45 protein-coding genes, 1 pseudogene and 1 riboswitch (1 of these 47 running past the window's edge) are annotated in these 57,671 nt (G+C 65.6%); of the genes and pseudogenes, 21 read left to right on the top strand and 25 right to left on the bottom strand.

All coding sequences use genetic code 11. The features are described from left to right. Window positions 1–258 precede the first annotated feature (258 nt). The 4 genes from OUZ49_RS19850 to OUZ49_RS19865 form a co-directional block, all read right to left on the bottom strand. Window positions 259–3,414, bottom strand: coding sequence for an efflux RND transporter permease subunit (locus OUZ49_RS19850; RefSeq protein ID WP_266152352.1), 3,156 nt, complete (start codon window positions 3,412–3,414; stop codon window positions 259–261). Window positions 3,415–3,751: 337 nt separating this feature from the next. Beyond that, window positions 3,752–6,913, bottom strand: coding sequence for an efflux RND transporter permease subunit (locus tag OUZ49_RS19855; protein WP_266152353.1), 3,162 nt, complete (start codon window positions 6,911–6,913; stop codon window positions 3,752–3,754). Window positions 6,914–7,117: 204 nt separating this feature from the next. After that, entirely contained in the window at window positions 7,118–9,016 is a 1,899-nt protein-coding gene (gene btuB, locus OUZ49_RS19860; protein ID WP_266152354.1) for a TonB-dependent vitamin B12 receptor, read from the bottom strand. Between the two features lie 128 nt (window positions 9,017–9,144). Next, window positions 9,145–9,376, bottom strand: a riboswitch (cobalamin riboswitch). Window positions 9,377–9,411: 35 nt separating this feature from the next. Further along, window positions 9,412–10,164 carry a GntR family transcriptional regulator gene (locus OUZ49_RS19865; protein ID WP_266152355.1) on the bottom strand — a complete coding sequence of 251 codons (753 nt, stop codon included), beginning with the start codon at window positions 10,162–10,164 and terminating at the stop codon, window positions 9,412–9,414. A 218-nt stretch (window positions 10,165–10,382) separates the two neighbouring features. On the opposite strand from OUZ49_RS19865, the gene zwf reads away from it, so the two are divergent. The 8 genes from zwf to fabI all read left to right on the top strand — a co-directional run bounded on the left by zwf (window position 10,383) and on the right by fabI (window position 21,100). Then, window positions 10,383–11,849: a glucose-6-phosphate dehydrogenase gene (gene zwf, locus OUZ49_RS19870; RefSeq protein ID WP_266152356.1), complete on the top strand. Its 1,467-nt coding sequence runs from the start codon at window positions 10,383–10,385 to the stop codon at window positions 11,847–11,849. Between the two features lie 144 nt (window positions 11,850–11,993). Then, the gene (gene pgl, locus OUZ49_RS19875; protein ID WP_380003426.1) at window positions 11,994–12,698 is read left to right on the top strand and encodes a 6-phosphogluconolactonase; all 705 of its coding nucleotides are present in this window, start codon (window positions 11,994–11,996) and stop codon (window positions 12,696–12,698) included. A gap of 70 nt (window positions 12,699–12,768) precedes the next feature. Next, on the top strand, window positions 12,769–14,586 hold the full coding sequence (gene edd, locus OUZ49_RS19880; RefSeq protein ID WP_266152358.1) for a phosphogluconate dehydratase: 1,818 nt from the start codon (window positions 12,769–12,771) through the stop codon (window positions 14,584–14,586). 43 nt (window positions 14,587–14,629) lie between these two features. Further along, entirely contained in the window at window positions 14,630–15,277 is a 648-nt protein-coding gene (locus OUZ49_RS19885; RefSeq protein ID WP_266152359.1) for a bifunctional 4-hydroxy-2-oxoglutarate aldolase/2-dehydro-3-deoxy-phosphogluconate aldolase, read from the top strand. A gap of 496 nt (window positions 15,278–15,773) precedes the next feature. After that, complete coding sequence (locus OUZ49_RS19890; RefSeq protein WP_266152360.1) at window positions 15,774–18,104, top strand: DUF3141 domain-containing protein; 2,331 nt, start codon at window positions 15,774–15,776, stop codon at window positions 18,102–18,104. A 42-nt stretch (window positions 18,105–18,146) separates the two neighbouring features. Further along, window positions 18,147–19,085, top strand: a complete 939-nt coding sequence (locus OUZ49_RS19895; RefSeq protein WP_266152361.1) for a phosphate acetyltransferase — start codon at window positions 18,147–18,149, stop codon at window positions 19,083–19,085. Between the two features lie 4 nt (window positions 19,086–19,089). Further along, window positions 19,090–20,277, top strand: a complete 1,188-nt coding sequence (locus OUZ49_RS19900) for an acetate/propionate family kinase (protein WP_266152362.1) — start codon at window positions 19,090–19,092, stop codon at window positions 20,275–20,277. Window positions 20,278–20,317: 40 nt separating this feature from the next. Beyond that, the gene (fabI, locus tag OUZ49_RS19905) at window positions 20,318–21,100 is read left to right on the top strand and encodes an enoyl-ACP reductase FabI (protein ID WP_266152363.1); all 783 of its coding nucleotides are present in this window, start codon (window positions 20,318–20,320) and stop codon (window positions 21,098–21,100) included. Window positions 21,101–21,178: 78 nt separating this feature from the next. Here the strand turns inward: fabI and OUZ49_RS19910 are convergent, their stop codons facing one another. The 3 genes from OUZ49_RS19910 to OUZ49_RS19920 form a co-directional block, all read right to left on the bottom strand. Then, window positions 21,179–21,484, bottom strand: a complete 306-nt coding sequence (locus OUZ49_RS19910; protein ID WP_266152364.1) for a DUF1272 domain-containing protein — start codon at window positions 21,482–21,484, stop codon at window positions 21,179–21,181. Window positions 21,485–21,546: 62 nt separating this feature from the next. Then, on the bottom strand, window positions 21,547–22,014 hold the full coding sequence (locus OUZ49_RS19915; RefSeq protein WP_266152365.1) for a GNAT family N-acetyltransferase: 468 nt from the start codon (window positions 22,012–22,014) through the stop codon (window positions 21,547–21,549). 1 nt (window position 22,015) lies between these two features. Further along, window positions 22,016–22,414 carry a rhodanese-like domain-containing protein gene (locus OUZ49_RS19920; protein WP_266152366.1) on the bottom strand — a complete coding sequence of 133 codons (399 nt, stop codon included), beginning with the start codon at window positions 22,412–22,414 and terminating at the stop codon, window positions 22,016–22,018. Between the two features lie 78 nt (window positions 22,415–22,492). Between OUZ49_RS19920 and ftrA the strand changes: the two genes are divergently transcribed. From ftrA to OUZ49_RS19940, 4 genes are all read left to right on the top strand, one after another. Continuing rightward, window positions 22,493–23,479 (top strand): transcriptional regulator FtrA, encoded by a 987-nt coding sequence (gene ftrA / locus OUZ49_RS19925; RefSeq protein WP_266152367.1) that lies wholly within the window; start codon window positions 22,493–22,495, stop codon window positions 23,477–23,479. 40 nt (window positions 23,480–23,519) lie between these two features. Further along, window positions 23,520–24,371 carry an EamA family transporter gene (locus OUZ49_RS19930; RefSeq protein WP_266152368.1) on the top strand — a complete coding sequence of 284 codons (852 nt, stop codon included), beginning with the start codon at window positions 23,520–23,522 and terminating at the stop codon, window positions 24,369–24,371. Between the two features lie 288 nt (window positions 24,372–24,659). Continuing rightward, window positions 24,660–26,264 carry a S10 family peptidase gene (locus OUZ49_RS19935; protein WP_266152369.1) on the top strand — a complete coding sequence of 535 codons (1,605 nt, stop codon included), beginning with the start codon at window positions 24,660–24,662 and terminating at the stop codon, window positions 26,262–26,264. Window positions 26,265–26,362: 98 nt separating this feature from the next. Continuing rightward, window positions 26,363–26,734, top strand: coding sequence for a nuclear transport factor 2 family protein (locus tag OUZ49_RS19940; RefSeq protein WP_266152370.1), 372 nt, complete (start codon window positions 26,363–26,365; stop codon window positions 26,732–26,734). 182 nt (window positions 26,735–26,916) lie between these two features. On the opposite strand, the gene rpoD is transcribed toward OUZ49_RS19940, so the two are convergent. Together rpoD and dtd are read right to left on the bottom strand one after the other, a co-directional pair. Beyond that, entirely contained in the window at window positions 26,917–28,770 is a 1,854-nt protein-coding gene (gene rpoD / locus OUZ49_RS19945; RefSeq protein WP_266152371.1) for an RNA polymerase sigma factor RpoD, read from the bottom strand. Between the two features lie 163 nt (window positions 28,771–28,933). Beyond that, the gene (gene dtd, locus OUZ49_RS19950) at window positions 28,934–29,389 is read right to left on the bottom strand and encodes a D-aminoacyl-tRNA deacylase (RefSeq protein ID WP_266152372.1); all 456 of its coding nucleotides are present in this window, start codon (window positions 29,387–29,389) and stop codon (window positions 28,934–28,936) included. A 106-nt stretch (window positions 29,390–29,495) separates the two neighbouring features. Between dtd and OUZ49_RS19955 the strand changes: the two genes are divergently transcribed. Further along, window positions 29,496–30,377, top strand: a complete 882-nt coding sequence (locus OUZ49_RS19955) for an LpxL/LpxP family acyltransferase (protein WP_266152373.1) — start codon at window positions 29,496–29,498, stop codon at window positions 30,375–30,377. Between the two features lie 120 nt (window positions 30,378–30,497). Here OUZ49_RS19955 and OUZ49_RS19960 read toward each other — a convergent pair whose 3' ends face one another. The 6 genes from OUZ49_RS19960 to OUZ49_RS19985 all read right to left on the bottom strand — a co-directional run bounded on the left by OUZ49_RS19960 (window position 30,498) and on the right by OUZ49_RS19985 (window position 37,101). Beyond that, window positions 30,498–30,812 (bottom strand): tetratricopeptide repeat protein, encoded by a 315-nt coding sequence (locus OUZ49_RS19960; protein ID WP_266152374.1) that lies wholly within the window; start codon window positions 30,810–30,812, stop codon window positions 30,498–30,500. Window positions 30,813–30,821: 9 nt separating this feature from the next. Beyond that, a complete protein-coding gene (locus OUZ49_RS19965) occupies window positions 30,822–32,534 on the bottom strand; it encodes an ArnT family glycosyltransferase (RefSeq protein WP_425492404.1) in 1,713 nt (570 codons plus the stop codon). 346 nt (window positions 32,535–32,880) lie between these two features. After that, window positions 32,881–33,909, bottom strand: a complete 1,029-nt coding sequence (locus OUZ49_RS19970) for a CDP-glycerol glycerophosphotransferase family protein (protein ID WP_266152376.1) — start codon at window positions 33,907–33,909, stop codon at window positions 32,881–32,883. A 3-nt stretch (window positions 33,910–33,912) separates the two neighbouring features. After that, complete coding sequence (locus OUZ49_RS19975) at window positions 33,913–34,728, bottom strand: glycosyltransferase family 2 protein (protein WP_266152377.1); 816 nt, start codon at window positions 34,726–34,728, stop codon at window positions 33,913–33,915. A gap of 72 nt (window positions 34,729–34,800) precedes the next feature. Next, window positions 34,801–35,793 (bottom strand): glycosyltransferase family protein, encoded by a 993-nt coding sequence (locus OUZ49_RS19980; protein WP_266152378.1) that lies wholly within the window; start codon window positions 35,791–35,793, stop codon window positions 34,801–34,803. Window positions 35,794–35,826: 33 nt separating this feature from the next. After that, on the bottom strand, window positions 35,827–37,101 hold the full coding sequence (locus tag OUZ49_RS19985; protein ID WP_266152379.1) for an O-antigen ligase family protein: 1,275 nt from the start codon (window positions 37,099–37,101) through the stop codon (window positions 35,827–35,829). Window positions 37,102–37,337: 236 nt separating this feature from the next. On the opposite strand from OUZ49_RS19985, the gene OUZ49_RS19990 reads away from it, so the two are divergent. Then, entirely contained in the window at window positions 37,338–38,459 is a 1,122-nt protein-coding gene (locus OUZ49_RS19990) for a glycosyltransferase family 4 protein (protein WP_266152380.1), read from the top strand. Between the two features lie 1,081 nt (window positions 38,460–39,540). On the opposite strand, the pseudogene OUZ49_RS20990 reads toward OUZ49_RS19990, so the two are convergent. The 4 genes and pseudogenes from OUZ49_RS20990 to def form a co-directional block, all read right to left on the bottom strand. Beyond that, window positions 39,541–40,206, bottom strand: a pseudogene (locus OUZ49_RS20990) (ArnT family glycosyltransferase); the annotation flags it as partial. 69 nt (window positions 40,207–40,275) lie between these two features. Beyond that, window positions 40,276–41,574, bottom strand: coding sequence for a 16S rRNA (cytosine(967)-C(5))-methyltransferase RsmB (gene rsmB / locus OUZ49_RS20000; protein ID WP_266152382.1), 1,299 nt, complete (start codon window positions 41,572–41,574; stop codon window positions 40,276–40,278). Further along, a complete protein-coding gene (fmt, locus tag OUZ49_RS20005) occupies window positions 41,571–42,515 on the bottom strand; it encodes a methionyl-tRNA formyltransferase (protein WP_266152383.1) in 945 nt (314 codons plus the stop codon). Before fmt ends, rsmB begins: the two co-directional genes overlap by 4 nt. Then, a complete protein-coding gene (gene def / locus OUZ49_RS20010) occupies window positions 42,512–43,021 on the bottom strand; it encodes a peptide deformylase (protein WP_266152384.1) in 510 nt (169 codons plus the stop codon). Before def ends, fmt begins: the two co-directional genes overlap by 4 nt. A 189-nt stretch (window positions 43,022–43,210) precedes the next feature. On the opposite strand from def, the gene OUZ49_RS20015 reads away from it, so the two are divergent. The 6 genes from OUZ49_RS20015 to purD all read left to right on the top strand — a co-directional run bounded on the left by OUZ49_RS20015 (window position 43,211) and on the right by purD (window position 51,815). After that, on the top strand, window positions 43,211–44,338 hold the full coding sequence (locus OUZ49_RS20015; protein ID WP_266152385.1) for a LysM peptidoglycan-binding domain-containing protein: 1,128 nt from the start codon (window positions 43,211–43,213) through the stop codon (window positions 44,336–44,338). Window positions 44,339–44,430: 92 nt separating this feature from the next. After that, the gene (gene dprA / locus OUZ49_RS20020) at window positions 44,431–45,564 is read left to right on the top strand and encodes a DNA-processing protein DprA (protein ID WP_266152386.1); all 1,134 of its coding nucleotides are present in this window, start codon (window positions 44,431–44,433) and stop codon (window positions 45,562–45,564) included. Window positions 45,565–45,691: 127 nt separating this feature from the next. Further along, complete coding sequence (locus OUZ49_RS20025; protein WP_266152387.1) at window positions 45,692–48,238, top strand: DNA topoisomerase I; 2,547 nt, start codon at window positions 45,692–45,694, stop codon at window positions 48,236–48,238. Next, window positions 48,239–48,811 (top strand): L-threonylcarbamoyladenylate synthase type 1 TsaC, encoded by a 573-nt coding sequence (tsaC, locus tag OUZ49_RS20030; protein ID WP_266152388.1) that lies wholly within the window; start codon window positions 48,239–48,241, stop codon window positions 48,809–48,811. Between the two features lie 191 nt (window positions 48,812–49,002). After that, window positions 49,003–50,382, top strand: coding sequence for an AMP-binding protein (locus tag OUZ49_RS20035; protein WP_323134952.1), 1,380 nt, complete (start codon window positions 49,003–49,005; stop codon window positions 50,380–50,382). A 149-nt stretch (window positions 50,383–50,531) separates the two neighbouring features. Beyond that, entirely contained in the window at window positions 50,532–51,815 is a 1,284-nt protein-coding gene (gene purD / locus OUZ49_RS20040; RefSeq protein ID WP_266152389.1) for a phosphoribosylamine--glycine ligase, read from the top strand. A 120-nt stretch (window positions 51,816–51,935) separates the two neighbouring features. On the opposite strand, the gene OUZ49_RS20045 is transcribed toward purD, so the two are convergent. Continuing rightward, a complete protein-coding gene (locus OUZ49_RS20045; RefSeq protein ID WP_266152391.1) occupies window positions 51,936–52,262 on the bottom strand; it encodes a VOC family protein in 327 nt (108 codons plus the stop codon). 86 nt (window positions 52,263–52,348) lie between these two features. Between OUZ49_RS20045 and OUZ49_RS20050 the strand changes: the two genes are divergently transcribed. Next, window positions 52,349–54,223 carry an MFS transporter gene (locus OUZ49_RS20050; RefSeq protein WP_266152392.1) on the top strand — a complete coding sequence of 625 codons (1,875 nt, stop codon included), beginning with the start codon at window positions 52,349–52,351 and terminating at the stop codon, window positions 54,221–54,223. A gap of 278 nt (window positions 54,224–54,501) precedes the next feature. On the opposite strand, the gene OUZ49_RS20055 is transcribed toward OUZ49_RS20050, so the two are convergent. The 5 genes from OUZ49_RS20055 to OUZ49_RS20075 form a co-directional block, all read right to left on the bottom strand. Continuing rightward, window positions 54,502–55,371, bottom strand: coding sequence for a cobalamin biosynthesis protein (locus tag OUZ49_RS20055; RefSeq protein ID WP_266152393.1), 870 nt, complete (start codon window positions 55,369–55,371; stop codon window positions 54,502–54,504). Window positions 55,372–55,507: 136 nt separating this feature from the next. Beyond that, entirely contained in the window at window positions 55,508–56,479 is a 972-nt protein-coding gene (nudC, locus tag OUZ49_RS20060) for an NAD(+) diphosphatase (RefSeq protein ID WP_266152394.1), read from the bottom strand. Window positions 56,480–56,492: 13 nt separating this feature from the next. Continuing rightward, window positions 56,493–56,870: an iron-sulfur cluster insertion protein ErpA gene (gene erpA, locus OUZ49_RS20065; protein ID WP_266152395.1), complete on the bottom strand. Its 378-nt coding sequence runs from the start codon at window positions 56,868–56,870 to the stop codon at window positions 56,493–56,495. A 46-nt stretch (window positions 56,871–56,916) separates the two neighbouring features. Next, window positions 56,917–57,339: a bactofilin family protein gene (locus OUZ49_RS20070; RefSeq protein WP_266152396.1), complete on the bottom strand. Its 423-nt coding sequence runs from the start codon at window positions 57,337–57,339 to the stop codon at window positions 56,917–56,919. Next, window positions 57,326–57,671, bottom strand: the final stretch of a protein-coding gene (locus OUZ49_RS20075; RefSeq protein ID WP_266152397.1) for a DUF6776 family protein. Its footprint extends 407 nt past the window's final position; only the last 346 of its 753 coding nucleotides appear in the window; its start codon lies off the right edge, out of view — the gene reads right to left on this strand; its stop codon occupies window positions 57,326–57,328. Before OUZ49_RS20075 ends, OUZ49_RS20070 begins: the two co-directional genes overlap by 14 nt.

Raw genomic sequence — 57,671 nt, forward strand, 5'->3', positions numbered from 1 at the left:
CAACGGAGTGCTACCAGCTCTAGAGGCCATTTCTTTGGGTTACTTTTCTTTGGGCCAGCAAAGAAAAGTGACTCGGCTGCCGGCAGGCAGTCGAAACGCCCGCTGCGTAAGCGGCAAGCTGGCGATATCGCTTGGTTTTAGCGTGATCGCAAGCACCCGCCCCTCATCCCAACCTTCTCCCCGGAGGGGAGAAGGAGCAGAGCGGGTGGCGCGGGACTCACACAGGCGTGCCTGCGAGCGAACAGAAGAAGCGAGAGCTTACCCCGCCGCCGTCTGCGCCTTCAGCGCCCGCTTCGCTGCGCGCTTCTCCCTGCGCGCCGCCTTGCGAAGCTTGCGGTCGTAGTTCCACAGATAGATGGCCGGCGTGCTGAGCAGGGTCAGCAGCTGCGACACCAGCAGGCCGCCGACGATGGCCACGCCCAGCGGCTGGCGCATTTCGGAACCCACGCCGAAGCCAATCGCCAGCGGCAACGCGGCACCCATCGCGACCAGGGTGGTCATGGTGATCGGGCGGAAGCGCACCAGCGCCGCCTCGCGAATCGCTTCCGGTGGTGACAACCCGCGTTCGCGCTGGGCGACCAGGGCGAAGTCGACCATCAGGATCGCATTCTTTTTGACGATGCCGATCAGCATCAGGATCGCGATGATCGCCATCAGGGTGAGCTGGGTTTGCGTCACCAGCATCGCCAGGAACGCGCCCGCGCCCGCGGCCGGCAAGGTGGAGAGGATGGTGAGCGGATGGCCCAGGCTCTCGTAGAGGATGCCCAGCACGATGTACATGGCCACGATGGAGGCGAACAGCAAGACCATGCCGTTGGACTTGGCCTTCTGCAGGCGCTCGTTCTGGCCGGTGAATTCCACATGCACGCCAGCCGGCAGGCCCACGCCGATGGCGGTGTTCTCCACCAGCTTCACGCCGGCCTGCTGGTCGATCTTCGGCGCCAGGTTGTAATTGATGGTGGAGGCCTGGAACTGGTTGTGGTGGCGCACGCGCATCGGGCTGATATTGGGCTCGATATGCGCGACGGCCGACAGCGGAATCATGAGGCCTTGCGCATTGCGCACGCGCAGGTTGAGCAGCGCTTCCGGGCTCAGCGAGGCGGCCTGGTTGGAGGTAAGCACCACCCAGTACTGATTGATGTCCGAATAGATCAGCGATGCCTGGCGCTGGCCGAACGAATTGAGCAGGGCGGTATCGATATCACCCATGCTCACCTGCAGATGACTGGCTGCCTCGCGGTCCACCTTCATCAGCTGCTGCTTGCCGACCAGGTCGAAGTTGCTGCCGACGTCGCGAAACTCCTTGGTGTTGCGCATTTTCTGCACCATCTTCAGCGTCCATGGCTGCAGGTCCTCGCCATTGGTCGCGATCAGCTGGAATTCGTACTGGCCACCCTTGTCGCCGCTGCCGCCGCCGCCAAGGAACTGCACCAGGCTCAGGGACACCTTGATGCCTGACAGGGAGTCGTACTTTTTCGAAAGACGATCCATCACGACTTTCGCGCTGTCATGCCGATCGTTCGGACCACTACCACGCGCCTTCAGGTCCACGAACATGCTGCCAGCGTTGCCGACCGCGCCGGTGCCATCGTTGCTGCCCAAGGTCGTGAGCACGTCGAGTACGCCCGGGTCGGCCTTCATGATGTCGGCCGCGAGCTGTGCGCGTTCGCCCATCAACGTGGGCGAAATGTTCGCATCGGCGCGGATGTCGCCCTGGATCATGCCGATGTCTTCTTCCGGCATGAAGTTGCCGCCGGCGGTCTTGGCCACCGCGATGCCCAGGCCGACGGTGAGCAGCAACAGGATGAGCGGCTGCCAGCGCATCAGCCGGCGGTGGTGCATGGCCCAGTCCAGCGTACGCTCGTAGATGCGATGCAGATTGCGATCGAAGCGTTCCAGCGCCTGTTCGATGCGGCCTGGCGTGCGTTCGCCCGGTTGGTCCTGCTTGAGGAAATAGGCGCACAGCGCCGGCGTCAGGGTCAGCGAGACGAGGGCCGAGATGATCACCGCCACCGCCAGTGTCACCGAGAACTCGCGCAGCAGCATGATGATCAGGTTGTTGCCGAACAGCAGCGGCGCAAACACCGCGACCAGCGACAGCGTGATCGAGATGACGGTGAAGCCGATTTCGCGCACGCCGACGAGTGCCGCCGGCAGCGGCGCCTCGCCGTGCTCCATGTGGCGCACGATGTTCTCGATCACCACGATGGCATCGTCGACGACGAAGCCGATGCACAGCACCAGGGCCACCAGCGACAGCGTATTGAGCGTGTAGCCCAGCGCCAGCATCGCCACGAAGGCGCCGGCCAGCGACAGCGGAATGCTCAGTGTGGCGATAAGGGTCGGGCGCAGTCGGCGCAGGAACACCAGCATCACCAGCACCACCATCACCACGCTGATCATCAGCGCAACCTGAACTTCATGCAGGGCCGACTTGGTGGTCTGGGTGAGATCGAAGATCGGCGTGATCTGTACGTCCGCGGGCATCCACTGGCGGAACTCGGGCAGGCGCGCGCGAATCTCTTCCACTGTGGCCACGGCATTCGCTTCCGGGCGCTTGCTGATCTGCATGGCGACGGTGGTCTGGCCGTTGAACCACGCGCCCTGGTAGATATCCTGCTGGCCGCTGGTCACCTTGGCTATGTCGGACAGGCGCACCGGCGCGCCGTTGCGCTCGGCAATCAGCAGCTTGGCGAATTCCTCCGGTTCACGCAGTCCATCGTTCGCGGTCACCGTCATCTGGGTGCGGCCGTCGCTCAGGATGCCCTGGGGCGAGGTGACATTCGCCGCGACCAGTGCATTCCGGACGTCGTTCGCGGTCAGTCCCTTGGCCGCCAGCGCATTGGTATCCAGCTCCACCCGCACCGCATGCGGCGTGCCACCGAAGACCTGCACCTGAGCCACCCCGGGAATCTGCGAGACGGCCGGCTTCAGCAAGGTGTCGGTAAGGTCGTAGAGCTTGTCCGGCGGCAGGCTGGTGGAGGTCAGCGACACCAGCAGCACGGGAATCTGCGAGGTATCGAACTTGAAGTACTGCGGCGGGTTGGGCAGCACCGGCAGGTCGGCCTGGGCGGCATTGATCGCCGCCTGCACGTCACGGGCGGCCTTGTCGGCGCTGCGGTCGAAGTTGAAGCGAATCTGGATGGTGGCGGCGCCCTCGGTGGCATTGCCGTACATGTCCTCGACGCCGGGGATCTGGCCCAGGTGGCGCTCCAGCGGCGCGAGTACGGTAGAGGCCATGGTCTGCGCGCTGGCACCCGGTAGCGACGCCGTGATGAAGACGCCGGGAATCTCCAGCGACGGCAACGCCGCCACGCCAAGCAGGCCATAGGCGATCAGGCCCGCCAGCAGCAGGCCAAGCCCGAGCAGTGACGTGCCTACGGGGCGGCGAATCAGGGGCGCGAAGATGTTCACTCAGGTTTCCATACCGGTTAGAGGCTGCGCACAGCCTCATGGCTGCTGGGGAGGCGGCCATGGGGCGTTGAAGGCGTGCGTTCACGCACGTCGTAGGCGGAATACGCAGTCATGCTGCACTTTATGCCTGCGTTGACACGACACGCGAATGTGCCTGAAGTCGGTCCCTGCCGGAAGACAGGGGGGCGGGAAAATAAGGGAATGGGGGTGAGTAGCGAGGGCGTATGACCGAACGGAGAGGGGGCCCACAGGCCCTAGGCGAGGATCGTCAGCTAACCGCAAGTCTTGCGCAGCGGCCGGTGTCTGCGCCCTCACCACGCGCCCCGGACCCCTGCTCTTAACCGGCAGGCTCCAGTTTTCCCGCCAACGCCCGTTTCGCCGCACGCTTCGCCTTGCGCGCGGCCTTGCGCTCCTTGCGGTCGTAATTCCACAGGTAGATGGCGGGGGTGCTGAGCAGGGTCAGCAGCTGCGATACCAGCAGGCCGCCGACGATGGCCACGCCCAGCGGCTGGCGCATTTCCGAACCAATGCCAAAACCGATCGCCAGCGGCAGCGCCGCGCCCATCGCCACCAGGGTGGTCATGGTGATCGGGCGGAAGCGCACCAGGGCCGCCTCACGAATCGCTTCCGGCGGCGACAAGCCGTGTTCGCGCTGGGCGACGAGGGCGAAGTCGACCATCAGGATCGCGTTCTTCTTGACGATGCCGATCAGCATCAGGATCGCAATGATCGCCATCAGCGACAGCGAGAGGCCGGTCGCCAACATCGCCAGGAAGGCGCCGGCTCCCGCGGCCGGCAGGGTGGAAAGGATGGTAAGCGGATGACCAAGGCTCTCGTAGAGGATGCCCAGCACGATGTACATGGCCAGGATCGATCCGATCAGCAGCACGTTCGCGTTGCTGCGGGTTTCCTGCAGCTGCTGGTTGCCGCCGGTATAGCCGATCTGGATGCCGGCGGGCATGCGCGCATCCGCCACGATCTGCTCGATCAGCGCCATGGCCTTGTCCGTCGGCATGTTCTGCTCGGTGTTGTAGTAGATCTGGGTCGCTTCCAGCTGGTTGGTGTGGATGACCAGGGACGGCGAGACATTGGGCTCGATATGCGCCAGCGCTGACAGCGGCACCATATTGCCCTGCTCGCCGCGCACATAGGTGTTGAGCAGCGTAGCCAGACTGATCGAGTGCTCTGCCGACGAGGTCAGCACCACCCAGTACTGGTTGATGTCCGAATAGATGATCGAGACCTGGTTCTGGCCGAATGCGTTGTAGAGGGCCGAATCGATCAGGCCCATGTTCACCTGCAAGCGGCTTGCCGCGGCGCGGTCGACCTTCAGCATCTGCTGTTTGTCGATACTGTCGTAATCGGTGGTGACGTCGTGGAATTCCTTCCGTTTGCGCATCAATTGCGCGACCTTCAACGCCCACGGTTGCAGGTCGGTGTTGTTGCTGCTGACCAGCTCGAAGCTCTGGCTGCCACGGTTGCTGTCGTTGTTGTCGTTGAAGAAGCCGATGGAGTTCAGCGAGACGCGCAGTTCGGGCAATTTCTCGTAGGTCTTGGACAGGCGCGCGATGATGTCCTTGATCGGCTCTGAGCGTTGCCCCGGCCCGCTGCCCCGCGGTTTGAGATCCACGAACATGGTGGCCTGGTTGCCGACCGCGCCGCCGGCGTTGTCGCTGCCGAGGAAGGTGGTGACGTCGAGCACGGCGGGGTCAGCCTTCATGATCGCCGAGGCACGCTGGGCACGCTCGGCCATCAAGGTGGGCGAGATATTCGCATCGGCGCGAACATCGCCCTGGATCATGCCGATGTCTTCCGGCGGCATGAAATTGAAACCGAACAGCTTCACCACGCCGGTCGCCATCACCACGGTCAGCACCAGCAGGATGATCGGTTGCCAGCGCATCAGGCGACGATGCCGCATGGCCCAATCCAGCGCGCGTGCGTAGATGCGCTGCATGCCGAGGTCGAAGCGCTCGATGGTTCGCTCCAGGCGACCCGGCACGCGCGTGCCGCTCTCCTCCGCTGGCAGGAAGCGTCCGCACAGCGCAGGGGTTATCGACAAAGAGACGATCGCCGAGATCACCACGGCAGCCGTCAGCGTCACCGAGAACTCGCGCAGCAGCAGGGTGAACTGGTTGTTGCCGAACAACAGCGGGGCGAACACGGCAATCAGCGACAAGGTGATCGAGACCACCGTAAAGCCGATCTCCTTCACGCCGACCAGCGCTGCCTCCAAGGGCGGCGCGCCTTTTTCCATATGACGGACGATGTTCTCGATCACCACGATCGCATCGTCGACCACGAAGCCGATGCACAGCACCAGCGCAATCAGCGACAGCGTGTTGAGCGTATAGCCCAGGGTCCACATCACCGCGAAGGCGCCCGCCAGCGATAGCGGCACGCTCAGCATGGCAATCAGCATCGGGCCGATGCGGCGCAGGAACACCAGCATCACCAGGGCCACCATCAGCACGCTCAGCATCAAGGCCACCTGCACTTCGTGGAGGGCGGACTTGGTGGTCTGGGTAAGGTCGAAGATCGGCGTGATCTGCAGGTCAGCGGGCAGCCAGGCGCGCATCTGCGGCAGCTTGGCGCGCACCGCATCGGCGGTCGCCACGGCGTTTGCTTCGGGGCGCTTGGCGATGCGGATCGCCACCGAGCGATGGTTGTTGAACCAGGCCGCCTGGTACTCATCCTGCTGGCCGCTGACCACGTGCGCGACATCGGACAACCGCACCGGTGCGCCATTCTTGCTGATCGCGATCAGCAGGTTGCCGAATTCTTCCGGGTTGTGCAGCGCATCGTTGGCCGTCACGGTCATCTGCGTGCGACCGTCGCTCAGCGTGCCTTGCGGGGAAGTCACGTTGGCGGCGCGCAACGCATTGGCCACGTCGTTCGCCGTCAGCCCCTTGGCGGCGAGCGCGACGGTATTGAGCTCCACCCGCACGGCCCGCGGTCGTCCACCGATGACGCGCACCTGCGCCACACCGGGAATTTGCGCGAGCGCCGGATTGATCAGGGTGTCGGCGAGGTCGTAGAGCTTGTCCGGCGGCACTGTCTCAGAGGTAAGCGAGAGCAGCAGGACCGGAATATTGGCGGTGTTGAATTTGTAGTAACGGGGCGGCACCGTCATGCTCGACGGCAGGTCGACCCGGGCCGCATTGATCGCCGCCTGCACGTCGCGCGCCAGCTTGTCGGTGTTGTTGCCGAAGTTGAACAGGATGCGGATCGAGGTCGAGCCGTCGTTGCTCTCCGAATGCATCTCCTTGATGCCGGGTATGCGGCCAAGGTGGCGTTCCAGCGGTGCGGCCACGGTCGACGCCATGGTTTGCGCATTGGCGCCCGGCACCTCGGTGTAGACCACCATGCCGGGGAATTCGATCGCCGGCAGCGCCGCCACGCCAAGCAACAGGTAGGCCCACAAGCCTGCCAGGGCGAGGCCGAGCGCGAGCAGCGAAGTGCCGATCGGGCGACGTATCAATGGCGCGAAAAGGTTCACGGGCATCCTGACCGTTGTCGTCGACGCGCCCCTGTCGCACCGACTTGCGGGACGCGTACGCGTGCCCTCGGTCGCCTTTATGCACGCAATCGTGTGACGGCGAATGTGCCGTAAGGAATGGATGATCTGGCATCGACATCCCGGCGTAAGCCGGGATGTCGATGGTTCTGCTTGCCGGCACCCGTGAGGTGCCGGCAGGGCCGATCAACGCGTCGACGGGTTATAGCGCAGCGTCAGGAACCAGGTGCGCCCCGGCTGGTTGAAGTAGTAGACCGTCTCGTAGTTGCGATCGAACACGTTGGCCAGTTTGGCCTCGATGCGCCAGTTGGGCAGGAACGCGTAGCTCGCGCGCAGGTCGGTGGTGGTGTAACCGCCGAGGCGATGCTGGTTGGCCAGGTCGTCATACGCCTTGCCGGAGGCAAAGAAGGTGGCGCCAATGGCGAAGGCATCAAAACGGCGATCCAGGTCGACGCGCGCCGTCTGCTCCGGACGTCGCGGCAGCAGGTTGCCGTCATAGGGGCTCGCCGTGCTCTTGGGCTGCTGCAGGGTGAGGTAGCTCTGCACCTGCCAACCGTCGAGATTCGCGCCCAGCTGGCCTTCAACGCCGCGGATGCGCGCCTGGCTGATGTTCTGCGGCACGAAGTTGCTATCCAGCGCGATCAGGTCGTCGATCTTGGTCTGGTAGACATTCACCGCCCAGTTCCACAGCTCCTGCTTCTGGCTCAGGCCCAGTTCGCCGGAGCGCGACTTCTCCGGTTTGAGGTTGGGATTGCCCAGGCCGTAGGGGTAGTAGATGTCATTGAAAGTCGGCGCGTGGAAGGCCGTGCCGTAGCTGGCCGACAGGCGCAAGTCGTGATCGAAGCTGTAGCCCCATGCCAGTGCACCGGTGTTGTGGTTGCCGAACTGATCATTGTGATCATGGCGCGCCGATGCCTGCACTTCGTTGCGACCGAAGGTGCCCATGTACTGCGCATAGACGCCGGTGTCCTCGCGCCTGCTGTTGAGGTAGCCGGTGTCGCTGTTGATGTATTCCTGCTGATAGTCGACGCCAGCCGTCAGCAGCTGGTTGGTGTCCAGGGTGATGTCGTTCTGCCACGAGGCCTGGTTGCGGCGCGAGTCGGCATAGCCGCTGGGCGTGCGCGGGTAATACGTCTGCGTGCCCGCGAAGATGTCGTTGTAGACTCCCTGGAAGTAGGTCGACGAATCGTCCCTGCTCTGGCCGGCATTGAGCGTCACCTTCCAGGCGTCGAGCGGGGTGAAGCTCAGGCGTGCGCCGGAGACGATCTGCTGGTTGACCGCCTGGTTGCCGCTGTAGGGGCTGCCGGCGTATTCGACGAAGCTCTTGCTGCGCAGCCACGTTGCCGACAGTTCGGTGCCGTTGTCCCAGCGATAGCCGCCGTTGGCCATGCCGTTCCAGTTGCGGAAGGCATTGTCGCCCGGCTGGTCGACGAAGCAGCCGGCGCCCGCCTCCGCCGCGCCGGCACGGCAGGCCGGGATACCGCTGGTGTACTGGCCGCCGAGACCCACGTTGAACCAGGAATGCGAGTCACCGCCGGACAGGCCGGCATGGCCGTCCATGTAGCTATGACTGCCGGCCGACACGCTGAGCGACGGCGAGAGCTTGCCGTCCTGCTGGCCATGGCGGGTGAAGATCTGGATCACGCCGCCGATCGCATCGGCGCCGTACAGGCTGGAACGCGGACCGCGCACGATCTCGATGCGCTCGATCTGGTCGACCGGAATCTGTTCGAATGCCGGCAGGCCTGCACCCACTGCGCCGATGCGCACGCCATCGATCAGCACCAGCACATGGGTGGAATTGGTGCCGCGCAGGAACAGCGAACTCTGCTGGCCCAGGCCACCGGTCTGGGTAAAGGTCACGCCCGGCAAGCCGACCAGCAGGTCGTGCACCGAGGCCGGCTGCAGCCGCTCGATATCCGCACGGGTGATCACGGTGACCGAGGAAAGCGCCTCGTCCGTGGTGATCGAGGTGCGCGTGGCGGTGACGATCACGGTGGACAGTGACTGCGGCGCGTTCGTATCGGCGGCCTGCGCGGCCATCGTGCACGACAGCAACGCGGCTGCCAGCAGAGTCTTGTTCATGCGGTTCCTTGTGGCCGCGCACCCGCGCGCGACACCTGACTTCCAGAGGTCGGACGGTCACAGGGGGAGCAGAACGGCGGGCAGGCAGGAGGCGCCATGACACGACGTCCGGCCTCGCCCACCGCGAGCCATCCGTTACGTGTCGGGCCGGTCTCCGGGCTTGCGAGCGGCATGCATCCGCTGCATGCACCGTCGGGCGCCTTCCCGTGCCGAGGCACAGTGGCATGTCGCCGTCAGGTTCGAATCACGCGCTTACCGTTGCGGGGGCAGCGCCGGAATGGCTGCGTTGGCAGCGTGCACCGGCTTCCCGTTTCATCCTGTGGAGGTACGCCGCAGGACACCCGAACAAACACAATTTTAAGGTTATCCCCGGCCAGCAGCAACCAAGCCCCGCTTCAGTCGGTCTGCAGCTCAGCCACGAAGTCGTAGATATCGCCGCGATACCACGAGGTGGTGAACTCCACCACGCGGCCGTCATCGAGAAAGCTGCGCCGCTCGATATTCAGGCCGGCGCTGCCCACCGGCACGTGTAGCAGGCGGGCCTGCTGGGCGCCAAGCGAGACGGCGCGCAGCCGTTGCAGGGCGCGGCGCGGGCGGCAACCCAGGGTTTCCAGCACCTGGTAGAGCGAGTCGTGCACCACCATCGGATCCGGCAGGATGCTGGCGGGCACCACGCTGCGCTCGATCGCCAGCGGTTCTTCCTTCGCATAGCGCACGCGATGCAGGCGCGCCACCAACACGCCAGGCGACAGGTTCAGCGCCATCGATTCTTCCGGCGTCACCTCGCCCACGCCTCTTTCGAAGAACTCCGAACGCGGGTTGAGGCCGCGTGCGCGCAAGTCTTCGGTAAAGCTGGTGAGCCGCGACATCGGCTTGATGATGCGTTCGGCCACGAAGGTACCGGCGCCGTGGCGCTGGTTCAGCAGGCCTTCCTCGACCAGGCCGGCGATGGCCTTGCGGATCGTCACGCGGGACAGCTCCAGCAGGCGCGACAGGTCGCGCTCGCTGGGCAAGGCCTGGCCCGGCTCGATATCGCGGTGTTCCACCACGTTGCGGATCGCCCGGCGCAGGCGCAGGTAGGCGAGCGGTTGGCTGGTGGCCGGGTCTCGGCTCAGGCGGCGGTATTCATTGACCAGGGCGGTTTCCATGGTGGAACGATACCAATGACCATACCAGTATGGCAATCGGGTGATTTGGCGGGACTTTCCGGGCTTACCAATTTTCGATAAGAACCGTTACGCCAGGCGGGTTCGCGCGGTGTCACGGAGAACTGGTGTTACCTGGTATGTCACTGGTACGATCCCTAGGCACCGCACGGGCCCAGTGCCTTGTGCCCGCTCCCCGCATCGCCTTTGAGGTGACTGAAGTGACTGCTTCTCCCCTGCCGGTCGAGCCGTTCGACCTGGTGATTTTTGGCGGAACCGGCGACCTCGCCGTTCGCAAGCTGCTGCCCGCCCTGTACCACCGTTTCGTCGATGGCCAGATCCCCGCTTCCAGCCGCATCATCGGCATCGCCCGCGAAGGCCTGGATGACGACGGTTACCGTGCCTCGCTGCGCAAGGCGCTGCAGGAAGGCGGTGGCAACGCGGCCAAGATCGAGGCCTTCCTGGGCCAGGTGGGCTATCGCTCGCTCGATGCGCGCAAGGACGACGGCTGGGATGCGTTCGCAGCGTTGATCGGCGAGCAGCCCGAGCACATCCGCGTGTTCTATCTCTCCACCTCGCCGGAATTGTTCGTCGACATCTGCAATCGCCTAGGTTCCTATGGGCTGAACAAGGGCCGCGCCCGGGTGGTGCTGGAAAAGCCGATCGGCCGCGACCTGGCCAGCGCCAACCAGATCAACGACGCCGTCGGCCACGTCTTCGAGGAATCGCAGACCTTCCGCATCGACCATTACCTCGGCAAGGAAACGGTGCAGAACCTGCTCGCCTTGCGCTTCGGCAATGTGCTGTTCGAACCGCTGTGGAATGCCGAACACATCGACCACGTGCAGATCACCGTGGCCGAGACGCTCGGCGTCGGCCAGCGCAGCGCGTATTACGACCGCGCCGGCGCGCTGCGCGACATGGTGCAGAACCATATTCTGCAGCTGCTGTGCATGGTGGCGATGGAGCCGCCCTCGTCGCTGCAACCGGATGCGGTGCGCGACGAAAAGCTCAAGGTGCTTCGTTCGCTCAAGCCGATCGACGAGAGCAATGCCGCCCAGCTCACCGTGCGCGGCCAGTACCGCGCTGGTGCGGCGGAAGGCCAGAGCGTGCCGGGTTACCTCGACGAGCTCGCCAGCGGCAAGTCCAACACCGAGACCTTCGTGGCGCTGAAGGCCGAGATCGCCAACTGGCGCTGGGCCGGCGTGCCGTTCTACCTGCGCACCGGCAAGCGTCTGCCTGAGCGCGTGTCGGAAATCGCCGTGGTGTTCAAGGCGGTGCCGCATTCCATCTTCGATCCGGCGGCTGGCGTACTTGCGCAGAATCGCCTGGTGCTGCGGCTGCAGCCGGACGAAGACATCAAGCTGTGGCTCACCATCAAGCATCCGGGTCCGGGTGGCCTGCGCCTGCGCCACGTGCCGCTGGACATGAGTTTTGCCGAAGCCTTCGGCGTGCAGCAGCCCGACGCGTATGAGCGCCTGCTGCTCGACGTGGTGCGCGGCAACCCCACCTTGTTCATGCGTCGCGACGAAGTGGAAGCGGCCTGGCAGTGGGCCGATCCCATTCTTGCCGCATGGGCGGACAGCGGCGAGACGCCGCGTCCGTACACCTCGGGCACCTGGGGTCCCAGCGCTGCCGTCGCGCTGATCGAGCGCGATGGCCGCACCTGGAACGAGGAAAGTGAGTAATCCGCTCACCGCAACCCGCCACCGTGACGCGAGGGTGATTCACCTGAGCGTCGCGGGGCCCTGCCTAGACTTTCAAGGATTCTTGTACGGCGGGGCATGCGTGAGTTCACCGCGAAGCCCCACCCTGCCTACGCCATGTCTCTCATGTCGAACCTAATCACGCATAGCTTCACCGACAACCAGGCCTTGGCCGTTGCGCTGGCCGAACAGCTCGCCGCGCGTCTGCGCGAAGGCATCGCCGAACGCGGCAGGGCGCTGCTCGCCGTTTCCGGCGGCAGCACGCCCCGTCACCTGTTCGAGCGGCTGTCGCGCGAGGCGCTGGATTGGTCGAAGGTCCAGGTCACCCTCGTCGACGAGCGCTGGGTGCCGGAGAGCAACGAACGCTCCAACGCGGGCATGCTGAAGGCGACCCTGCTGCAGCACGCGGCGTCGGCAGCGCAGTTCGTACCCCTGTATGCCGATGCGCCGACGCCGGAAGCCGGGCTCGCCACGGTACGTGCACGGATGGCGTCGCTGGCGCTGCCGTTCGATGCCGTCGTGCTCGGCATGGGCAACGATGGACATACCGCCTCGTTCTTTCCCGGCGGCGATCGTTTGCCCGAAGCGCTGGATCCGAACAATCCGGTGCACGTGCTGCCCATGCGTGCGGCCGGCGCCGGTGAACCCCGCATCACCTTCACGCTATCCGCCCTGCTCGACACGCGCGCGCTCTATCTGCACATCGAGGGCGAAGCCAAGCGCGAGCTGCTGGCCCATGCCCGCCAGGGCGTGGGCGAGGCCGCGAATTATCCGGTGCGCGCCGTGCTGACCCAGCAACGCGTGCCCGTCGCCGTGTATTGGTGCCCCTGAGGCATTGGCGGAACCCTTCAGTAGTCGGCGCGCCATGGCGTGCGCCGCATGACTTATCCGGAGTTTGATCATGAACGTGCTTCACCCCGTGGTTGCCGAAGTCACCGAGCGTTTGCGCGAGCGCAGCCGCGACTCGCGTGCCGCCTACCTGCGTCGCATCGATGCGGCGAAGGGTTCCGGCACGCATCGCGAGCGCCTTTCCTGCGGCAATCTCGCGCATGGCTTCGCCGCCTGCGAGGGCTCGGACAAGGCACGCCTGCGCGAAGGCCACACGCCCAACCTCGCCATCATCAACGCCTACAACGACATGTTGTCGGCGCACCAACCGTACGAACGCTATCCCGAACTGATTCGCCAAGTCGCACGCGAAGCCGGCATCACCGCGCAGATGGCGGGCGGCGTGCCGGCGATGTGCGATGGCGTGACCCAGGGGCGTGCCGGCATGGAGTTGTCGCTGTTCTCGCGCGACCTGATTGCCATGGCGACCGCCGTCTCGCTGTCGCACGACATGTTCGATGCGGCGCTCTACCTCGGCATCTGCGACAAGATCGTGCCCGGCCTGCTGATCGGTGCGCTGAGCTTTGGTCACCTGCCCGGCATCTTCATTCCCAGCGGCCCGATGCCCAGCGGCATCAGCAACGAAGAGAAGTCGAAAGTGCGCCAGGCCTATGCCGAGGGCAAGGCCACCCGCGCCGAACTGCTTGAGGCCGAAGCCGCCGCTTATCACGCGGCCGGCACCTGCACGTTCTATGGCACCGCCAACTCCAACCAGATGCTGATGGAGATCATGGGCCTGCACCTGCCGGGCGCCAGCTTCGTGGCGCCGGACACGCCGCTGCGCGACGCGCTTACGCGCGAGGCCGTGCATCGCGTGGCCGAGCTCAGCGAGCCCGGTTCCTCGCATCTGCCGCTGGGCCACATCATCGATGAGCGCGCCATCATCAACGGTGTGATCGGGCTGCACGCGACCGGCGGTTCCACCAACCACCTGTTGCACCTGGTGGCGATTGCGCGTGCCGCGGGCGTCGAGTTGCGCTGGGACGATTTCGATGCGCTGTCGTCGGTGATTCCGTTGCTGGCGCGCGTGTATCCGAACGGCTACGCCGACGTGAACCAGTTCCACGAAGCCGGCGGCATGGGCTTCCTGATCGACCAGCTGCTGAGCCAGGGCCTGCTGCATGGCGACGCGCGCACGGTGTTCGGCACCGGTCTGGACGGCTATACGCAGGTGCCGCAGCTGGATGCCGACGGCAAGCTGGCGTGGAAGCCCGTCTCCAAGGAAAGCGGCAATCGCGGTGTATTGCGCGGTGTCGCCGAACCGTTCCGCGCCGATGGCGGCCTGCGCATGTTGAGCGGCAACCTGGGTCGCGCCGTGATCAAGGTGTCGTCGGTGCCTGACGATCGCCTGGTGATCGAGGCGCCCGCCATCGTGTTCCACGACCAGGACGACGTGCGCAAGGCGTTCGAGCGCGGCGAGCTGAATCGCGACTTTGTCGCCGTGGTGCGTTTCCAGGGCCCGCAGGCGAACGGCATGCCGGAGCTGCACAAGCTGACCCCGACCCTCGCCGTGCTGCAGGACCGCGGCCATCGCATCGCCCTGCTTACCGACGGCCGCATGTCGGGTGCGTCCGGCCGCGTGCCGGCCGCCATCCATGTGACGCCGGAGGCCAAGGCCGACGGCGCCATTGCGCGTATTCGCGACGGCGACATCGTCCGCCTTGACGCCGTGCACGGGCAACTGGACGTGCTGGTGGAAGCGATCGAGTTCGCCTCGCGCGTGCCGGCCACGGCCGATCTGACCACGCACGCATTCGGCATGGGGCGCGAGCTGTTCGGCATCTTCCGCCAGGCAGCGACCACCGCCGACCTCGGCGCTGGCGTGCTGTAACGCCAGGCTCGCCTACCGACCCTCTTCGACATCACGGAACGCCATGAGCATCGAACAAAAGCAAAAGCAGATCGAAGCCACCCTGCGCCTGGCGCCGGTGGTGCCGGTGGTCATCATCCATGACGCCCGCGCCGCCGTGCCGATGGCGCGCGCCCTGGTCGCCGGTGGCGTGCCCGCCATCGAGGTGACCTTGCGCACGCCGGCCGCGCTGGACGCGATCCGCGCCATCGCCGAAGAAGTGGAAGGTGCCATGGTCGGCGTCGGCACCGTGCTGAGCGCGAAGGACCTGCGCGCGGCGCACAAGGCCGGTGCCCGCTTTGCGGTATCACCCGGCGTGTCGCCAGGTCTGCTCGACGCAGCCGACGACAGCGACTTGCCACTGCTGCCCGGCGTGGCCACGGCAGGCGAGGCCATGACCTTGCTGGAACGTGGCTACCACCACCTGAAATTCTTCCCGGCCGTGCCGGCTGGCGGCCACAAGCTGCTCGGCGCCTGGGCCAGCCCGCTGCCGCAGATCCGCTTCTGCCCGACCGGCGGCATCAGCCTGACCAACGCCCAGGACTTCCTCACGCTGCCGAACGTGCTCTGCGTCGGCGGCTCGTGGCTGACGCCAGCGGACAAGCTGGAAAGCGGCGATTGGGCCGGCATCGAGCGGCTGGCGCGCGAGGCGGCGGCCCTGCGCGGCGCGTAGTTATAGTTATTGCCGGCTACCGTCGCTTTACAGCGACTAGCCGTTGTACGCAGCCGTGCTCGTGGTGGACGAGACGCGGCGCGAGGCGGCAACGTCGGGCGGACGTCCTGCAACAGAGCAACGCCATGACGCAGGCATGCGTCGCCACCAGCGGTGCCGGGATCGGCGTCGTTCCCGCGCTGCGCGATGGTCTGCACAAGAGCGGAACCTTCAAGGTGATCAACGCATTGCGTTGATCGAAGTGGGACGCCTGATCGGTATCGAGGCTGCGGCTTCACGACGGCGTAATGTGACTTCGGCACACTGAAGCACCGGGAGGCGCTGGCGTCGGCGGAACCATGCCAGCCTCGCCTGCCCACACGAATACCGTGCTCGGAAAGATATCGGGAGTACACGCGGTTTCGATACCGCGTGCACGTATACGTCCCACCAACGTTGGCCGCGGGCCGCGGTGACGGCCGCACCGACTGACTGTTTCGATATCGAGGTCTACGTTATGGACGCTGTCACGCAGTTGTCACGCAACCTGGACATCAACACGAAGGTCTCGCGCGTCTGGGAGAAGCGCACCGAAGTCGCACAGAAACAGTTCGACGAACGCGTAAACAGCGCGCTGGGTCGCAACGGCGGCGCCAGCTCAGGCGAGGCCTCGGGCGGAGCATGGCCGACGCCGTGGGACACGTGGTCTTACGCCATCGACATGGCCCAACGTTCGGTGATGTTCTGGGATACGTTGCGTGATCGTGGCTCGGAGTTCGTCAAGCGAACCGCCGGAAAGCCGCAGCCGGTGCTGCATTTCGACTACGAGTACATTCTCGATGGCCGTGAGTTCGCAAGGCCCGTCAACTACGCCCTGCTGAAGATCAGGCCGCCTGAGGGCGTGACGGTGGATGCCCGCAAGCGCCCCTATCTGATCATCGATCCGCGTGCCGGCCATGGCCCGGGCATTGGCGGCTTCAAAGACGATTCGCAGGTGGGGGTCGCGCTGCGCGCCGGCCACCAGGTCTACTTCGTCATTTTCTTCCCCGATCCCGAACCCGACCAGACCATGCTCGACGTTTGCGCCGCCGAGCAGGAATTCGTGCGGAAAGTGCGTTCCCTGCATCCCGACAGCGGGAAACCGGTGCTCATCGGCAACTGCCAGGGCGGCTGGGCGGCCATGATGATCGCCACCACGGACCCTGACGACACCGGTCCGATCGTCATCAATGGCGCGCCCATGTCGTACTGGAGCGGCGCGTGGAGCGAGGGCGAGGGCGATAACCCGATGCGCTATTCGGGCGGCATCCTTGGCGGGACCTGGCTTGCTTCGTTCACCGCGGATCTGGGCGACGGCAAGTTCGACGGCGCGCACCTGGTGCAGAACTTCGAGAATCTGAACCCCGCGAACACGTTCTGGGACAAGTACTACCACCTGTTCAGCAACATCGACACCGAGCCTCCGCGGTATCTCGACTTTGAACGCTGGTGGGGCACTTACTACCTGATGAATCGCGAGGAGATCGAGTGGATCACGCGCAATCTGTTCGTCGGCAACAAGCTGTGGTCGGGCGAGGTCAAAGGGACCACGGGCAAGGCGCTCGACCTGCGCGACATTCGTTCGCCGATCATCCTGTTCGCTTCGCTGGGCGACAACATCACGCCACCGCAACAAGCCTTCAACTGGGTGGCGGACCTGTACGGCAGCACCGATGAAATCAAGGCGCGCGGCCAGGTGATCGTCGGCCTGATGCACCAGAGCATCGGCCATCTCGGCATCTTTGTGTCGGGCAAGGTGGCCAAGAAGGAACACGCGCAGATTGTCTCGGTGCTCGAAGCCATCGAATCGTTCACGCCCGGTCTGTACAGCATGTCGATCACCGACCACGAGGGCGCGGACGGGAAGATCGAATACGAAGTCGAGTTTCGCGAGCATCAGCTGGAAGAAATCGCGGCCCACTTCAACCGCTTCAAGCGCGATGACGAAAAGCCCTTCCAGGCCGTGGCCGAACTCTCCGAGTTCAACCAGCAGGCGTATGAACTGTTCGCGCAGCCGTTCGTGCAGTCGATGTCCAACGAGATGTCGGCACACCTGCTGCGCGCGTTCCATCCGCTGCGATTCCAGCGCTGGGCGTTTTCGGACCACAACCCGTGGCTTGCGTGGCTGCCGTCGGCGGCCAGTGCAGTCAAGAACCACCGCCAGGCCGCGAAAGCGGACAATCCGTGGCGCAGGATCGAGCAGGTCGGCTCTGAAATGATCAGCGCCTCGCTGGATTACTACCGGGCCGTGCGCGATGCCGGCACGGAGGCCACCTTCTTCACGATCTACGCCAACCTGTTCTCGAAGTTTCTGGCCGATCATCATCGTGCACGTGAAGATGTGGCGCTACCCGCCACGGAGGCGCGCGATCAACCGTACGTCAGGGAAGCGCTCGCGGCGATCCAGGAAGGCGGTTACACCGAAGCCCTTGCGCGCGCGGCGGCGTTGCTCGCGCGCCAAAACGAGCCGTTGCCGCTGTCCCGCCTGTTCACGCGTAAAGAGCTCGCACAGGCGTATGCGGATTACCTGCCGGACCTGCCGCCCGATCAGTGGCGGCGAATCCGCGGCGAGCAGGAGATCATCGTCAGGCATGAACCGGTGCAGGCCATCGCAACGCTGCCCTTGCTCCTCGGCGACAAGGGCGACCGCGAGCGGTTCCTCACCCTGTTTGGCCACTTGTTGACCGACGAACGCGTGCTGGGCACCCGCCCAACCGAGGCTCAACGGGTCATGTTCGAACGCATCCGCACGATGCTGGCGAAGCATGCCGTACGCGAGCAGCCTGTCGAGGCGCCGGTGCATCCGTAGCTGCCGTTGCCCCGACGGGGTCGTCGTCTGAAAGGAGCGTCGATGGAAGCGAAACATGCCAAGTACGAACGGCTGATCGACCACTGCAGGGCCTTGCCGCCGATGCCAACCGCGGTCGCGCATCCCTGCGATGCGAGTTCGCTCGCGGGAGCCATCGAAGCGGCGCAGAACGGGCTGATCACGCCGATCCTCGTCGGACCGCGGGCGCGCATCGAGTCCGCTGCTGCGGAGGCGGGCCTTTCGATTGCCGCCTATCAGCTGGTCGATGCGCCCTACAGCCATGCCGCGGCGGCTGCCGCCGTGCAGCTGGTGCGCGAAGGTAAGGCCGATGCGTTGATGAAGGGCAGCCTGCATACCGACGAGCTGATGAGCGCGGTGGTCAGTCGTGATGCTGGGCTGCGCACCGCGCGGCGCATCAGCCACTGCTTTGTGATGGACGTGCCGCAGCATGACCACGCGCTGATCATCACCGACGCCGCGGTCAATATCGCGCCGACGCTCGAAGTCAAAATGGACATCCTGCAGAATGCGATCGATCTCGGTCATGCCCTGCGTTTTCCGGAAGTGCGCGTGGCGATCCTGTCGGCGATGGAAACCGTCAGCCCAAAAGTGCCGTCGACGATCGAGGCCGCTGCGCTGTGCAAGATGGTCGATCGCCACCAGGTGACAGGGGCGCTGGTCGACGGCCCGCTCGCCCTGGACAACGCGATCAACCTCGAAGCGGCGCGGATCAAGCAGATTGATTCGCGGGTGGCCGGGCGCGCCAACGTGCTGATGGCACCCGACCTCGAATCGGGCAACATGCTGGCGAAGAGCCTGTCGTTCCTGGCCGGCGCCGACGCGGCGGGCGTCGTGCTGGGTGCACGCGTGCCGATCATCCTGACCAGCCGCGCCGATACGGTGATGGCACGGCTCGCTTCGTGCGCGGTGGCCGCACTGGTGGCGCTCGCCAAGCGAGAGAGCGCCAAGGTGATGGAGTAGCGCCATGGCGGACATCATCCTGGTGCTGAACGCCGGATCGTCCAGCATCAAGTTCCGCGCCTTCGGCGTGCATGGCAAGGCGCTGGATCTGGTCGTGCGCGGGCAGGTCGACGGGCTGCATACGGCGCCGCGCTTCACGGCCGTCGATAGCACGGGCGAGAAGACGTCAAAAGACTGGGGTGCGGGCTTCGGACTGGATCACGAGGGTGCGATCGAGCACATCGGCGGCTTTCTGCGCAGTCACGGCGAAGGCCATCGCCTGATCGCCGTTGGCCACCGCGTCGTGCATGGCGGGCAGACGTATGCGGGGCCGGTTAGGGTGACACCGGTCGTGCTGGACGAGCTCGAAAAGCTGGTGCCGCTTGCACCGCTGCACCAACCGCACAACCTGGCCCCGATGCGCATCATTGCGCGAAACCGGCCGGAGATTCCGCAAGTGGCCTGCTTCGACACGGCGTTTCACCGCACGACGCCGGAAGTCGCCCAGGCCTATGCACTCCCCCCGTCCATTACGGAACAGGGAGTGCGACGCTACGGCTTTCATGGCCTCTCGTACGAGTACATCGCCAGCGTGCTGCCGCAGTTCGCGCCGGCTGCGGCAGCAGGCCGCACCGTCGTCGCCCATCTCGGCAATGGCGCGAGCATGTGCGCGATCGTGGCCGGCAGGAGCGTGGCCAGCACGATGGGCTTCACGGCCGTCGACGGCCTGCCGATGGGCACGCGTTGTGGCAACCTCGACCCGGGCGTGATTCTTTACCTGATGGCTGCCCTGAAGATGGACAGGCAGGCGATCGAAGACCTGATCTATCGGCAGTCGGGTCTGCTGGGGGTATCGGGAGTGTCGAGCGACATGCGCGTGCTGCTCGAAAGCCCCGAACCCCGCGCGCATTTCGCCATCGATATCTACACCTATCGGATCGGCCGCGAATTGGGTTCTCTTGCGGCGGCCATGCAGGGCATCGACGCCCTGGTCCTTACGGCCGGTGTGGGCGAGAACGCCGTGTCGATCCGCGAGCGCATCGTGCGCGATGCCGCCTGGCTCGGGCTTGAGCTCGATCCGGTCGCGAACCAGTCGGGCGGCCCCTGCATCAGCACGGCGTCGAGCAAGGTGCCAGTGTGGGTCATTCCCGCCAATGAAGAACTCATGATCGGCCAACACACGCTTGCGGCGATCGGAACAACGGCGTCATGAAGCGGTTGCACCCATGAAACTGCCTTGAAGGAGTCCTTTCATGACCATCGACCCGCCGCGAATGATCCTGAACGATGCGAAAGCGCTCGTAACGGGTATCGCCAACGGGCATTCCATTGCCTACGGATGCGCGAAGGCATTTCACGAACTTGGCGCGAAGCTCGCGATCACCTATGCGAACGACAAGGCCAAACCCTATGTCGAGCCGCTCGCGACAGCGCTGCAGGCACCCATCCTGATGCCGCTCGACGCTTCCCGGCCCGGCGAGCTGGAAGCCGTGTTCGAGCGGATCGACAAAGAATGGGGCGGCCTCGACATCCTGGTGCATTCTATCGCGTGGGCGCCGAAGGACGACCTGCAAGGTGGCCTGCTGCAGTGTTCGAGCGAAGGCTTCGCGAGCGCGATGGACATTTCCTGCCACTCGTTTGTGCGGATGGCCCGCCTGGCCGCACCCTTGATGAAAAACGGCGGCACTATGCTGACGATGAGCTATTACGGCGCCAACAAGGTGGTGGCGAACTACAACGTGATGGGCCCGGTCAAGGCCGCGCTCGAAGCCTGCGCGCGCTACCTTGCGTATGAACTGGGGCCGCAGGGCATCCGTGTCCACGCCATCTCGCCAGGGCCGCTCAAGACGCGGGCCGCATCGGGCCTGAAGGATTTCGACCTCCTGCTTACCCAGGCCGCCGAACGGGCACCGCTCGGTGAGCTGGTCGACATCATGGACGTCGGCTTTACCTGCGCGTTTCTGGCAACGCCCTATGCCCGGCGCCTGTCGGGCGAAACGCTGTATGTCGATGGCGGCGTCAACATCATGGCCTGACCAGCGAAAGCAAGGAACCGGGAGGCCGATCTCCCGGTCGACCGGCGCGCAGGAACCCGGGAGGACGGTATATGAGCCTTAGCGGCGTTCGGGAGGCAGGTCGCGCAGCCGCATGGCCAAGGCAGCGTGTTGGGCAAGGTCCACCGGCTTGTAGGTGACCTTGCCGGTCGCGGGATAGTTGGCCAGGGTATTGCCGTTATGCCAGTCCTGCGCGGGGCGGATCGGACGCGCAGTAAAGCCGCCGCCGCAGTTCGGGCAGACGTTGTGCAGCAGTTCGGCGCAGTCGCGGCAGTACGTGCATTCGAACGAGCAGATCATGGCCTCGGTCGATGCAGGCGGCAGGGCCTTGTTGCACTGCTCGCAGGTAGGGCGCAGTTCCAGCATGAAGTTTCCTCGGGTGAAGGCAGCCGCATGATCTCACCGACGGCCACGCCGGCGCAGCGGCGTCAGTCAGTGCCATCGAGCGGGAAGCGGTAGCGCAGCTTGCTCGACTCGGTGGCGCCCAGGCGGCGATAAAAGCGTATCGCATCCCTGTTCCACGACGGCGTCTGCCACTGCACCTCATGGCATCCGTGGGTGAGCGCAAAAGCGCGCAGCGTCTCCCACAGTTGCCACCCGATCGCGCGGCCACGCCAGCCCTCGCGCACGAACAGGCAGTCCATGTGCAGATAGCTGGCGCCATCGAGCGTGGAGAAATCCACCGTGGCGCTGGCGTAAGCGACGGCTTCCTTACCCACTTGTGCAATCCATGCGTGAAGTCGGGGCGGCATGTCGTCGAGCGCGGCCGCCAGCGCGTCCATCCGCTGGTCGGCCGGATGGGGCAGGCGCTCGTAAGCGGCATGTTCCGCGCACAGCACCCGCAGGGCTTCCACATCGGCGGCACCGGCCCGGTTCACCACCAGCGCGTCGTCCATGTCAGCCGCCGCGCTCCAGCCCGAACCCTTCGTCCAGCCAGCCGGTCAGCCCGCCGATCATTTCTTTCACCGGACGTCCCAGCTGCGCCAGCTTCACGGCCGCCTTGTTGGCGCCATTGCAGTGGGGGCCGGCGCAATACACCACGAACAGCGTATCGGTCGGGTATTCGGCCAGGCGCTGCTCGCACAGCATGCGCGTGGGCAGGTTGATCGCGCCGGGTACATGGCCGGCGGCAAACAGCGTGGGCGTACGCACATCCAGCAGGACGAAGTCCCTGCTCTCGTGGTTGCTCGCGTAGTACACGTCGGCGCAATCGGTTTCGTAGCCGAGGCGGGCCTGGAAGTGCGCCAGCGCAGCGGTGCTGGCGGCGGCGGGAACTCGCTGTACGACACTGCTCATGATCGGCTCCGTGGGTTGGGACGGCGCCAGTATCGGCACTGGCGCGCGAGGCCGGAATTGGCAAGAATGACAACCACCATGAAGAAACCGCCAAAGCGTTTCCGTCGCCCCAAGGGCCCTGCAAACAGGGACGTGGCCGTACTCGTCTACGACGGCCTGTGCACGTTCGAGTTCGGCATTGCGGTGGAAATGTTCGGTTTGCCGCGACCGGAGCACGACGACTGGTATCGGTTCGGCCTGTGTGCGGTCGACGACGGCCCCATGCGTGCCGCCGGCGGCATGCGCGTGCTGGCCGACCAGGGCCTGGAGGGCATCGCGCGCGCGGGTACGGTGATCGTGCCCGGTTGGCGCGGCATCGACTCGCCGCCGCCGGCCGCCCTGCTCGACGCATTGCGCAGGGCGCATGCGCGCGGTGCGCGGCTGCTGTCGTTCTGCTCAGGCGTGTTCGTGCTGGCCGCTACCGGCCTGCTGGATGGCCGCCAGGCCACTACGCATTGGCGCTATGCGCAGGCGCTGGCCGAGCGCTTCCCGCGCATCCAGGTCGAACCGGATGTGCTGTATGTCGATGCCGGCGACCTGCTCACCTCCGCCGGCAGCGCCGCCGCGCTGGATCTGTCCCTGCACCTGATTCGCCGGGACTACGGCCCGGAGGTCGCCAACGCGGTGGCCCGTCGCGCCGTGGTGCCGGCGCACCGCGACGGCGGGCAGGCGCAGTTCATCCAGTCGCCGCTGCCCGAACAGGGCGCGGCGCTGGGCAAGCTGCTGGAATGGATGCGCCGCCACCTGGATCAGTCGCTGCCGCTGTCCTTGCTGGCCGAGCGGGCGCGCATGAGCGAGCGCACCTTGCTGCGGCGCTTCGAAGAAGCCACCGGCTGCTCGCCCAAGCAGTGGCTGACCCATGAGCGACTGGGCCGCGCACGCGAGTTGCTGGAAGGCAGCGACATGGCGGTGGAACGCGTTGCCGACGTGTGCGGCTTCGGCAGTGCGGATACCCTACGCCACCACTTCCGGCGCAGCCTGAAGCTGAGTCCGGCACGTTACCGCGAGCGCTTTGCCCACCAATGACGTCTGCCGCTCTTCATCTCCCTCTCTCCCAAGGCAACCTATGATCTACGTGCTCCTGAGCGTCATCTGCAGCGTACTGGTGTCGGTGCTGCTCAAGCTGGCGCGTCGCCTGCAGATCGATGTCGGGCAGGCCATCGCCTGGAACTACGTGGCAGCCAGCGTGCTGACGGCCGTCGTGTTCCATCCCTCGCTGGAGGTGCTGCGTAGCCCGCAGGCGCCATGGTTGGGCTTCGTGGGACTGGGCCTGCTGCTGCCCTTGATTTTCCAGGCCCTGGCCGCGTCCGTGAACAGCGCGGGCATCGTGCGCACGGACGCCGCGCAACGGCTGTCCCTGATGATCTCGCTGCTCGCCGCCTTCTTGCTGTTTGGTGAGCGCCTGAGCGCGTCCAAGGGAGCGGGTGTGGCGCTCGGCCTGTTGGCGCTGGCCTGCATGGTGTGGCGCACGGAGCGCAAGGATGCCGAAAGCGGCGGCTGGCTGTGGCCGCTGGTGGTGTTTGCCGGCTTCGGTGCGATCGACATCCTGTTCAAGCTGGTGGCGAAGGCCGGCACGCCATTCGCGGCCTCCTTGCAGGCGATGTTCGCGCTGGCCCTGGTGGTGGCGTTCTTCCTGCAGCTGTGGCGTCGCTGGCACGAGCGGCTTCGCCTCACCGTGCGCGACGTGATCGCCGGACTGCTGCTGGGCCTGGCCAACTTCGGCAATATCGTGTTCTACGTGCGTGCCCACCAGGCCCTGCCCGACCATCCCGCCCTGGTCTTTGCCAGCATGAACCTCGGCGTCGTGGCGCTGGGCGCGCTGGTGGGCCTGTTCGCGTTCCGCGAGCGGCTGAGCCGGGTGAACCTGCTCGGCCTGGTGCTGGCTCTGCTGGCCATCGGCTTGATAACCCGGGCCTGAGAGCCCCTTCAAAGTCACCGCGAGCGCAGGTCTCCCCGCACCCCCTCCTACCCGTCATCCCAGCGAAAGCTGGGATCCAGTGTCTTTCGTGCGTCGAAGAGGTGGGTAAATGCAGAGCAAGTCGCTGGATGACCAGCCCTTCGGCTGTTGAAGAGCGCCTCCAGCTTTCGCTGGGATGACGATACTAAAGGGTGACGTTTGGGGTGACTTCTGGGGTATGAAACTTGACCAGCTCAATGCCTAAGCTGATTGCTTTCGCGCGCCTCGCGCCTCCCAGGGGTTTCACACATGCGCAAGCTCTCCCTCGCCGCCGCCCTCGCCGCGCTGATGCTCAGCTCGGGCGTCTACGCCGCCGACAAGAATGACAACGACAAGAAGCCCGAGGACAAGCCCGACGCCGCGCTGCTCAAGCCGCAGACCTCGGAAACCTCGGGTTCGGTAAAGGTCGAGGGCAAGAACATCGACTACAAGGCGGTGGCCGGCACCCTGGTGCTGCACGGCAACGGCGACAAGGAAGCCGAGGCCCAGGTCAGCATGTTCTATACAGCGTACTTCAAGAAAGGCGTCGAGCCGGGCAAGCGCCCGATCACCTTCATCTACAACGGCGGCCCGGGCTCGGCCACCGTGTGGCTGCATATGGGCGCGTTCGGTCCCAAGCGCGTGGTGACCAGCGATGATTCGCACACCCCGGCCGCGCCGTATGGCCTGGTCAACAACGACTACAGCCTGCTCGACGCCTCCGACCTGGTCTTCATCGACGCACCGGGCGCCGGTTTCAGCCGCCTGATCGCCGACGAGGCGGACAAGGGCAAGCGCGAGGAGTTGATGAAGGAGCGCCGCAAGCAGGTTTACGGCGTCGACGGCGATGGCCACGCCTTTGCCCAGTTCATCACCCAGTTCCTGTCCAAGTACAACCGCTGGAACTCGCCCAAGTACCTGTTCGGCGAAAGCTACGGCACCACCCGTTCGGCGGTGGTGGCGAACATCCTGGAAAACGAGCACAGCGTCGACCTCAACGGCGTGGTGCTGCTGTCGCAGATCCTCAGCTTTGACACCGACATCGACGGCGCCGCCAACAACCCGGGCGTGGACCTGCCCTATGTCGTCGGCCTGCCGACGTACGCCGCCACCGCGTTCTACCACCACAAGCTCCCCCAGCAACCGGCGGCGCTGGAGCCGTTCCTGCACGAGGTGGAGCAGTTCGCGCTGACCGACTACTCCTCGGCGCTGATGGCCGGCTCGCGCCTGGACGGTGCGCGCAAGCAGGCGGTGGCCGAGAAGCTGCATCAGTACACCGGCTTGCCGGTGGCCTATCTGCTGAAGGCCAACCTGCGCGTCGACGGCGGCATGTTCGAGCACGAGCTACAGGGCGATGGCGACGTCACCACCGGCCGCCTCGATACGCGCTTCTCCGGCCCCTCGCTCGACCCGCTGAGCAAGTCGTCCGAGTATGACCCGCAGTCCTCGGCAATCAGCTCGGCCTACGTGGCGGCGTTCAACGACTATGTGCGCCGCCAGCTGAAGTTCGGCGACGGCCTGACCTATCGCCTGTTTGCCGACATCGATCACTGGGAGTTCGCGCACAAGGCGCCGGGTAGCACCGAATCGCTGCAGCAGTCGACCAATGTGATGCCCGACCTGGCCACGGCGATGAAGACCAACCCGAACCTGCGGGTGTCGCTGAACGGCGGTTACTACGACCTGGCCACGCCGTATTTCGCGGCCGACTACGAGATGCATCACATGCCGATTCCGGCCAACCTGCAGAAGAACATCTCGTACGCCTGGTACCCGTCCGGCCACATGGTCTACGCGCACGAGGATTCGCTGAAGCAGCTGCATGACAATGTGGCCCGCTTCATCGACGAAACCGACAACGTCAGCAAGCATTGAGGTCCCGAGGGTGCGGCGGCCTGCGGGCCGCCGCACTTTCACATAGGGCTGAATAAGCTGGCGTTACGCTCCGGATTCCCCACCCCGGAGATGTACGCATGAGCACTGAGACCGTTGCCAAACGGCTGATCGCACTCTGTCGTCATGGCCGTTTCGAAGAGGCGCAGCACGAGCTTTACGCCAAGGATGCGGTGAGCATCGAGCCCGAGGCGTCGGCGCAAGGCCCGCTGGGCAACGTCAAGGGCCTGGACGCGATCCTGGAGAAAGGGAAACGCTTCCAGGAGGCCGTGACGGAGATGCACGGCGTCGAAGTGAGCGATCCGCTGGTGGCCGGCAACTGGTTCAGCATCGTCATGACCCTGGACGCCACCATGAAGGAATACGGCCGCGTCAGCATGAGCGAGGTCTGCGTGTATCACGTCAAGGACGAGAAGATCGTGCACGAGCAGTTCTTCTTCGATCAGGGCTGACCTACGCCGGACGCCCAAGCCCTGTAGGAGCGCACCCTGTGCGCGATCGCAGCGTCTCGACGTTACCGCTCCGTAGGCTATCGCGCACAGAGTGCGCTCCTACAGACACGGAAACCTTGGATCGACGGATGAAAAAAGCCCCGCTTCCGCGGGGCTTTTTGTCTTGCACGAATCGACCCTGATCAGTCGATATCGAGGAACGACCGCAACTGCTCCGACCGGCTCGGGTGACGCAGCTTGCGCAGCGCCTTGGCCTCGATCTGGCGGATGCGCTCGCGGGTGACGTCGAACTGCTTGCCGACTTCCTCGAGGGTGTGGTCGGTGTTCATGTCGATGCCGAAGCGCATGCGCAGCACCTTCGCCTCGCGCGGGGTCAGCCCGGCCAGCACGTCGCGCACGGTTTCCATCAGGCCCGTTTCCGTCGCCGACTCGATCGGCGAGCTGGCGTTGGTGTCCTCGATGAAATCGCCCAGATGCGAATCCTCGTCGTCGCCGATCGGGGTTTCCATCGAGATCGGTTCCTTCGCGATCTTCAGCACCTTGCGGATCTTGTCCTCGGGCATCTCCATTTCCTTGGCCAGCTCCTCCGGCGTCGGCTCGCGGCCGAACTGCTGCAGCATCTGGCGGGAAATGCGGTTCAACTTGTTGATCGTCTCGATCATGTGCACCGGGATACGGATGGTGCGTGCCTGGTCGGCGATCGAGCGCGTGATGGCCTGGCGGATCCACCACGTGGCATAGGTCGAGAACTTGTAGCCGCGACGGTATTCGAACTTGTCCACCGCCTTCATCAGGCCGATGTTGCCTTCCTGGATCAGGTCGAGGAACTGCAGGCCGCGGTTGGTGTACTTCTTGGCGATGGAGATGACCAGGCGCAGGTTCGCCTCGACCATTTCCTTTTTGGCGCGGCGGGCCTTGGCCTCGCCGATCGACATCGTGCGGTTGATTTCCTTGATGTCGGTCAGCGGCAGGAACAGCTGGCGCTCGATCGAGGCGAGCTTTTCCTGCTCGGCGTCGATGACTTCCTTGAAGCCCTTGATGTTCGGCGACCACTTCTGGCGCTTGCGACCCAGCTCGGCCGCCCACTCGAGGTTGCCCTCGTTGCTCGGGAAGGTCTTGAGGAACTCGGCCTTGGGCATCTTCACGTGCTTGACGAAGATGTCCATCAGCACGCGCTCGTGGTGACGGATGTCGTTCACCACTTCGCGCAGCTTACGCACGAAGCCGTCGATCAGCGCGGACGGCAGCTTCAGCTTGAGGAACTCCTCAGCCATCTGGTCGCGCAGCTTGACGATCTTCTTGTCGGTGATGTCGGTGGCCTTGGGGGCCGCCTTCTGGAACTTGCCGTAGTAGTCGCGCAGCAGTTCCATGCGACGCTTGACCTCTTCCGGATCCGGACCGGTCGGACCGGCTTCCTCGTCCTCGGCGGTCTCGTCTTCTTCCTCGTCGACTTCGACGTCGGCGTCGACTTCCGCTTCGGCCGCCGCAGCCTGGGCCGCGTCGGCAGCCTCTTCCAGGTCGGCGAAGCCGGCCAGGATCTCGCTCAGGCGGCGCTTGCCGTCCAGGTGCTGGTCGTACTCTTCCAGCAGCAGCTGGATGGTCAGCGGGAAGCTGGCGAGTGCGGTCTGCACCTGGCCCAGGCCTTCCTCGATGCGCTTGGCGATGGCGATTTCGCCTTCGCGGGTCAGCAGCTCGACCGTGCCCATCTCGCGCATGTACATGCGCACCGGGTCGGTGGTGCGGCCCACTTCGGAGTCGACGGCCGAGAGCAGCGCGACCGCTTCTTCGGCGGCGGCTTCGTCATCGGTGCCGGTGCCCGGCGCAGTGTCGGAGAGCGGATCGGCATCCGGTGCAGCGTCGTGCACTTCAATGCCGACGCCCTTGAGCACCGCCATGATGTCTTCGATCTGCTCCGGATCGACGATGTCGTCGGGCAGGTGATCGTTAATCTCGGCGTAGGTCAGGTAGCCCTGCTCCAGACCCTTGGAGATGAGCGCCTTGATTTCCGATTGTTGCTCGGGAGCTTTGCTATTCATACCTACCGCCGCGTATGCAGGAACCGATCAGTATACCCATGTGATGCTTTTTTGACCAGTTTTCAAGTGAAAAACATGCGAACGCCGACACGCAAAAATCGCGCCAAATAGGCATCTTCGGGTGATTTCATCGAAGTCGCTAGCCGTGTCGTGGTGATGTTGCTCATGGCGTCTCCAGCCAGAACGTCACCGGCCCATCGTTGACCAGGTGAACCTCCATATGGGCACCGAAGCGGCCAATTTCCACCCTCGGGTGCGCCGCTCGCGCCAAGGCCACCAGGCGCTCGAACCAGCGTCGGCCTTCGTCGGGCGTGGCCGCGCTGGTGAAGCTGGGGCGCATGCCCGAACGCGTGTCGGCGGCCAGGGTGAACTGGCTGACCAGCAACAAGTCGCCGCCGGTATCGGTCAACGAGCGGTTCATGCGGCCTTGCTCGTCGGAGAACACGCGGTAGCCGAGCAGCCGTTCCAGCATGCGCTTGGTGCGGGGTTCGTCATCGCCGGGTTGCACGGCGACCAGGGCGAGCAAGCCGGCGCCAATGGCTCCTACCGTTTCCTGTTGTCCATCGGCTTGGGCGACATCGACGCGGGCGGACTGGACGCGCTGGATCAGGGCGATCATGGGGAGTCAGAAGATGGCGATGGATGCAGTTTAGGGCCTGCCGATGCCCGCCGCACGACCTGGGCCAGGTCGTGTTGGCGCACGGGACGGGTACACTGCGCCGCTCATGCGACCCGACATCTATCTCATCTACCTGCTGCTGCGCCTGTTCGGCCTGTTGCCGCTACGCATGCTGCATGGCATCGGCGCGGCCATCGGCCGCTTCTCGCTGTGGCGTCATAGCGGCACCGCGCACAACGCCTCGGTCAACCTGCGCATTGCCCGCCCCGGCCTCGACGATGCGGTGCATGCCGAGCTGTTGCGTGCGGCCATGATGGAAAGCGGCAAGTCGGCCACCGAGATCGCCAAGATCTGGGGCAGCGATGCCGAGCGTGCGCTGGACATGGTGCGCGAGGTGCGCGGCGAGGCCTTGTTCGACGCCGCCCTGGCATCCGGCAAGGGCGTGATCGTCGCGGCCCCGCATCTGGGCTGCTGGGAACTGCTCAACTACTGGCTGTGTCGCAAGACCCCGATGGCGATTCTCTATCGCCCTCCACGCATGGCCGCGGTGGAAGCCTTGCTGCGCAAGGTGCGCGGCGCCTTGGCGCCGGAACAGGTGCGGGCCGAGGGTGCCGGCGTGCGCACGCTGTACAAGCGGCTCGCGTCCGGTGGCACGGTGGGCATCCTGCCGGACCAGAAGCCACGTGCGGGCGATGGCGAGTTCGCCCCGTTCTTCGGTCGCGATGCGCTGACCATGGTGTTGCTGCCGCGGCTTGCTGCGCGTACCGGAGCCACCGTGTTGTTCGCGTTCGCCGAGCGGTTGCCCAAGGGCGAGGGCTATCGCATCCACCTGCTACCGGCACCCGAGGGACTGGTCGACGCTGACCTTGCCGTGGCCTGCCGGGCGCTCAATCGTGGCGTCGAAGACTGCGTGGAGCTGGCCTTCGCCCAGTACCAGTGGCACTACAAGCGCTATACGGCCATGGACCGCACCAGCCCGTACGATTGAGGGCTGCCTGCGGGACGCCGTCATCCCCAGAGGCATCGTCATCCCTGGAAGAACCGTCATGCCAGCTTGACCAGCCTTCGGCTGTTAAAAGCCGCTGGGATGACGATCCATAGCGGGTTCCTAGCCGAGGCGGCGCAGGAACACGGTCATTTCCTTCTCCGCCTGCTTGTCGCCACGCGCCTGCGCCACCTGGATGCCTTGCTGCCATGCCGCTGCTGCGCCGGCTTGGTCGTCCAGCGCCAGGCAAGCCTTGCCGAGCAGTTTCCACGCGGCCGAATAAGCCGGGTCGAACGTCACCGCCTGCCGCAGTTCATCGGCCGCGCCCTCGGCGTCGCCGGCCGCAAGCAAGGCGTTGCCCAGCGAGAAGCGCAACAGCGCACCGTCGCGAGGTCCACCGCACTGCGCGCGCAGGTTGGCGATCAGGTTGGCCGTCATGGGCGAGCCCTACTGCATGGAGCGGAAGCGCCAGTCATCGACTTGATAGACGCGGGTGGGGTGCACGGGTTCCGGTGGTACGCGACCGGCGCGCAGATCCGCCAGCGAAGCGGCAGGCCAGATCACCACCCAGCCCGAGCGGAACGGTTGCACCAGCAGCGCATAGCGCAAGGCCTCGGCGCCCAATTTGTCCGGATGCTCCACCACCAGTCCGTCCGGGTGCTGCTGGGCAAAGGCCTGCAGCGACTCGCCTTCGTACACGCGCTCGATGGCGTGGGTCAGCCGACCCTCGAAATGGAACTGCCCTTCGTAGGTGCCCAGCAGGCCGATGGCACGATGTTCCGTATCGGCAGCGCCCAGCAGGTGCGCCGACGGCCGCAGGTCGAAGTTCTGCCACACGGTCAGGGTGAACAGCGTATTCAGCGCCAGCGTGCCGACCAGGCCCGCGACCGCCAGCCGGCGCACCTCGCCACGGCCACGCAGCAACAGCAGCGCACCCAGCAGCACGAACACCACGCTGAAGAAACGGCTATAGCGCTGCGTGGTGTCGAACCATTCGCCATGCAGCTCGTTATGGGCCACCAGCAGCGGCAGCGCGAACAGGAAGGCGCCGAACAGGATGCCGGCCACGCCCAAGGGCCAGGTGCCCAGCCAGGGGTTCGTCGCCAAGGCCGGACGCTGGTCGCGCAGCACCGCGATGGCGCCGGCGATCAGCAGCGCCGCGCCGGCGTACTCGGGCAGCGGGTAATACCACTGCTTGCCGCTGATGAACGAGAACGCCAGCAGCACCGGCAGCAGCCAGCACAGCGCGAAGCGCAGGCCCATATCCAGCGGACGGCGCAGCGTGATCAGCGCCACCCAGGCCCGCGGCCAGCCGCTGAAGGGGAACAGCAGTCCCGGAATTGCGGGCAGGTACCACCAGAACGGGCGCGCGTGATCGAACGCGTCGACCACGCGCCCGGCGGTCTGGGTAAAGAACAGGCGCTGGCGATACGCCTCGCCACCGCTGAAGCCGGCGGGCAACGCCCAGGCCAGCAGCAGCGCGCCGCCGAGCAAGACGGACAACAGGCCACGGCCATACCAGCGGGCGCGGTTGTCGCGGGCCCAGTCATTCCACAGCGGCCCCAGCAACCAGGGGAAGGCAACGTGCAGCAGCATCACCGGGCCCTTGGTCAGCAGGCCGGCGCCGATGCACAAGCCGAACAGCAGCCAGCGTGGCTCGGCGCGATGCGCCTTCGGCGTGAGGCACAGCAAGGCGGCCAGCACCCACACGGCCAGCAGCACCTCGTACATGATCTGCAGGCCGAACAGGAACGCATAACCGAGCGCCAGCAGGATCCACGGCGCGCCCTTGGCCACCCACGGGCGGTTCGGGAACAGCCGTTGCGCCAGCACCGACACCAGCACCAGCTGGGCGCCGCCGAAGATCACCTCGAGCACGCGCGGCCAGATGTCGTTGACGCCGAACACGAACCAGCCGGCGTGAATCAACCAGAACAGCAGCGGCACCTTCTCGCTGTACGGCGTGCCATTGATATGCGGCACCAGCCAGTAGTGGTGGTTCCACATTTCCCAGGCCACCGCGAGGGTGCGGGTGGAGTACAGCGGCATCGGGCCGTGCGAGAAGATCGCCAACAACGCAGCCAGCGTCCACAAGGGCAGCCATGGCCAGAGCGACCGGAGGTGTTCGGAACGGCTGTAGCTGCTGGATGCCACGGGCATTCCTCTTGGTGAACGTGGGGCGATTCTAGGGCCTGTTCGCGCCTTCCGCGTGGTCCGCGTTACTAGTCCGTGGCCGCCAGGTGGTAGTGCGTGGCGCCGGCCTGGCTGGCTGCCAGGTCAAGCCGCGCGCTGCCGCCTGGCGGCCACGGACTAGCAACCCTCCGGGCCGGGTCTTTTTGCCCTCCATCCGGCGTCATCACTCGGTCGTGTACGGACGTACACTCCCTCGTTCTTCCTTGTCTGGCGCGCAAAAAGATCCCGGCGCGGACTACGCGGAAGGCGCGAACAGGCCCTCGCCCGAGCCAAGCTTGGGCCACGATACGGCCGGACCGCCGGTCGCGCTATATCAGGCCGGACCCCAGTAACCAATGCGACGACGGATCTTGAGCTTGCGCCAGAAGTTCCAGGGCTTGCGACGCCGGTTGCGCCCGCCCGCCGCGACGAACGTGTCGATGGCCTGCAGCACGCGCTCGCTGGAATGCCCGTCGCGATACGGATGGATGGCGTCGCCATACTCGCGGATCGCCTGCATCAGCTCGGGCGGGCGCGCCAGCGCGCGTTCGATCGCCGGCTCGAACTGCGCAGCCTCGTGGATATCGATCAGCTGCGGCCCGGGGCGACGGTTGTTGAACGTCACCACCGGCTTGCCGGTCAGCAGGAACTCGTTGAGTGCGGACGAGGTGTCCGAGCACATCATGTCCACTTGCGGGAACAGTTCCAGAATGTTGTCGTTCTCGGCGAAGCTGAGGAACTCGTTTTGCAGCGCCTTGTAGCGCGCCGTGGTTTCCGGCTTCATCTTCGGATGGAAGGTGACGATCCAGCGCCAGCGGCCATCGCGCGACAGTCGCTTCACCTCGTCGTACAGCGTCTCCGCGGCGCTCCACGAAGGCGAGAAGGTGGAGTGATAGAGGATCACCGGCGGCTTGCGCACGGCTGGCAGCGGCCCGCTGATTTCCTTCATGAAAGGGTCGAGCTTGGGAAAGCCCGTTTCAATCACGGTGAAGTGGCCGACCCGGTCGGCAATTTCATTGAACTTGGCGGTGTCGCGCGGTCCGGTCGTGCAGTACAGATCGAAGAAACCGCGCACATAAATATGCCGTGGCTTGCCGGCGTCGAAGCCGTGGAAGGTTTCCACTTTCACGCCAGGGAAAAAGTGCGGCACGGCGTTGCTGGACGTGATCACCGCCAGCGGATTCCAGCGCCGCACTTCATCGACGGTGAGCAGCTTCTCGCCTTCCACCAGATCTTCCGCACCGGGGCCATCGAAGAACCACGCCGCTTCGTCCCCGCGCGCGCGTATCGCGTCCTGGATGGGGCGCAGGATGGCCAGCGCATAGCGCTCGGAGCCATATAGAAGATAGTGCTGCCTGCTCATGCTTCAGCGATCGATGCCATGACGGGTCAGTGCTGCGGCCGCGTTTTCGACCGAGCCCGGATTGCACTTCATTTCGTAATAACGCATGCGCTTGTAGACGGCATACGAAGCGGCGGTCTCGGCGACGACAAAGCCGCGCCAACCGTCCAGGCAGGCCAGTCGAAGGATGTAGTCCTTGATGAAGGTGACCGGGTAGACGAACGGCATCTCCCACAGCCGCAGCGGCTTGTTCTTCTCCAGCCAGTCACGGCACTTCAATTCGGCGTAGCGCAGCACCTTGACCTGTTTCTCGGGCAAGCTGGGGTTGTTCTCGTGGTTGAAGGACGCTTTCAGCGTCACCGAGGGTCCGTTGAAGCGCAGCGACTCGTGCACGCGCACGTCGGCCCAGCGCGCCCGCTCGCGATGGAACAGGCGTGCCATCTTCTCGCCCATCGCCGGCAGGTACCAGCGCATGGGCGCGCCCATGAAGATGGTCGCGCGGCGCAGGTAGGCAGCGCAGATCTTGCTGGCCATCAGCTCCGGCAGGCATTGCTCCAGCTCGGCGCAAAGCGCGGGCGACAAGTACTCGTCGGCATCCAGCGCCAGGATCCATTCGTGGCTGCACTGGGTCGTGGCGAAATTGCGCTGCGGCCCGAATCCCAGCCAGTCCTGATGCACGACCCTGGCACCGTGCGCTTGCGCAATGGCGACGGTATCGTCAGTGCTGCCGCTGTCGATGACCACCTTTTCCGCGGCGAACGGCACGCTGTCGAGACAGCGCGCAATATTGTTCGCCTCATTGTAGGTGATGACGACGAGGGTGATGGGAAGGGTAGGCATGAGCGGGATTCTAGAGCCTGTGGCGGGCTGGAGACCAATGGGCGCGGCGCGCAAGCGAATCGTCGCTTCTGGCTAGAGCACTTTCTGCAGGGCTGCGTCGAGCCGTGTTTCAAAGCCATGCTGGTTCTGCAGATACCAGGCGCGGGCCAGTCGCCCCCGTTGCTCCCATTCGGCCTGCTGCATGTGGATGCAGCGCTCCACGGCCTGCTCCAGCGCGTCCTCGTCGAACAGATAGCGGGTGGCCAGATTGAGCGGCTCGCCGGCGGTCGCCGCCACCGTGATGCCACGCTCAGGCGTGACCAGCTCGTTCATCGGTGGGGCGTCGCAGGTCAGCACCACGGCCGCGCAACTCAGCGCCTCGGCGATGTAATGCCCCCAGCCTTCGGTTTCCGAAAGGCATAGCTGGAAGACATGGGTGTTTTGCAGCGCGCGAATCTCTGCAATGTCCGCCACGTATTCACGCCGGTGTTCGATATTGCCCGTCGTGCTGTTGGCCTCGTCGTCCGTGCCCGGCGCCTGCAAGACATGCAGCATCGGCCATTCTGGATGCCGTCGCCACACAGCCAGCAACCGCTCCGTGCCCTTCATGCGGCTGGCGCCCGCAAGATGCAGGAAGGTTGGTTGCCGAGCGATGCCGGGCTGAAAGCAGTCGGTGCTCTGGAAGCCGATATGGATCGCCGGCGCGCCTAGCCGGTTGAACAGCGCCGTCGCCGCCTCGGTCTTGGTGAACACGGCATCGAACTTGCCCAGGTGCCGGCGATCCCGCCCGGAAAACCATTCCGGGTTCGGAATGAAGACGTTACGGCGCGCCAGGCCCCAATGGTCCGGGCACACGTGCTCCAGGGTGATGCTCAAGTCGTAGCGATACTCGCTGCTGCCTTGCAGCCGTTGCGCGAACCGCCGCAGGCGCTGGGCCAGCGACTTCCACCGGCGGCGCTCGCGCGGCGGCCCCACGGCCGTGAAGCTCACCTCGTGACCGAGGTTGCGCAAGGCTTCCGTCAGCAGGCGGATATCGTGGCTGAGTCCGCGGTTGTTGTCCCAGGCGATGAGGTTGATGCGGGCCATGGCGTCAGCGCGGGAATAGCCGAGGGGCAAGGCTCATGTTGGGGCGACCTCGCGCAGTGACCGCTCACGCTGCAGGCGGCTAGCCAGGACCGCCATGCCCAGGGTCAGGAAGAAGAACAGCGAATGCGGCATCGGGCGATACAACACATTGTCGGTAAAGCCGCATAGCGCATACATGCTCACCGTGAGCAGGCCGATGGTGGCCGTGGTGGCCGCGGTGTCGCAGGGGTCGAATACGCGGCGGGCAAAAAACACCATGGGAACCCCGAACAGCAGCAACAGCACGATCAGCCCAGGCACGCCGCCACACGCCGCCGCCTCCAGGTATTCGCTATGCGGGTGCGTGTATTTCGCGATGCTCTCGCTCGCCAGGCCCTTGCTTACCAGGGTCTGGGTGTACGCACCGAACTGATCGATGCCCACGCCAGCCAGCGGGTGCTCCATGAACGCGCGGGTGCCGACACGCCACATTTCTATGCGCTCGCGGACGGCGCCCTGGCTATCGTCCGCGCGGTAGGTCGTCACTTCATGGCCGATGGCAGTAAAGCGTTGCAGGATCTCGCCACGCAGGAACACCACGGAAACGGCCGCGATGGCCACCGCGCCGCCAAGCACGATCAGGGCATCACGCCACTGTTTCGTGCGCACCACATGCAGCAGCACCACCATCAGGAACACCGGTGCGAAAGCCAGCAGCGGGCCACGGCTTTGCGTGAGCAGGGCACCGAAACTGCCCAGCACGGCGCAGGCCGCATGCAGCGCGCGCTCCGGCCAGGAAAGCTGCGGACGCAGCATCTGCACCACGGCGCTCAGCGACAGCACGAGGATGAACATGGCCAGCTCGATGACGCCCCAGTCGGCGCCATCCAGTCCGGTAGCCCGCGGCGCGCCCTGGATATAGTGCTGGTAGATACACACCAGCCCGAGTGCGGCGGCGCCGAGGCTGAGCCCCAGCCAGAACCAGCGCACGTGGATGGCGCGCCCAAACACCGCGGCGATCGCCAGGAAGGCCAGGATGTGCGAGGGCAGGTCCAGTTCGGTCCAGCCGAGGCGATGCCCCACACTGTTGCCTATCGCATAAAGCATGCTCAAGGCGCAGGCCAGCACCACCGCCCGGGCGGCCCGGTAGTTGGCGCGAACTTCCCGGTCGGCGATCAGGAGGCCGATGCCGTAGAAGAACAGCAAGGCGATCGGCAGCACCTTGAGCCTGACAGGCACCGCGAAGGAGACCGGCAGCAACGCCAGCAGCAGCGTCGCGACAAAGGTGCGGGCGCGGGAAGCCTGGGGGGCGCGTGGAACCTGGTTCATCAAATCCTCTTCATTGTCCGGCTTGTTAGGTATAAGCCAGCCCTGTCCGCACGAGTGCGAACCCTGTTTCACTGCGGTATTCCGCTAGGTCCCCAGCCCGGCGGCGATAGGGATATTGCCGCACAAGCTATGACATTCTATGGGGAAAAAGAGCCCCCTGCTGCCCATTCGGCGAGGCTGGGTTCATCCGTCGCAAGCCCTTTCGAAGGGCTCTCTGTCGCCATCGAGGCCCCGGTTTGAAGATTCTTTTCACCAACTTCCATGCCGGCGACGGCGGCGGCCACACCACCTATATCCGTGAACTCGCCGCGGCCCTGGCGCCACGCCATGAAGTTCATGTGGCCGCCCCGCCCGGCAGCCGCCTGAATCGCGAGGCGCGCGCCCTGCCTGGCGTGTTCGTCCTCGATCAGCCGTTTCCGAATGGCCTGAATCGATGGCGGGCGCGCCGCCATGCGCGGGCGCAACTGAAGCACTACCTGCGGACGCATGCCTTCGACCTGGTCCATGTGAACGGCTCGGCCGACCATCGGCTGGTGTTGTCGGCCATGCCGGCGACGCGCCCCGCCCTGGTCTGGACCAAGCACAACTCCAAGCGCGTGCGTGGCCTGGGTGCATCGCTGCGCGCCCGGCAGACCGACCAGGTGATCGCGGTATGCGAATACACCCGCCGCGAACTGCTGCGCACGGCCTACCGGCGCTGCCGGATCGACACGGTCTACAACGGTGTCGATATCGAACGCTGGAAACCCTGGCCCGCGGATGCCGCGGCCGCCGAGCGCCGCCGTTGGGATGGCGGCGATGCCACGCTTTTCCTGCTCGGCAGCAATGCGGGCACCGCCAGCTACAAGGGCTGGATGGATCTGGTCGAGGCGGTGGCCTCCCTGCCCGAGGACATCCGCCGACGGCTGCGGATACCGATTGCCGGCGTGCCGCCGACCACGGAGGAACGCCAGCGTGTCAGCGCGCTGGGGCTGGACGAGCAGGTGGTGTTTCCGGGCGTGCTGACTGATCCACGGCCGTTGGTGGCCGCGCTCGATGTCGGCTTCGTGCTTTCCTACGACGTGGAGACCATCTCGTTTGCCTGCCGCGAAATGATGGCCATGGGCAAGCCCGTCTTGCTCACGGACTACGCCGGCCTGCCCGAGAACATCGATGCCGAGGTGGATGGCTGGCTGGTGCCGGTGCGCGATCGGGTGGCGATCGCCGCTGCGGTGAGGCGCTTGCTTGAGCAGCGCGATGAACTTGCCGGCATGGGGCGGGCCGCGCGCCAGCATGCAGAGCGTGACTTCGGCCTGCCACTGTTCGTGCAGCGGACCGAAGCGGTTTATCGCGAGTTGCTCGAGTCGCGACAAGCCTGACGGGAGCTCCCCGGCGTCGCTAGTCGTCTGCCGATGTCGCCGCGCCGTCCACGCTGTCGTCCGGCAGGCAGCCCGGCGTCACCGCATCCGCCTTCAACATCCACCATTCGCGCCGGTTCGCATGACCCAGGCTCATCGCCTTGCTGCGGTCGACGCAATGACCCAGCACGGGGTCCAGCACGAACAACCAGCGATGCGCCGGATCCTGCGCTTGCCATTGCACCGCCGCGGCGTACTGCGCATGCCAGGGTCGGGTGAAGCCGAAGTCCATGGCCGGACGATCGAGCATCAGCAAGTTCTGTTCTTTCCAGGCCACGAGGCCAAGTTCGTCACCCGGTGCCAGCCGGTCACGCACTTCCTGCATCACGCCGGCGGCAGAGCTGGAATCGTTGAGCAGCGGATATGCCCACAAGCTCCATACCAGCCACATGACCGTCATGCCGCTGGCCACCGCGAGCACGGCGCGGCGCATGCGCAAGCTGGCGATCAACAGCAACTGCGCGGCGCCGATCACCACCAACATCCACCACAGGGCGCGGCCACCGTCGTCGAAGCCACGCGCCGAGGCAAAGGTGCTGGCGAACTTCGGGTGGGCGACCAGGGCCGCGCCACCGACGGCCAGCATGGCCAGTCCCAGGATGCCAATGAACAGGAGCCCCGCGGCGCGTAGCCAGCGCTTCTGCAGCAGTTCGTCGAGAAACGGCGCGGTGATCAACGCCAGCATCGGCACGGCCGGCATGATGTAGACATCGCGCTTGCCTTTTGGGACCGAGAAGAACACCAGCACCAGCACGATCCAGCACAAGGGCAGCAGGATGCGTGCGTCCCTGGCCTTCAGCGCCCGCCACCAGCGCGGCAAGGTGCCGGGATAGGTCAGCGACAGCGGCAACCAGCTGAACAGCACGATGGGGACATAGAACAGCACCGGATGATGGTGGTCCCACGACCTGCCATAGCGGCCGGCCGTCTGGTGAAACAGGATGTCGTTTACATAGGCGGCATAGGCAGGGTCGCTGGCATGCGCCCGCGCACCCAACAGCATCGGTACGAGCCAGATCGCCATGGCCCCGAGCAGCGCGAGCAGTCCCAGCGACCAGCGCCACCAGGCGCCCGGCCCCATGCGCGCCACGCCATGCCATTGCCAGCGTGTGGCGACGGCATAGGGGATCAGCAACAGCAGCGAGAGTATGCCGACGCCCTTGGTGATCACCCCCAGGCCGGCACAGAAGCAGCCAAACCAGTAAGCACGCCAGTGCGGCCCCTTCAGCATGTGCACCAGCAGGCCCCAGTTCCCCGCAGTGATGAAGAACATCACCAGCGGGTCGATCTGCGCGCGCTTGGTCTGGTAGACGAACTGGAAGGTAAGCAGCAGCGCCGCCGCGGCATACAGCCCGACCCGTCTGTCCCACAGCCGCCGCCCCAGGTCGTAGACCAGCAGCAGCGAGCCCAGTGCCGCCAGCAGCGACGGCAGCAGGAAGGCGACGCGCCAGCTGCGGGTCAGCACGTAGCTGGCCGCTTCCGTCCACATCAGCATCGGCGGCTTGTCCGAATAAAGCTCGCTGCCGCGATGCGGGAACAGCCAGTCGCCGCTTTCCACCATCTGCTTGGCGGCCAGGGTGAAGCGGGGTTCGTCCGATGGCCAGGGATCGCGCAAGCCGATACCCATGCCGATCACCACCAAGGCAAACAGCATCAGCAGCCAGAACCGGCGGCGTTCCTCGGTGGTGGCTTGCGTGGCAACAGGCATGGATGGATTCCGGTACGGCCATGCCACGTCGAGGGGCAGGCTTGAGTGCGAGCGCCTGATTATCCGGCGTCAGGTTTTCTCGAGCACGGCATAGAACATGCCGTCCAGATCACCATCGCCTGGCAACACCTGCCAGCCCACGCCAGCGGCCTGGCCGACGGGCAGGGAGAACGCGACGGCGCGGGCATCCGCCTGCGTGTCCAGCCATTCGCCCACCACGGCTTCGTTTTCGGCGCGTAGCAGCGAGCAGGTGACATAGACAAGTCGCCCGCCCGGCGCGAGCAGCGGCCACAGCGCCGTTAGGATGCGGCGCTGCTGCGCCACCAGCGGGGCGATGTCGCTTTCGCGTCGATGCAGGCGCACGTCCGGGCGACGGCGCAACACGCCGGTGGCCGAGCACGGCGCATCGATCAGGATGCGATCGAACAGTTGGCCATCCCACCAGTCCGACGGTTGTCCGGCGTCGCCGCTGACGATGCTGGCCTGCAGGCCGAGACGATCGAGATTCTGCTGGATGCGCGGCACCCGTTTCGGATCGAACTCCAGCGCGGTGAGCGTAAGGTCAGCCCGCTCCAGCAGGTGACACGCCTTGCCGCCCGGCGCGGCGCAGGCATCGAGCACGCGCTGTCCCTCACGAACGTCGGCGAGATCCGCGGCAATCTGGGCCGCGCCGTCCTGCACGGCAAATTCGCCCGCGGCAAAGCCGGGCAGGCGCGTCACATCGGTGCTGTGCGGCAACACGATGGCGTCGGCCAGCCAGGCATGCGGCTCGGCCGCATAGCCGCCCGCATGCAGATGTTGGATAAGCGTGTCGCGCTCGGCCCGCCGGCGATTGACGCGCAACATCAAGGACGGCTCGAGGTTATCGGCCGCCATCACGGCATCGGCCTGGTCCGGCCAGTCGCGCGTGATGGCCTTGGCGAGCCATGCCGGATGCGCATGGCGCGTCTGCGCTTTCGCATCCAGTGCGGCCAGCAGTTCGACGCGCTCCCGCTGCCAGCGCCGCAACACGGCGTTGACCAGCCCGGCCATGCGCGGGCGTTGCAGGGTGCGCGTCGCCTGCACCGTGGCGGCGACGGCCGCGTAGTCAGGCAGTTCCAGCACTTCCAGCTGCACCAGGCCGAGCACCAGCAAGGCGTGGATGGCGGGTTCCTTCTGGCGCAGCGGTTTTTCGAGCAGGCGATCGATCGCTGCATCGAAACGCAGCCACCAGCGCGCACCATCGCTCAGCAAGGCCATCAACAGCGCGCGATCGCGCGAGTCGGCAAGGCGCGGCGCGTGGCGCTCCATGGCGTCGCGCAGGGAGGCGCCGCGAAGGGCGACCTCGGCAAGGGCCTGGGCGGCGAGGGCGCGGGTGTCCTGGCTCATGCCTGGGCGCGTCGCAGTTCGGGGCGTGCGTTGAGGTAGTCGACGGCGCCGATGCGCTTGCCGCCAGCGCGCTGCAGCGCCGTGATGCGCAGGGCACCCTGGCCGCAGGCCATCTCGATGCCGTCGCGCCCAGCGCTCAACACGCTGCCCGGTGCGGCAGCATGCTCGCGCTCGATGGCTTGTGCGGCCCAGATGCGCAGACTTTCACCGGCCAGCTCGCCCTCGGCGACCGGCCACGGATCAAAGGCGCGCACCTGCCGCTCCAGTTCCATTGCGGGTCGGGCGAAATCCAGCCGCGCCTCGGCCTTGTCGAGCTTGTGTGCGTAGGTGACCCCCGCTTCCGGCTGCGGGTGCGGCAGCAGGGTGGCGCCAGCCATGACCTGGGCCAGCCCCTCGGCGAGCACCTCCGCGCCGAGGGCGGACAGGCGATCGTGCAGCGTGCCGCCGGTGTCTTCGCGGCTGATCGGCGTACGCCGTCCCAATAGCACGGGGCCGGTGTCGAGACCGGCCTCCATCTGCATCAGGTCGACCCCGCTCTCGGCATCGCCGGCCAGGATCGCGCGCTGGATCGGCGCCGCGCCGCGCCAACGCGGCAGCAGGCTGGCATGCACGTTCCAGCAACCCAGGCGCGGCATGGCCAGCACCTTGCGCGGCAGGATCAGGCCATAGGCCACCACCACCATCAGGTCCGCCCCATAGGCGGCCAGCGTGGCCTGGATGTCGGCGGACTTCAGCGACTCCGGTTGTTCGACCGGTATGCCCGCCGCCAGCGCCGCCTGCTTGACCGGGCTGGGCGTCAGCTTGCGGCCGCGGCCGGCCGGACGATCGGGTTGCGTATAGACCGCCACCACCTCGGCGCCGCTGCTGCGGCAGGCCTCAAGGCAGGGAACCGAGAAGTCGGGAGTACCCGCAAAGACAATACGGAACGTGCGGTCGCTCAAGCGCTGGCCGCCTGCTTGCGCTGCTTGTCCATGCGCTTGAGCAGGAGCGAACGCTTCAGGGGCGAGAGGTAGTCGACGAAGACCTTGCCGGCCAGATGGTCCATCTCGTGCTGGATGCATACGGCCAGCGGACCTTCGGCCTCGACCACGATCTCGTTGCCGTCCACGTCCTGCGCCTTCACCTTCACCTTGAGGGCGCGGGTCACGTCGGCATAGATGCCGGGGAACGACAGGCAACCTTCCTGATAGACCTGGGCGCCGTCCTTCTCGATGATCTCGGCGTTAATCAAGGCCAGTGGCTGGTTGCGCTCGTCGCTCATGTCGGCGACCAGCACGCGCTGGTGCACATTGACCTGGGTGGCGGCCAGGCCCACGCCATTGGCGGCGTACATGGTCTCGAACATGTCGGCCACGAACTGCTTGAGTTCGGCGTCGAAAACACGCACGGTGGCGGCCTTCGTGCGCAGGCGGGGATCGGGGAATTCGAGAATGGACAAGACGGACATGGCTTTTACCTCAGCGCGCAAATTGCGGGCGAATTGGTAAAAACCAAGCCCGGGCGCGATCTAGAATGGGCTTCATTGTACGTCGCCAAGCTCGTGTCTGGCATGCCATTTTGCCAACTGGCTCCAGTTGCGTGGTTGAACTGTTCGGTTACACTCGCCCGAGCGTCGGGGGATGGGGGATTCCCGTTTATGATCAGAAAGTCCATTGGGCTGCTGGCCGGCATGCTGGTCACGGTGGCTGTTTATGCTGCGGGCGCGCAATTGCGTGCCGATCACCCCGATACCTATACGGTGAAAAAGGGCGACACGCTCTGGGCGATTTCCGCACGTTTCCTGTCCAAGCCGTGGCTGTGGCCGGAAATCTGGCAAGCCAATCCGCAGGTACAGAACCCGCACCTGATTTATCCGGGCGATGTGCTCAATCTGTCCTTCATCAACGGTCCGCGCCTGGGCTTGCAGCCCCGCGTGCATGCTGAAGGCGATGCCGTTCCCGCCATTCCATTGTCTGAGCTGCGCACGTTCCTCAAGGAAATGCGCGTGCTCAACAGCGATGAAGTGAAGGCCTTGCCCTACGTGGTTGGTTTCGAGGAAGCCGATCTGCGCGGCACGGTGGGTCGCAATGTCTACGTGCGCAACCTGCAGGCCCAACCGGGCCAGCGATTTGCCATCGTCCGCCCGACCCACACCTTCCGTAACTTCAACAGCAGGGCGACGCGCGACACCGGCAGCGACTTGTTGGCCCGGCCGCTCGACAGCGACGTGTCCATGGTCAGCTCGCCATGGCTGGAAGACGGACGCCACGACGACTACTTCCGCAGCGGCGACGATATCGGCACGGAAGTCAGTGTGATCGGCACCGCCGAGGTGCTGCGCACCGGCGATCCGACCACCCTGCTGTTGCTCGATTCGACCATGGAAATCCGCAAGGGTGACCGCCTCCTACCGGTGGACGAGAAGCCGTACGACCCGTACTTCTACCCGCATGCACCGAAGTCCCTGCCCGGCAATGCGCGTGTCATCGCGTTCGCCGATGCCTACGACGCAGTCGGTCCGCGCCAGGTGGTGGCACTGAACATCGGTGCACAGGACGGCGTCGACAACGGCCAGACCTATTCGGTCTACCAGCCGGGCGAGACCATTGCCGACGACGTGGCCGGCGACAGCTGGAGGCGCGGAACGAGCCCCCAGGTGACGCTGCCGCAGGAGTTCGTGGGTCATGTGATGGTGTTCCGCACCTTCGACCACGTGAGCTACGGCCTGATCATGGACGGCCTGCGTCCGATCCATCGGCACGACAAGCTCGAACTGCCGGAATAAAGCAGCCGCCAGGCAATCAGCGGCAAGAGACGACAGAACGGCGCGGTCATCACCGCGCCGTTTCTGTTTGGGCCGCCGCCTAAAGTCCTTGCATGGAAGACAGCCACGACCTCCACCCCAGGCGCGCCTGGCTGGTGCTGCTGCGTACGCCCGGGCTGGGTCCCGGCGGCCTGCGCGAGCGGCTGGCGGCGCATGGCGGGAACATCGAGGCGGTGCTGGATGCGCTGCTACGGCAGGCCGCCAGCCTCTCCGCGGAAGCACGCGCCTGGCTGATGCAGCCTGACGAAGCACGCCTGGCCGCTGACCTGGCCTGGCTGGCCGAACCCGGCCACCGCCTGCTGTGCTGCCTCGACGCGGACTTCCCGCCCTTGCTGGAAACCATCCCACAGCCACCGGCGGCCTTGTTCGTGGCCGGTGACGCCAGTCTCTTGCTGCATCCGCAGATCGCCATCGTCGGTGCGCGGAGTGCCACCCTGAGCGGCCGGACCCATGCCCGCGCGTTTGCCCGCGAACTGGGTCTGGCCGGCTTCACCATCACCAGCGGCATGGCCGACGGCATCGACGGCGCGGCCCATCTGGGCGCCCTGGACGCCGAATTGCCCACGGTGGCGGTGATCGGCACCGGGCCGGATCGGGTCTATCCGTCCAAACACCGTGGGCTGGCCAGGCGCATCGCCCAGCACGGCGCCCTGGTCAGCGAGTTTCCGCCGGGGACGCCGGCGCGTAGCGACCACTTTCCCCGCCGCAATCGCCTGCTCTCCGGGCTGTCGCTGGGCACCCTGGTGGTCGAGGCCGGATTGAGCTCGGGCTCCCTGATCACCGCCCGGCTGGCCGCCGAACAGGGGCGCGAGGTGTTCGCCTTGCCCGGTTCCATTCATAATCCGCTCGCCCAAGGCTGCCATCGGCTGATTCGCGATGGTGCGCGGCTGGTAGAGGGCGTCAGTGAGATCGTGGAGGCGCTTGCGCCCGCAGCGATCGCGCTGGGCCGTGAACTGGCCAGCCGACTCGATCTTGAGCCGGCTGAGACAGGTCGCTCGACGACGGCGGCAGATCCCGCCAGCCAGGTGGTGCTAAATGCCCTCGGTCATGGGCCGATAGCGCTGGATGAGCTGGCGGCGTCCACCGGCGAGGCTGTCTCCGTGTTGTCGTCGATGCTGCTGATGCTGGAGCTCGACGGTCGGGTCGAAGCCTTGCCTGGCAACCGTTTCCAGCGGTTGCCGGACTGAGCCAGAAGCCGCTCTACACCGCGTTTTCACATGGTCCAGCTTGACGTCGTCGAGCCGCCATGCCTTTAACTAGATATAGAGACCAGCCCCGGACGGGCCTGGCCATTGATGGCGGATACCGAGTTACATGGCAAAAAACCTGCTTATCGTCGAGTCGCCGGCCAAGGCGAAGACGATCAACAAATACCTCGGCAAGGACTTCCACGTCCTGGCCTCCTACGGTCACGTGCGTGACCTCAAGCCGAAGGAAGGTGCGGTCGATCCCGACAACGGCTTTGCCATGGCCTACGAGGTGATCGAGCGTAACGAGAAGCACGTCGATGCCATCGCCAAGGCCGCCAAGCAAGCCGACGACATCTATCTCGCGACCGACTTGGATCGCGAAGGTGAGGCGATCTCCTGGCATATCAGCGAGATCCTGAAGGAGCGCGGGCTGACCGCCGGCAAGCACCTGCACCGGGTGGTGTTCTCCGAAATCACGCCCAAGGCGATCAAGGCCGCCGTGGCCCAGCCGCGCCAGCTCTCGCACGACATGGTCGACGCCCAGCAGGCGCGCCGCGCACTCGACTACCTGGTCGGCTTCAACCTGTCGCCGGTACTGTGGCGCAAGGTGCAGCGCGGCCTGTCCGCCGGCCGCGTGCAGAGCCCGGCCCTGCGCATGATCGCCGAGCGCGAGGAAGAGATCGAAGCGTTCGTGGCGCGCGAGTACTGGACCGTCGAGGCCGCGCTGCGTCATCCCGAAGGCGACTTCAGCGCCCGCCTCACCAAGTTGAACGGCAAGAAGTTCGAGCAGTTCGACCTCACCAACGAACACGATGCGATGGCCGCACGTGCGGCGCTGAAGGAGGCCGCCCACGGCCGCCTCACCGTCAGCGACGTCGGCAGTAAGGAGCGCAAGCGTCGCCCGGCGCCGCCGTTCACCACCTCCACCCTGCAGCAGGAAGCGGCACGCAAGCTGGGCTTTTCCACCAGCCGCACCATGAAAATCGCGCAGGGCCTGTACGAAGGCGTGTCCCTGGGCAGCGAAGGCAATGTCGGCCTGATCACCTATATGCGTACCGACTCGGTCGCGCTGTCCGAGGACGCCGTGACCGAGATGCGCCAGCTGATCGCGCGCGACTTCGGCGCCAAGGCGCTGCCGGATCATCCGCAGACCTACAAGGCCAAGTCCAAGAACGCCCAGGAAGCGCATGAGGCGATCCGTCCGACCTCGGCCATGCTGACGCCGCGCGACGTATCGGCCTTCCTCAACGAGGAGCAGCGCAAACTGTACGAACTGATCTGGAAGCGCACCGTCGCCTGCCAGATGATCCATGCCACGCTCAACACCGTGTCGGTGGAGTTCGCCCTGCCGCATGTGGCCGGCGGCGACGCCTCGTTCCGCTCCACCGGTACCACCGTGGTCGACCCGGGCTTCCTGGCCGTCTACGAAGAAGGTCGCGACCAGAAGACTGCCGATGACGACGACGAAGGCCGTCGCCTGCCCAAGCTGGCTGTGGGCGAGCAGGTGGCCCTGCACGATATCCAGGCCGACCAGCATTTCACCGAGCCGCCGCCGCGCTACTCCGAAGCCAGCCTGGTGAAGGCGCTGGAAGAGCACGGCATCGGCCGCCCGTCGACCTATGCCAGCATCATCCAGGTGCTGCTCAACCGCGAATACGTGCTGCTCGACAGCCGGCGCTTCAAGCCGACCGACGTGGGCCGTGCAGTGAGCAAGTTCCTCACCGCGCATTTCACCCGTTACGTGGACTACGACTTCACCGCCAAGCTGGAAGACGAGCTCGATGCGGTAAGCCGTGGCGAAGAAGCCTGGGTGCCCCTGATGGAGCGCTTCTGGCTGCCGTTCAAGCAACAAGTGGACGAGAAGACTGAGTCGGTCGATCGCAGCGAAGCCACCGGTGCGCGTGAGCTGGGCACCGATCCGAAGACCGGCAAGCCGGTGTCGGTGCGCCTCGGTCGCTATGGCGCATATGCGCAGATCGGCGACAAGGACCAGGACGAGAAGCTGCAGTTTGCCTCGCTGCGCCCGGGCCAGAGCATGCACACCATCGCCCTGGCGGAAGCGCTGGAGTTGTTCAAGCTGCCGCGCAACCTGGGCCAGACCGAGAACGGTGACGAGGTCAGCGTGGGCGTGGGTCGCTTCGGTCCGTTCGTGAAGCAGGGCAGCACCTATGCCTCGCTCAAGGCCGAGGATGATCCGTACACCATCGAGTTGCCGCGCGCCCTGCAGATCGTGCAGGAAAAGCTCGAGATGCTCGCCAACCGCATCATCACGGACTTCGGCAACGGCGTGCAGGTGCTCAACGGCCGCTACGGCCCGTACATCACCGATGGCGAGAAGAACGCCCGCATCCCCAAGGACCAGGAGCCCAAGGCGCTGACCGAGGCGCAGTGCCTCGAGTTGCTCGCGGCGGCACCGGTGAAGAAGGGGCGCGGCGGCGCCTTCAAGAAGACGGCCGCCAAGAAGGCTGCGGCCAAGAAGGCTCCGGCAGAAAAGAAGGCGGTAGCTAAGAAGGTCGTGGCGAAGAAGGCCACCACCAAGAAAGCCGCGACCAAGCCAGCAGCCAAGAAGGCCGCGAGCAAGAAAACGGCTGCCAAGAAGACCGCCACCAAGAAGACGGCGACCAAGAAGGCTGCCAGCAAGAAGACGGCGGTCAGCCGGGCCGGCGCTTAAGTGCCGGCACGCTTCACCTTGGCTGAGCTCGACGCTGCCGGCGCCCTGTTGCGCCAGGGCGGCGTGCTGGCCTATCCCACCGAAGCGGTTTACGGCCTGGGTTGCGATCCACATGACCAGGGGGCGTTCGAGCGTCTGTTCGCGCTCAAACAGCGCCCGCCGACCCAGGGTGTCCTGTTGATTGCGGCCGATTTCGGCCAGGTCGAGCGTTATATCGATCTGGCCGCCGTGCCAGCGACGGTGCTGGCCCAGGTACGGGGAAGCTGGCCCGGGCCGTTTACGTGGATCTTCCCGCGTTCGCCGGCCGTGCCGGCCTGGGTGGCCGGCGCCCATGCCGGTATCGCTCTGCGGGTAACCGCACATGAGCCCGCCGCGGCCCTGTGCCGCGCGTTCGGCGGCGCCCTGGTCTCGACTAGCGCCAATCCGCATGGCGAACCGGCGGCGCGCTCGGCCGCCATGGTGGAGACGTACTTTGGCCAGGCGCTGGATGGGGTGCTCGATGCCCCGCTGGGCGGCCAGGAGCGTCCCACCGTCATCCGAGACGCCCTTTCCGGCGCTATCATCCGCACCTGAACGAGGTCGGCCGCCGACCGGTTTGCGCCGGCAGATGAACGATCTCTACACGCCACGAGTCGCCGGTAGGTCCGGATTCAGTGGTCACCCTGAGGATGGGGAACCTCGTGGGCTCTCGATTTTGACTGTCCGCAGCCCGGACCGGCGCCATCCGGTCCGTCGCCGGGCAGATTGCCGTTGTGGAGTAAGACTTGGCCATCGTTTACGAAATCTATAGGCAGGAACAGGCGGCCCTTGGGCTGCCCTTGCTTGCGGCTGAGCATCCACAACGCACGGTGGCATGGCGCCAGGGCCAGCCGGTCAGTGCCGAAGCCTTTCTGGCCCACGTGCAGGAAGTCGCCGCCCTGCTGCCGCCGGCCGCCACCGCGGTGAATCTTTGCGAGGACCGTTACGCGTTCCTGGTCGCCTTCTGCGCCATCGCTGTGCGTGGCCAGGCCAACCTGCTGCCCTCCTCGCGCGCGTTCCAGGCGGTGGAAGAGGTCATGGCAGCCCACCCAGGTTGTTACGCCGTGGGCGAGCTGGCGCTGGACACACCGCCGCCGCATTACCGCCAGCTGCCGGCGCTGTCCGCCGAACCCATGGCCGACGGGCTCTTCGCGATTCCGACGATTCCCGCCGAGCAAGTCGTCGCCATCGGCTACACCTCCGGTTCCACCGGCGTACCCAAGGGCACCCTCAAGACCTGGGGCGACTTCGTGGCCAGCAACGGCGGCAATCAGCGCATGCTGCAGGCCGAGGTCGGCACGGGTTTCAACGTGGTCGCCACCGTGCCGCCGCAGCATATGTACGGCATCGAGATGTCGGTGCTGCTGCCCTTGCTGGGCGACGTGGCGGTGCATGCAGGGCGCCCGTTCTTTCCGGCGGACGTGGCCACCGCGCTGGCCGAGGTACCCGCGCCACGCGTCCTGGTCACCACGCCCGTGCATCTGCGTGCGCTGATCGAATCGGGCGTGTCGTTGCCGCCCCTGGCCGCGATGTTGTCCGCCACCGCGCCGATGTCGCTGGAACTGGCGCGGATGGCCGAGACGCGTTTTGGCGCGCCCGTGCTGGAAATCTTCGGTTCGACCGAAACCTGTGCCTTCGCCAGCCGCCGGGTCACTGCGGGCGAGTTGTGGAACCTGTACGACGACGTGCATCTGCATCCGCAGCCCGACGGCACCCAGGTGCGCGCGCCCCGGCTGGTGCAACCGATGACGCTGGCCGACATCGTCACCTTGCACGACGGCGGCCGTCGTTTCCGCCTGTGCGGTCGCCATGCCGACATGCTGGAAATTGCCGGCAAGCGCGCCTCGCTGGGTGATCTCACGCATCGCCTGCTGGCGATTCCCGGCGTGCAGGACGGCGTCGTATTCCAGCTGGACGGCAGCGATACGCTGGGCATCCATCGCATCGCCGCCCTGGCCGTGGCGCCGGATCTGGACGAACACAGCATCATCGAGGCGCTGCGTCGGGCGGTCGATCCGGTGTTCCTGCCGCGTCCGCTGATCCTGGTCCATGCCCTGCCCCGCAACGAAACCGGCAAGCTGCCGCGTCACCAGCTGCTGGCGCTGATGGGGCACGAGCCGGCCTGAGTCCCCCTGCTCCTACAAGGGGGCATCAAGGCCGTTGAGCGCTGAGCCAAGCTGAACCCACGACTCGTGCTGCGCTGCGCAAAGCGGCCCCAGCCTCTACAATGGCGAGCTGCGCCGGCCTCGGCGCATCTTTCGGTCGTGGAGCAAGCATGAAAGTCCTGGTCATCGGCAGCGGCGGGCGCGAACACGCGCTGGCGTGGAAGCTCAAGCAGTCGGTCCGCGTCAGCGAGGTGATTGTCGCTCCGGGCAATGCCGGCACGGCGCGTGAGAAAGGCGTGCGCAATGCGGACGTCGCCGTCACCGATCTGGAAGGGCTGCTCAAGCTGGCCAAGGCGGAAAAGATTGCCCTCACCGTAGTGGGCCCTGAAGTGCCCCTGGTCGCCGGCGTCGTCGACAAGTTCCGCGCGGCTGGTCTGCGCTGCTTCGGTCCGCGCGCGATTGCCGCGCAGCTAGAGGGTTCCAAGGCCTTTGCCAAGGACTTCCTGCACCGCCACAACATTCCCACCGCGCACTACGCGGTGTTTACCGAACTCAATCCTGCCTTGGCCTATGTGCGCCAGCATGGCGCGCCCATCGTGATCAAGGCCGATGGCCTCGCCGCCGGCAAGGGCGTGGTGGTAGCTCTCACGCAGGCCGATGCCGAGCAGGCGCTGCACGACATGCTCGGTGCGCACGCGTTTGGCGATGCCTCGGCCCGCGTCGTCATCGAGGAATTCCTCGACGGCGAGGAAGCCAGCTACATCGTGATGAGCGATGGCCAGCATGCGCTGCCGATGGCCAGCAGCCAGGACCACAAGCGCCGCGACGAAGGCGACATGGGCCCGAACACCGGCGGCATGGGCGCCTATTCGCCCGCACCGGTGGTGACGCCCGAGGTCGAGCGCCGCATCCTCAAGGAAGTGATCGAGCCAACCTTGCGCGGCATGGCGATGGAAGGCGCGCCGTTCATCGGCTTCCTCTACGCCGGCCTGATGATCGACAAGAGCGGCGCACCCAAGGTCATCGAATTCAACGTGCGCTTTGGCGACCCGGAAACGCAGCCGATCATGCTGCGCCTCAAGTCCGACCTCGTCGACCTGATCGAGGCCGCGCTGGACGGCGAGCTACATCACACCGCCGTGCACTGGGACGCCCGCCCCTCCATCGGCGTCGTGATGGCCGCCGGTGGCTACCCTGGCAAGGTGCACAACGGTGACGTCATCACCGGTCTCGACAACGACTTCGGCGCCGATGTGAAGGTATTCCACGCCGGCACCCAGCTCGATGCGCAAGGTCAGGTGGTGACCGCCGGTGGCCGCGTACTCACCGTGTGCGCCCTCGGCAAGGACATCGCCGGCGCCCGCGCACACGCCTACGCTGCCGTCGCCAAGATCCATTACGACGGCGCCTTCTGCCGCCGCGACATCGCCCACCGCGCCCTCCACCGCGGCTGATGTCGGCTCACCCAGACAAAGAAGGCCCCGCTAACGCGGGGCCTTCTTCTTTATGTAGGAGCGCACCCAGTGCGCGACCGCGGCGCTAGGCCGTCCCGCACCCCAGCTCCACCAGCGACTTCACTGCCCGTGCAGATTGAAGACGAAGCCGTAAGGGTCACGGATATAACAACGGGGCACGGACGCATCCTCTTCCACCACCGTGCAACCCGCCGCGACCAGCCGTGCTTTCGCCGCGCCCACGTCGTCGACAAGAAACTCGAAGACCGGCCCGTGCGCTGCGCCGCGTTCGACATACAGGCAAAACGAACCGGTTTCGAAGCCGACCAACTGGTCGCTCCGGTAACTCACCGACAAGCCAAGCACGGAACCGTAGAACGCCGTGGCCTGGTCCCAGGCCTCGGTGCGGAGGATGACTTCGCGGGTGGATCGAAAAGTGTCAGCCATGGCGATGACCCTGGTGGCGGCGCGTTGAGCGACGGCGTTCACTCTACGCTGGTAGGCTTGGCGGCGACTCAACGCCCGAGCCCCGCATGAGCCAGTTCAACCTGCTTGGAAGCCGTCGCTTTGCTCCTTTCTTCTGGACGCAGGCGCTGGGTGCATTCAACGACAATGCCTTCCGCAATGCCCTGATCATGCTGGTGGCGTTCCAGATGGGGCTGGATGACAAAACGGTGTCGCTGTACACGAACCTGGCGCCGGCGTTGTTCATCATCCCGTTCTTCCTGTTCTCCGCCACGGCGGGGCAGCTGGCGGAGAAATACGAGAAGACGCGCATCATCCGCTTCGTAAAGCTGTTCGAAATAGGCGCGATGCTGCTGGCGGCAGTCGGCTTCTACACCCATCACACCACCCTGCTGCTGATCGTGCTGTTCCTGATGGGACTGCACTCCACCACGTTCGGACCGATCAAATACGCCATCCTGCCCCAGGCGCTAAAGCCCGAAGAGCTGGTCGGTGGCAACGGCCTGGTCGAGATGGGCACGCAGATGGCCATGCTGATCGGCATGATCGTCGGCAACTCGCTGATGCTGATTGCCGGCTACGGGCCGATCCTCGCCTCGAGCGCGACGATCCTGATCGCGGTACTGGGTTATCTCGCCAGCCGGCGCATCCCGGCCGCGCCGGCCACCGCGCCCGACCTCGTCTTCAACTGGAATCCGTTCACCGAAACCTCGCGCGTTCTCGGCATTACGCGTGAGGACCGCCGGGTCTTCAACGCGGTGCTGGGCATTTCCTGGTTCTGGTTCTTCGGCACCGTGCTGGTGGCGCAGTTGCCCGGTTACACGCGCGTGAACCTGGGTGGCGACGGCTCCGTAAACACCTTGGTGCTGACCTTGTTTTCCATCGGCACAGGCGTGGGCGCGTTGTTATGCGAGCGCATGTCGGGACGACGCGTGGAAGTGGGCCTGGTGCCGCTGGGTGCGTTCGGCCTGACTGCCTTCGGTATCGATCTGTATGCGGCGCATCCCGGTGTTGCGACTGTGCATGGACTGGATTGGTTAGCCTTTCTGCGTAGCACGGGCAGTTGGCGCATCGCCTTCGATCTCACCATGATCGGCGTTTTCGCCGGCTTCTACGTGGTGCCGCTCTTTGCCTTCGTGCAGGCGCGCACGCCGCGTGATCGCTTGTCGCGCGTGATTGCCGGCAACAATATTCTCAACGCCTTGCTGATCTGCCTGGCTGCCGGCTTCGGCCTGGCGCTGGGCATGCTGGGTTTCACTGCGGTGCAGATCTTCCTCGCCGCCGCGGTGCTCAACGTGGCGGTGGCTGCCTACATCTTCACCCTCGTGCCCGAATTCCTGATGCGCTTCATCACCTGGGTGCTGGTGAACATCTTGTATCGCGTGCGCGTGGATGGGCTGGAACAGATTCCGGAAGAAGGTCCGGCGCTGCTCGTGTGCAACCACGTCAGCTTCATGGACCCGTTGCTGCTGATGGCCAACCTGCGACGGCCCGCGCGCTTCGTCATGTACTACAAGATCTTCAACATCCCGGTGCTGAAGTTTGTATTCCACACCGCCAAGGCGATTCCCATCGCGGGACACAAGGAAGACCCCGAGGTGTTGCAGCGGGCTTATGACGACGTGGATGCGGCGCTCGCGGACGGTGAGTTGGTGTGCATCTTTCCCGAGGGTGGCCTGACGCGTGACGGCGACATCGCGCCTTTCCGACAAGGCGTCGCGCGCATTCTCGAGCGTCGTCCCGTGCCGGTGGTGCCGCTGGCACTGCGTGGCCTATGGGGCAGCGTGTGGAGCCGCCGCGATTCGATGCTGCATCGTGCGCGTCTGCCGCGACGCTTTCGCGCACGCGTGGAGCTGGTAGCAGGTGCACCGCTGGCACCCGCGGAGGCACGTACCGAGGCACTGGAAGCGCGTGTGCGTGAACTGCGCGGGGACTTCGCTTAAGAGCCCGTTCAAAAACCCTGGATCTGAGTCGGGTTATCCCAAGGCGTTGCTTAGTCCCGAGTCGCCACCCCGTGTCCCAAGTCCCATCCCACTTACCTCACCGTCATCCCCGCGAAGGCGGGGATCCAGTGACTTTTGTTCTTATGTCACGTTGAAGCAAAAGCCAAAGGCGCTGGATCCCCGCCTTCGCGGGGATGACGGCTCAGGAAGAGAGTCGCGAACATCGAGCTCTCGCAGAGAATTTGACCAGGCGCTACGTGGCTTGATCGCCGTCTGGCTCAGCTCATCCAGCCGGCCAGAACAATCACCGCCACCACACTAAGCCAAGCCAACAACGCCCGTAGCAACGCACCACGCAGCCGAATCAGCTCGGCGATCGGATCGCAGCGTTCCTCCGCATACCCATCACCCGCTTCAATATCGACCTGCACATCCGCGCGCGCCGCCGCACCCAGAAAGCCAGGGCCTTCCACATACCAGCTATTCGGCGACTGTTGCTGGTGCCAACGCTTCCACGCGCCAATCACCGCATCCCAATGACCCACCAAGGCCAGCGTAAACACCATCAGCTGCGCCGGCAGCCAGTCCGCGATATTGGCGAAGGCGTGCGCGGAGGCGCGTGCCTGCGGATCCACGCGCAGGCTCTGGTCGCGGCCCAAGGTCTGCGCCAGGCGATACAGCAGCGCACCCGCGGGGCCCAGCAGGAAAAACCACAACAGCACGCCGAAGCGACGACGTAGCGCCGCATAGGCGGTCGCCTCGCCCAGGGCAATAGCGTTCCAGGCCACCGCTTCACCGTCGTCCGACAGCGCCTGTGCGGCAGCCTCGCGCGACGGTTGGTCGGCGGCCTTGAGGATGGCTTCCAGGTCCGCCTCGAACGCATGCGGTCCAAAGCAATACAGCAACACCACCAGCGAAAAGATCAGGCGCAGCAGGTCGGCGCCCGGCAGCAGGCTGATCAGCCAGATCGCCAGCAGGCAAAGCACCACCGGTACACCCAGGGTTACCGCCACGCGCGCCGGCCCACCGGTATCCCCCAGCTGCGCCACCCAGCGGCGGAAGCCGCCATCGCCGCGCCAATGCGCCAGCTGTGGCATCACATGCAGAAGACCGAGTGCGATGAGGGCGGTAAGCAGGCTGACAGCCATGGATGCAGCGCTCCGAATGAGTGGCGGCATTGTAGGGCAAGGTCCGCGAATGTCGCCGCCCAGGCGCCATGACAGCTTGGCGACAACTAAGACGCGGTGCGTATCGACCGCGCGCGCAGGCGCGGTCACGATCGGATCAGCGCTTGGTTTGCGCGATCAGTGCGTCGAGGTCGAGCCCGGCGCGCTGCTGCAGCCAATGCGCCAGCAAGTGGTAGGACACCGACAAGCGCAACGAGGGCAGGAAGCTGCCGTCGGCAAGGCCGTCGACGATGTCCTGGGGCGTAAACCAGCGCGCCTCTTCCAGTTCGTGATCACGCAGGCGAATGGTGCGTGACACCGCGGTTGCAGTGAAACCCACCATCAACGATTGCGGCAGCGGCCACGGCTGCGAGGAGTGATAGTGCACCTCGCCCACGATGACGCCCGATTCCTCGGCCACTTCGCGGCGCACGGCGTCTTCCAGTGCTTCGCCGGGTTCGACAAAACCGGCCAGCGTCGAATAACGGCCCTTCGGCCAGCCGGCCTGACGGCCCAGCAGGCAGGCGCCTTCGTGTTCCACGATGACAATCACGGCCGCGTCGGTGCGCGGGAAATGCACCCGCCCGCAAGCGGCATTGGTGCACTGGGCGCGATGGCCGGAGGCCACCAGGATTACCGGCGCGCCGCAGTGCGCGCAGTAGCGCGTTTCACGCTGCCAATGCGCCAGGCCCTTGGCATACGCGAACAAGCCGGCCTCATCGGCGGCCAGTTGCAGGCCGACGTCACGCAAGCCGGCGCGGCGTGCACCCAACGTGCTCTCCAACTCACCCGCCCGTTCGGCGTCGTCCATGGCCAGGAGGAAATGCGGCCGCTCCCCGGCAAAGCCGAGAAACGTCGCCTTGAGCTCGCCCAGCAGCTGTTCGCGCTCGCCACTGTCGAGCCAGCGCAGCGCCTCCTGATCGGGCAGCAGATAGGTCTGGCCCAGCGCATCCAGCAGCAGGTAGCGGGCATGCTCCGAGCTGGCCTGCTCGCTCACCCACAGCGACTCGTCGCGCCGCTCGGCGACCCGGTCCAGGATCAGGCTGAGTCCCGCGAAGGTGTTGAGTCGCGGCAAGGTGGTGCGTTCCATGCCGGGGCGATGCTCAGGCAGAAAAGGATGAACCGCAGCCGCAGGTGGTCTTGGCGTTGGGGTTGCGGATGACGAACTGCGAACCGCTGAGGCTTTCCGAGTAGTCGATCTCGGCGCCGGTGAGGTATTGCAGCGACAACGGATCGACCAGCAAGGTGACGCCTTCCCGGTCGAGCGCGAAATCGTCCTCAGCCTGAGTCTCATCGAACGTGAAACCGTACTGGAACCCCGAGCAGCCACCTCCCGTGATGTACACGCGCAACTTCAGTTCCGGGTTGCCCTCTTCGACGATCAGCTCGTGCACCTTGCGGGCAGCGGCCTCAGTGAAGACCAGCGGCGCACCGGCGCTGCGGTAGTCCGGGACAGTGGGGAAGGGGATGACGGTATCCATGGGGTTCTAATGGGGGCACAGCGGCTAAGGCGCAAGCATAGCGCGATCAGGCCGGCACCATCTCCACGCCAGCCAGCTGCGGTGCAGGAAGCTCGCGGGTCATCTCGACGCCGTGATGGCTCATGCGGCCGTTGACCTGGGCCCCGGCGGCCATTTCCAGCGTCTGGTAGTTCACGTCGCCGGTGATGCGGGCCTGGGGTGCCAGTTCCAGCCGCTCGCCGGCATGGATGTCGCCCAGCACCTCGCCATTGATGATGGCGTGCGGCACGCGGATCTCGCCCTGCACCACCCCGTTCTCGCTCAGCGTGAACACGGCATTGGCCTCGTCGGCCAGCACCGTGCCCTCGATGCGGCCATCCAGGTGCAGCGCACCGCTGAAGCGGACGTCGCCGCGGATCACCGTGCCGCGTGCAATCAGGCTGGTGTCGTGGCTGCTGGGCGATCGGTCGGCGCGCTTACGGTTGAGCATCCTGTTCTCCTTGGGTCGGGGTGAGGTGGCCAGACAGCGCATCGCTCCATGTCACGGTCCGGCTGACGGCCTCGTCACCCGCCGGCTGACCCTGGATCAGCAGGCGCGTGGGGCGGAAATTGGCGGGCAGCACGATGGTGCCGTGCAACTGCTGGAAGTACTTGAAACGGAACGGCATGCCGGCGCTTTGGGCGCTGTCGCCAAGCGCGGGCCAGTCGAGCCGGACCACCTTGTCGCCTTGCAGGCCTTCGACGCTGATGGTGGCGGTGCCGGTCACGTCTTCGCCGCGCTTGGCGTTTTGGGTGAGGCTGATGGTGATGTTCCAGGCGTGC

Origin of the sequence: Dyella halodurans, from assembly GCF_026283925.1 — a bacterium.
In the GTDB taxonomy this organism is placed as follows: Bacteria; Pseudomonadota; Gammaproteobacteria; order Xanthomonadales; family Rhodanobacteraceae; genus Dyella; species Dyella halodurans.

Excerpts from the sequence above, each read along its gene's own strand:
- OUZ49_RS20025 (WP_266152387.1), top strand. The coding sequence starts at position 45,692 with ATGGCAAAAAACCTGCTTATCGTCGAGTCGCCGGCCAAGGCGAAGACG.
- OUZ49_RS19895 (WP_266152361.1), top strand. The coding sequence starts at position 18,147 with ATGGAAGCGAAACATGCCAAGTACGAACGGCTGATCGACCACTGCAGG.
- OUZ49_RS19930 (WP_266152368.1), top strand. The coding sequence starts at position 23,520 with ATGATCTACGTGCTCCTGAGCGTCATCTGCAGCGTACTGGTGTCGGTG.
- dprA (WP_266152386.1), top strand. The coding sequence starts at position 44,431 with ATGGAAGACAGCCACGACCTCCACCCCAGGCGCGCCTGGCTGGTGCTG.
- fabI (WP_266152363.1), top strand. The coding sequence starts at position 20,318 with ATGACCATCGACCCGCCGCGAATGATCCTGAACGATGCGAAAGCGCTC.
- ftrA (WP_266152367.1), top strand. The coding sequence starts at position 22,493 with ATGAAGAAACCGCCAAAGCGTTTCCGTCGCCCCAAGGGCCCTGCAAAC.
- nudC (WP_266152394.1), bottom strand. The coding sequence starts at position 56,479 with ATGGAACGCACCACCTTGCCGCGACTCAACACCTTCGCGGGACTCAGC.
- OUZ49_RS20055 (WP_266152393.1), bottom strand. The coding sequence starts at position 55,371 with ATGGCTGTCAGCCTGCTTACCGCCCTCATCGCACTCGGTCTTCTGCAT.
- OUZ49_RS19865 (WP_266152355.1), bottom strand. The coding sequence starts at position 10,164 with ATGGAAACCGCCCTGGTCAATGAATACCGCCGCCTGAGCCGAGACCCG.
- OUZ49_RS20070 (WP_266152396.1), bottom strand. The coding sequence starts at position 57,339 with ATGCTCAACCGTAAGCGCGCCGACCGATCGCCCAGCAGCCACGACACC.
- OUZ49_RS19885 (WP_266152359.1), top strand. The coding sequence starts at position 14,630 with ATGAGCATCGAACAAAAGCAAAAGCAGATCGAAGCCACCCTGCGCCTG.
- OUZ49_RS19975 (WP_266152377.1), bottom strand. The coding sequence starts at position 34,728 with ATGCCTACCCTTCCCATCACCCTCGTCGTCATCACCTACAATGAGGCG.
- edd (WP_266152358.1), top strand. The coding sequence starts at position 12,769 with ATGAACGTGCTTCACCCCGTGGTTGCCGAAGTCACCGAGCGTTTGCGC.
- def (WP_266152384.1), bottom strand. The coding sequence starts at position 43,021 with ATGTCCGTCTTGTCCATTCTCGAATTCCCCGATCCCCGCCTGCGCACG.
- dtd (WP_266152372.1), bottom strand. The coding sequence starts at position 29,389 with ATGATCGCCCTGATCCAGCGCGTCCAGTCCGCCCGCGTCGATGTCGCC.
- rsmB (WP_266152382.1), bottom strand. The coding sequence starts at position 41,574 with ATGAGCCAGGACACCCGCGCCCTCGCCGCCCAGGCCCTTGCCGAGGTC.
- OUZ49_RS19920 (WP_266152366.1), bottom strand. The coding sequence starts at position 22,414 with ATGAGCAGTGTCGTACAGCGAGTTCCCGCCGCCGCCAGCACCGCTGCG.
- purD (WP_266152389.1), top strand. The coding sequence starts at position 50,532 with ATGAAAGTCCTGGTCATCGGCAGCGGCGGGCGCGAACACGCGCTGGCG.
- OUZ49_RS19915 (WP_266152365.1), bottom strand. The coding sequence starts at position 22,014 with ATGGACGACGCGCTGGTGGTGAACCGGGCCGGTGCCGCCGATGTGGAA.
- OUZ49_RS19935 (WP_266152369.1), top strand. The coding sequence starts at position 24,660 with ATGCGCAAGCTCTCCCTCGCCGCCGCCCTCGCCGCGCTGATGCTCAGC.
- OUZ49_RS20050 (WP_266152392.1), top strand. The coding sequence starts at position 52,349 with ATGAGCCAGTTCAACCTGCTTGGAAGCCGTCGCTTTGCTCCTTTCTTC.
- OUZ49_RS19965 (WP_425492404.1), bottom strand. The coding sequence starts at position 32,534 with ATGCCCGTGGCATCCAGCAGCTACAGCCGTTCCGAACACCTCCGGTCG.
- OUZ49_RS19960 (WP_266152374.1), bottom strand. The coding sequence starts at position 30,812 with ATGACGGCCAACCTGATCGCCAACCTGCGCGCGCAGTGCGGTGGACCT.
- erpA (WP_266152395.1), bottom strand. The coding sequence starts at position 56,870 with ATGGATACCGTCATCCCCTTCCCCACTGTCCCGGACTACCGCAGCGCC.
- OUZ49_RS19900 (WP_266152362.1), top strand. The coding sequence starts at position 19,090 with ATGGCGGACATCATCCTGGTGCTGAACGCCGGATCGTCCAGCATCAAG.
- OUZ49_RS19985 (WP_266152379.1), bottom strand. The coding sequence starts at position 37,101 with ATGAACCAGGTTCCACGCGCCCCCCAGGCTTCCCGCGCCCGCACCTTT.
- OUZ49_RS20015 (WP_266152385.1), top strand. The coding sequence starts at position 43,211 with ATGATCAGAAAGTCCATTGGGCTGCTGGCCGGCATGCTGGTCACGGTG.
- OUZ49_RS19910 (WP_266152364.1), bottom strand. The coding sequence starts at position 21,484 with ATGCTGGAACTGCGCCCTACCTGCGAGCAGTGCAACAAGGCCCTGCCG.
- OUZ49_RS19940 (WP_266152370.1), top strand. The coding sequence starts at position 26,363 with ATGAGCACTGAGACCGTTGCCAAACGGCTGATCGCACTCTGTCGTCAT.
- OUZ49_RS20045 (WP_266152391.1), bottom strand. The coding sequence starts at position 52,262 with ATGGCTGACACTTTTCGATCCACCCGCGAAGTCATCCTCCGCACCGAG.
- OUZ49_RS19980 (WP_266152378.1), bottom strand. The coding sequence starts at position 35,793 with ATGGCCCGCATCAACCTCATCGCCTGGGACAACAACCGCGGACTCAGC.
- btuB (WP_266152354.1), bottom strand. The coding sequence starts at position 9,016 with ATGAACAAGACTCTGCTGGCAGCCGCGTTGCTGTCGTGCACGATGGCC.
- OUZ49_RS19970 (WP_266152376.1), bottom strand. The coding sequence starts at position 33,909 with ATGAGCAGGCAGCACTATCTTCTATATGGCTCCGAGCGCTATGCGCTG.
- pgl (WP_380003426.1), top strand. The coding sequence starts at position 11,994 with ATGTCGAACCTAATCACGCATAGCTTCACCGACAACCAGGCCTTGGCC.
- rpoD (WP_266152371.1), bottom strand. The coding sequence starts at position 28,770 with ATGAATAGCAAAGCTCCCGAGCAACAATCGGAAATCAAGGCGCTCATC.
- OUZ49_RS19890 (WP_266152360.1), top strand. The coding sequence starts at position 15,774 with ATGGACGCTGTCACGCAGTTGTCACGCAACCTGGACATCAACACGAAG.
- OUZ49_RS19955 (WP_266152373.1), top strand. The coding sequence starts at position 29,496 with ATGCGACCCGACATCTATCTCATCTACCTGCTGCTGCGCCTGTTCGGC.